This is a genomic window from [Clostridium] ammoniilyticum, from assembly GCF_025566905.1.
Classification (GTDB): Bacteria; Bacillota_I; Bacilli_A; order Erysipelotrichales; family Coprobacillaceae; genus Faecalibacillus; species Faecalibacillus intestinalis.
Map to the genome: position 1 here is coordinate 1 of NZ_JAOQJR010000001.1, position 57,671 is coordinate 57,671.

51 protein-coding genes and 1 riboswitch (1 of these 52 running past the window's edge) are annotated in these 57,671 nt (G+C 29.6%); of the genes, 49 read left to right on the forward strand and 2 right to left on the reverse strand.

From position 1 onward, the window contains the following. From manA to tenA, 4 genes are all read left to right on the forward strand, one after another. The coding region (gene manA / locus OCV55_RS00005) for a mannose-6-phosphate isomerase, class I (protein WP_147579439.1) at positions 1-634 on the forward strand (634 nt) is incomplete at its 5' end. Further along, positions 634-921: a hypothetical protein gene (locus OCV55_RS00010; protein WP_032090643.1), complete on the forward strand. Its 288-nt coding sequence runs from the start codon at positions 634-636 to the stop codon at positions 919-921. The genes manA and OCV55_RS00010, both read left to right, overlap by 1 nt. Before the next feature lie 40 nt (positions 922-961). Then, positions 962-1,068: riboswitch (TPP riboswitch) on the forward strand. Positions 1,069-1,316: 248 nt separating this feature from the next. Next, complete coding sequence (thiM, locus tag OCV55_RS00015; RefSeq protein ID WP_147579440.1) at positions 1,317-2,138, forward strand: hydroxyethylthiazole kinase; 822 nt, start codon at positions 1,317-1,319, stop codon at positions 2,136-2,138. A 42-nt stretch (positions 2,139-2,180) separates the two neighbouring features. Next, positions 2,181-2,840, forward strand: a complete 660-nt coding sequence (gene tenA, locus OCV55_RS00020) for a thiaminase II (RefSeq protein WP_147579441.1) — start codon at positions 2,181-2,183, stop codon at positions 2,838-2,840. Positions 2,841-2,905: 65 nt separating this feature from the next. Here the strand turns inward: tenA and OCV55_RS00025 are convergent, their stop codons facing one another. Then, a complete protein-coding gene (locus OCV55_RS00025) occupies positions 2,906-3,637 on the reverse strand; it encodes a YebC/PmpR family DNA-binding transcriptional regulator (protein WP_032090637.1) in 732 nt (243 codons plus the stop codon). 134 nt (positions 3,638-3,771) lie between these two features. Here OCV55_RS00025 and OCV55_RS00030 point away from each other — a divergent pair, with 134 nt between their 5' ends. The 34 genes from OCV55_RS00030 to OCV55_RS00195 all read left to right on the forward strand — a co-directional run bounded on the left by OCV55_RS00030 (position 3,772) and on the right by OCV55_RS00195 (position 47,722). Next, positions 3,772-4,842, forward strand: coding sequence for an NAD(P)/FAD-dependent oxidoreductase (locus OCV55_RS00030; protein ID WP_147579442.1), 1,071 nt, complete (start codon positions 3,772-3,774; stop codon positions 4,840-4,842). Between the two features lie 87 nt (positions 4,843-4,929). Then, a complete protein-coding gene (locus tag OCV55_RS00035; RefSeq protein ID WP_147579443.1) occupies positions 4,930-6,300 on the forward strand; it encodes an ATP-binding protein in 1,371 nt (456 codons plus the stop codon). 8 nt (positions 6,301-6,308) lie between these two features. Further along, positions 6,309-7,868, forward strand: a complete 1,560-nt coding sequence (locus OCV55_RS00040) for an NAD(P)/FAD-dependent oxidoreductase (RefSeq protein ID WP_147579444.1) — start codon at positions 6,309-6,311, stop codon at positions 7,866-7,868. A 1-nt stretch (position 7,869) separates the two neighbouring features. After that, the gene (locus OCV55_RS00045; RefSeq protein ID WP_032090633.1) at positions 7,870-8,418 is read left to right on the forward strand and encodes a manganese efflux pump MntP; all 549 of its coding nucleotides are present in this window, start codon (positions 7,870-7,872) and stop codon (positions 8,416-8,418) included. A gap of 30 nt (positions 8,419-8,448) precedes the next feature. Beyond that, entirely contained in the window at positions 8,449-9,624 is a 1,176-nt protein-coding gene (locus OCV55_RS00050; protein WP_147579445.1) for an HD domain-containing protein, read from the forward strand. Positions 9,625-9,672: 48 nt separating this feature from the next. Further along, on the forward strand, positions 9,673-9,999 hold the full coding sequence (locus OCV55_RS00055) for a cyclic-di-AMP receptor (RefSeq protein ID WP_022000754.1): 327 nt from the start codon (positions 9,673-9,675) through the stop codon (positions 9,997-9,999). Positions 10,000-10,053: 54 nt separating this feature from the next. After that, on the forward strand, positions 10,054-11,565 hold the full coding sequence (locus tag OCV55_RS00060) for a bifunctional folylpolyglutamate synthase/dihydrofolate synthase (protein WP_052010937.1): 1,512 nt from the start codon (positions 10,054-10,056) through the stop codon (positions 11,563-11,565). Positions 11,566-11,787: 222 nt separating this feature from the next. Then, on the forward strand, positions 11,788-12,618 hold the full coding sequence (locus OCV55_RS00065) for a folate family ECF transporter S component (protein ID WP_267309742.1): 831 nt from the start codon (positions 11,788-11,790) through the stop codon (positions 12,616-12,618). A 97-nt stretch (positions 12,619-12,715) separates the two neighbouring features. After that, positions 12,716-13,141 carry a MarR family winged helix-turn-helix transcriptional regulator gene (locus tag OCV55_RS00070; protein WP_117827013.1) on the forward strand — a complete coding sequence of 142 codons (426 nt, stop codon included), beginning with the start codon at positions 12,716-12,718 and terminating at the stop codon, positions 13,139-13,141. A gap of 13 nt (positions 13,142-13,154) precedes the next feature. Continuing rightward, entirely contained in the window at positions 13,155-14,879 is a 1,725-nt protein-coding gene (locus OCV55_RS00075; RefSeq protein ID WP_147579446.1) for an ABC transporter ATP-binding protein, read from the forward strand. Next, positions 14,879-16,735, forward strand: coding sequence for an ABC transporter ATP-binding protein (locus tag OCV55_RS00080; RefSeq protein WP_147579447.1), 1,857 nt, complete (start codon positions 14,879-14,881; stop codon positions 16,733-16,735). Before OCV55_RS00075 ends, OCV55_RS00080 begins: the two co-directional genes overlap by 1 nt. 130 nt (positions 16,736-16,865) lie before the next feature. Then, positions 16,866-18,800 carry an MATE family efflux transporter gene (locus tag OCV55_RS00085; protein WP_175301630.1) on the forward strand — a complete coding sequence of 645 codons (1,935 nt, stop codon included), beginning with the start codon at positions 16,866-16,868 and terminating at the stop codon, positions 18,798-18,800. Between the two features lie 80 nt (positions 18,801-18,880). Then, complete coding sequence (locus tag OCV55_RS00090; protein WP_032090627.1) at positions 18,881-20,044, forward strand: MFS transporter; 1,164 nt, start codon at positions 18,881-18,883, stop codon at positions 20,042-20,044. Between the two features lies 1 nt (position 20,045). Further along, positions 20,046-20,714, forward strand: coding sequence for an HAD family hydrolase (locus OCV55_RS00095; protein ID WP_032090626.1), 669 nt, complete (start codon positions 20,046-20,048; stop codon positions 20,712-20,714). Then, positions 20,701-21,180, forward strand: coding sequence for a DNA-deoxyinosine glycosylase (locus tag OCV55_RS00100; protein WP_119364354.1), 480 nt, complete (start codon positions 20,701-20,703; stop codon positions 21,178-21,180). Before OCV55_RS00095 ends, OCV55_RS00100 begins: the two co-directional genes overlap by 14 nt. A 210-nt stretch (positions 21,181-21,390) precedes the next feature. Then, positions 21,391-21,597 (forward strand): hypothetical protein, encoded by a 207-nt coding sequence (locus OCV55_RS00105; RefSeq protein WP_199596391.1) that lies wholly within the window; start codon positions 21,391-21,393, stop codon positions 21,595-21,597. 127 nt (positions 21,598-21,724) lie between these two features. After that, positions 21,725-23,158 carry an N-acetylglucosamine-specific PTS transporter subunit IIBC gene (gene nagE / locus OCV55_RS00110; protein WP_032090624.1) on the forward strand — a complete coding sequence of 478 codons (1,434 nt, stop codon included), beginning with the start codon at positions 21,725-21,727 and terminating at the stop codon, positions 23,156-23,158. A gap of 5 nt (positions 23,159-23,163) precedes the next feature. Continuing rightward, complete coding sequence (locus OCV55_RS00115; protein WP_394802841.1) at positions 23,164-24,000, forward strand: PRD domain-containing protein; 837 nt, start codon at positions 23,164-23,166, stop codon at positions 23,998-24,000. Between the two features lie 151 nt (positions 24,001-24,151). Then, a complete protein-coding gene (locus OCV55_RS00120; protein ID WP_147579449.1) occupies positions 24,152-29,020 on the forward strand; it encodes a discoidin domain-containing protein in 4,869 nt (1,622 codons plus the stop codon). A 253-nt stretch (positions 29,021-29,273) separates the two neighbouring features. After that, entirely contained in the window at positions 29,274-34,901 is a 5,628-nt protein-coding gene (locus tag OCV55_RS00125) for a beta-N-acetylglucosaminidase domain-containing protein (RefSeq protein WP_147579450.1), read from the forward strand. Between the two features lie 124 nt (positions 34,902-35,025). After that, positions 35,026-36,492: a 4-alpha-glucanotransferase gene (malQ, locus tag OCV55_RS00130; RefSeq protein WP_147579451.1), complete on the forward strand. Its 1,467-nt coding sequence runs from the start codon at positions 35,026-35,028 to the stop codon at positions 36,490-36,492. A gap of 735 nt (positions 36,493-37,227) precedes the next feature. Next, positions 37,228-37,335, forward strand: a complete 108-nt coding sequence (locus tag OCV55_RS00135; RefSeq protein ID WP_147579452.1) for a glycoside hydrolase family 125 protein — start codon at positions 37,228-37,230, stop codon at positions 37,333-37,335. Between the two features lie 54 nt (positions 37,336-37,389). Then, positions 37,390-37,845 (forward strand): glycoside hydrolase family 125 protein, encoded by a 456-nt coding sequence (locus OCV55_RS00140; protein ID WP_147579453.1) that lies wholly within the window; start codon positions 37,390-37,392, stop codon positions 37,843-37,845. Positions 37,846-38,211: 366 nt separating this feature from the next. Further along, a complete protein-coding gene (locus OCV55_RS00145; protein WP_147579454.1) occupies positions 38,212-39,684 on the forward strand; it encodes an anthranilate synthase component I family protein in 1,473 nt (490 codons plus the stop codon). Next, positions 39,668-40,246 carry an anthranilate synthase component II gene (locus OCV55_RS00150; protein ID WP_032090621.1) on the forward strand — a complete coding sequence of 193 codons (579 nt, stop codon included), beginning with the start codon at positions 39,668-39,670 and terminating at the stop codon, positions 40,244-40,246. The genes OCV55_RS00145 and OCV55_RS00150 overlap by 17 nt, the downstream gene beginning before the upstream one ends. Beyond that, the gene (gene trpD, locus OCV55_RS00155) at positions 40,239-41,246 is read left to right on the forward strand and encodes an anthranilate phosphoribosyltransferase (protein WP_147579455.1); all 1,008 of its coding nucleotides are present in this window, start codon (positions 40,239-40,241) and stop codon (positions 41,244-41,246) included. Before OCV55_RS00150 ends, trpD begins: the two co-directional genes overlap by 8 nt. 11 nt (positions 41,247-41,257) lie before the next feature. After that, entirely contained in the window at positions 41,258-42,049 is a 792-nt protein-coding gene (trpC, locus tag OCV55_RS00160) for an indole-3-glycerol phosphate synthase TrpC (RefSeq protein ID WP_147579456.1), read from the forward strand. Next, positions 42,036-42,629, forward strand: a complete 594-nt coding sequence (locus tag OCV55_RS00165; RefSeq protein ID WP_147579457.1) for a phosphoribosylanthranilate isomerase — start codon at positions 42,036-42,038, stop codon at positions 42,627-42,629. Before trpC ends, OCV55_RS00165 begins: the two co-directional genes overlap by 14 nt. Beyond that, the gene (gene trpB, locus OCV55_RS00170; RefSeq protein WP_032090617.1) at positions 42,619-43,800 is read left to right on the forward strand and encodes a tryptophan synthase subunit beta; all 1,182 of its coding nucleotides are present in this window, start codon (positions 42,619-42,621) and stop codon (positions 43,798-43,800) included. Before OCV55_RS00165 ends, trpB begins: the two co-directional genes overlap by 11 nt. Beyond that, positions 43,793-44,566, forward strand: coding sequence for a tryptophan synthase subunit alpha (trpA, locus tag OCV55_RS00175; protein WP_147579458.1), 774 nt, complete (start codon positions 43,793-43,795; stop codon positions 44,564-44,566). Before trpB ends, trpA begins: the two co-directional genes overlap by 8 nt. Positions 44,567-44,681: 115 nt before the next feature. Continuing rightward, positions 44,682-45,125, forward strand: coding sequence for a stage V sporulation protein AC (spoVAC, locus tag OCV55_RS00180; RefSeq protein ID WP_032090615.1), 444 nt, complete (start codon positions 44,682-44,684; stop codon positions 45,123-45,125). Then, positions 45,103-46,107 carry a beta-ketoacyl-[acyl-carrier-protein] synthase family protein gene (locus OCV55_RS00185; protein WP_147579459.1) on the forward strand — a complete coding sequence of 335 codons (1,005 nt, stop codon included), beginning with the start codon at positions 45,103-45,105 and terminating at the stop codon, positions 46,105-46,107. The genes spoVAC and OCV55_RS00185 overlap by 23 nt, the downstream gene beginning before the upstream one ends. Next, a complete protein-coding gene (gene spoVAE / locus OCV55_RS00190) occupies positions 46,104-46,454 on the forward strand; it encodes a stage V sporulation protein AE (protein ID WP_032090613.1) in 351 nt (116 codons plus the stop codon). Before OCV55_RS00185 ends, spoVAE begins: the two co-directional genes overlap by 4 nt. Next, positions 46,451-47,722 (forward strand): spore germination protein, encoded by a 1,272-nt coding sequence (locus tag OCV55_RS00195; RefSeq protein WP_032090612.1) that lies wholly within the window; start codon positions 46,451-46,453, stop codon positions 47,720-47,722. The genes spoVAE and OCV55_RS00195 overlap by 4 nt, the downstream gene beginning before the upstream one ends. A gap of 68 nt (positions 47,723-47,790) precedes the next feature. Here the strand turns inward: OCV55_RS00195 and OCV55_RS00200 are convergent, their stop codons facing one another. Next, complete coding sequence (locus OCV55_RS00200; RefSeq protein WP_032090611.1) at positions 47,791-48,612, reverse strand: hypothetical protein; 822 nt, start codon at positions 48,610-48,612, stop codon at positions 47,791-47,793. 93 nt (positions 48,613-48,705) lie between these two features. Between OCV55_RS00200 and OCV55_RS00205 the strand changes: the two genes are divergently transcribed. The 11 genes from OCV55_RS00205 to OCV55_RS00255 all read left to right on the forward strand — a co-directional run. After that, entirely contained in the window at positions 48,706-49,434 is a 729-nt protein-coding gene (locus OCV55_RS00205) for a segregation and condensation protein A (RefSeq protein ID WP_032090610.1), read from the forward strand. Continuing rightward, the gene (gene scpB / locus OCV55_RS00210) at positions 49,434-50,000 is read left to right on the forward strand and encodes an SMC-Scp complex subunit ScpB (protein WP_032090609.1); all 567 of its coding nucleotides are present in this window, start codon (positions 49,434-49,436) and stop codon (positions 49,998-50,000) included. The genes OCV55_RS00205 and scpB overlap by 1 nt, the downstream gene beginning before the upstream one ends. Next, positions 50,000-50,515 (forward strand): DUF5662 family protein, encoded by a 516-nt coding sequence (locus OCV55_RS00215; RefSeq protein ID WP_119363765.1) that lies wholly within the window; start codon positions 50,000-50,002, stop codon positions 50,513-50,515. Before scpB ends, OCV55_RS00215 begins: the two co-directional genes overlap by 1 nt. Before the next feature lie 71 nt (positions 50,516-50,586). After that, the gene (locus OCV55_RS00220) at positions 50,587-51,474 is read left to right on the forward strand and encodes a LysR family transcriptional regulator (RefSeq protein WP_119363764.1); all 888 of its coding nucleotides are present in this window, start codon (positions 50,587-50,589) and stop codon (positions 51,472-51,474) included. Between the two features lie 131 nt (positions 51,475-51,605). Then, a complete protein-coding gene (locus OCV55_RS00225) occupies positions 51,606-52,823 on the forward strand; it encodes an iron-containing alcohol dehydrogenase (RefSeq protein WP_022001846.1) in 1,218 nt (405 codons plus the stop codon). A 144-nt stretch (positions 52,824-52,967) separates the two neighbouring features. Then, a complete protein-coding gene (locus OCV55_RS00230; protein ID WP_167693747.1) occupies positions 52,968-53,141 on the forward strand; it encodes a hypothetical protein in 174 nt (57 codons plus the stop codon). A 58-nt stretch (positions 53,142-53,199) separates the two neighbouring features. After that, positions 53,200-54,552, forward strand: a complete 1,353-nt coding sequence (locus OCV55_RS00235) for an MATE family efflux transporter (protein ID WP_147579460.1) — start codon at positions 53,200-53,202, stop codon at positions 54,550-54,552. Positions 54,553-54,563: 11 nt separating this feature from the next. Next, complete coding sequence (locus OCV55_RS00240) at positions 54,564-54,983, forward strand: PPC domain-containing DNA-binding protein (protein WP_117850369.1); 420 nt, start codon at positions 54,564-54,566, stop codon at positions 54,981-54,983. 11 nt (positions 54,984-54,994) lie between these two features. Beyond that, positions 54,995-55,915, forward strand: coding sequence for an aldo/keto reductase (locus OCV55_RS00245; protein ID WP_032090605.1), 921 nt, complete (start codon positions 54,995-54,997; stop codon positions 55,913-55,915). Between the two features lie 95 nt (positions 55,916-56,010). Next, positions 56,011-57,156, forward strand: a complete 1,146-nt coding sequence (locus OCV55_RS00250; protein WP_267309743.1) for a DUF2812 domain-containing protein — start codon at positions 56,011-56,013, stop codon at positions 57,154-57,156. 154 nt (positions 57,157-57,310) lie between these two features. Next, positions 57,311-57,671, forward strand: the 5' portion of a protein-coding gene (locus tag OCV55_RS00255; protein WP_119363760.1) for a hypothetical protein. The gene runs 32 nt beyond the window's last position; 361 of the gene's 393 nt are visible here — the first part of the coding sequence; the start codon lies at positions 57,311-57,313; its stop codon lies off the right edge, out of view.

A 57,671-nucleotide genomic window follows, 5' to 3' on the forward strand; every position in this document is an offset into this window, starting at 1 on the left:
ATATGCTGGTCTTCATGAAAATTCATTAGGAAAGACAGAATGCTGGTATGTCTTAGACTGTAAAGAAGATACAAAGATGGTTATGGGACATCATGCTAAAACAAAAGAAGAACTTGTAAAAGCTATTGAAAATGATGATTATGATCAATTATTAAATAAGTTTGATATCAAAAAAGGAGATTTCTTCTATATTCCAAGTGGAACGATCCATGCCATCTGTAAAGGATCTTTGATCTATGAAGCACAACAATCATCAGATATCACATATCGAGTATATGATTATCATCGAAAAGATAAGGATGGAAATGAAAGACAACTACATGTAAAACAATCCATCGATGTGACAACAGTACCTTATAAACCATATGATCTAGCTAAACAAGTAGAAGAAACAATAGAAAATGGAACAAGAAAAGAGCTTGTATCATCTAACTATTTAACATTAAATAAATATGATATGACAGGCTATAATAAAGTAAAGAATGATAAACCATTCCAACTTGTATCAATCATTGAAGGACAAGGAACAGTAGAAGGAAAAGAAGTGAAAAAAGGAGATCATTTTGTAGTTTGTTCAGATCAAAAAGAAGTTGATTTTGATGGAACAATGACAGTAATGATTTGTACATTATAATGAGATGTTATCATTGTAGTCATGAAATAAAAGATTCTGCTTTTGCTTATAAGGGTAGACAAGAATGTAAAGAATGTCATAGTATTTATCAAATCCATTTTCCTTCAGGAGTAGGATTTATTCCTATTGTGATTGCCTTTATACCGGCTTTATATATGGTAACAATTTTAAGATATGCATTTATTGTTGGACTTGCGGTCTTTGTTATCTTTTATTGGGCCATTGATATTATTATGAATAATATTTTAATTTATTTAGGTAAATATGAAATTGAAGAAATTGAATAAAACTTGTATTTAAAAAAATAAAGAGTATCATTAAATATGTAAATAGAAACAGGGGAGCTTGTATGCAGGCTGAGAGGAAGTCATCAAACTTCGACCCTTTAACCTGATATGGATAATGCCATCGTAGGAAGTCAACATTTCGATTTTTTTACAGGAGCATGTCTCCTGTTTTTTATTTAAAAAGAAGTATCCACATATGTGGCGGATTGAAGGGGAGCGCCTTGAATCTTGTATTAAGCGAAGGGAAGCTGTGTTCCAGCGTGAGAGGATACCACAAAGTATCGACCGAACTACCATAAAGTTATTTCATAAACGAAGTTTATGTTTTTGATGATGGGTAAGTTTGGTCATCTTCATATTTATGAAATAACTTGTAAAAAACAAGGAGAGAAAATATGTTAGAAGAAATGTTAAAAAATGTTAGAGAAAAAAGTCTACTCATTCACAATATTACAAATTATGTTACAGTCAATGATTGTGCTAATGTAGTTCTTGCATGTGGAGCATCACCAATTATGGCAGATGATCAAGAAGAAGTTGCTGAAATTACTTCGATTTGTACAGGACTTAATATTAATATTGGAACACTTAATATGCGAACGATTGAATCAATGGTCATTGCTGGGAAAAAAGCTAATGAACTTCATCATCCAGTTGTATTAGATCCTGTAGGAGTTGGAGCATCTACGTTAAGAACTCAAACAGCTTTAAAGTTATTAAAAGAAATTCAGTTTTCAGTTATTCGTGGAAATATTTCAGAAATCAAAACTTTAGCTTTAGGAAGTGGTACAACGAAGGGTGTTGATGCTAATCTTGCAGATAAAGTGACAGCAGAAAATATCCATGAAGTTGTCAGTTTTGCTCAAGAGTTTTCTAAAAAAACAGGGGCAGTTATCGCTATTACAGGAGCTATTGACTTAGTATGCAATGAAAATATTGCTTATGCTATTTATAATGGACATGAAATGATGTCTTCGATTACAGGAACAGGATGTCAATTATCAGCACTTACGGCTTCGTTTGTTTCCGCAAATCCTGATTATTTACTTGAAGCAACAGTTGCTGCAGTATGTACCATGGGTCTTGCTGGAGAAATCGCACATGAAAGATTAACAGCGTTAGATGGTAATGCAAGTTATCGAAATTATATTATTGATGCTATTTATAATATGACTCCTAAGCAATTACAAGAAGGATCTCAATATAAAAAAATCTAACTAGAGATGTGATTACTCTAAAATAATGAAAAGAGGAAGATTATGAAAACAACAGATAAGATGTTAGAAGCAACAAAAGAACTATGGAAATCTTATAATGAACATCCTTTTGTTAAAGGAATACAAGATGGTTCATTAGATAAAGATAAATTTAAATATTATATTATGCAAGATTATCTTTATTTAAAAGAATACGCTAAAGTTTTTGCGATTGGAGTTGCTAAAGCAAAAACTTTAGAAACAGCAAATCTTTTTGCTAAATATATTGCTGTAATGAATGGTGAATTAGATGTTCATAGTGGTTATATGGGAAAATTTAATGTAAGCCAAGAAGAAATAGATGATATGAAACCATCACTTGATAATTTATCTTATACCTCTTATATGCTACGTGTTGCTTATGAAGAAGGAGAAGCAGAAATCTTGGCAGCTATATTATCTTGTGCTTATAGTTATGAAGTTATTGCGAAAAAGATTGTTGAAAATAATCCAAATTCAATCAATGATGAATTTTATGGGGATTGGATCAAAGGCTATGCTTCTAATGAATATGCTAGTGGTAATATTATTTTAATAGAAACAATGAATCAACTTACTAAAGATTATACAGAAAAACAAATTCAACATCTTATTGATATCTTTGTAGTATGTTCAAGATATGAACTTGCATTTTGGCAAATGTCATGGGATAAAAGTTGTTAGTAAATAAAAAAATGAAAGAGACAAAACATCTTTCATTTTTTCATTATAAAGAAAAAGAAGGAGAATTATTCTCCTTCATAATTTTCAACGTTATGGTAGATTTTATCTACATCATCACAAGCATTTAAAAGATTCATTAATCTTTCAAATAATTCCATATCTTCACCTTCAAGAGATACATATTCTTGAGGTGTTGTAGCGATTTCTTCTACATCAAATTCAGCATTAGGACAAGCTGCTTCAATAGCATCTTTCATTTTATATAAATCAGTTGGTGCACCAGTCAATTCAATTGAACCATCTTCATGAGTTTCAATTTCTTGACAATCGGCTTCACCTTCCATTAAAGCTTCTAAAGTTTGTTCTTCATCTAATCCTTTAAAAGTTAAAATAGAATATGTATCATATAAATAAGATACTGAACCTTCATTTCCTAATTTAGCTTTAGATTTTGTAAATGCAGGACGTACTTGAGAAATAGTACGATTAATATTATCAGTTAAGCATTTAACAATAACAGTTGAACCACTTGGACCATATCCTTCAAATGTTTTTTCTTGATAATCTTCAGTAGCTCCACTTTTTACTTTATCAACTGCACGTTTAATAACGTCAGCAGGAACTTGTTCTTTTTTAGCTTTAGCAATAATTCTTCTTAATGCTAAGTTACCATCTGGATCAGTACCACCAGCTTTAGCAGCTAAATAGATTTCTTTTCCATAACGAGAATATAATTTTGCTTTTGCTGCAGCAGTTTTTGCCATAGCAACTTTACGCACTTCATGTGCTCTACCCATAAAAAAGCCTCCTTAATTGTATGTAATCTCAATACTTGGTTATTATAGCGAATACATCGAGGTTTTTCAAGGTTTAATATAAATGACAAACGAGTTTTGTTCATGTATAATGAAAAAGCAAATGAGGGATAAAGATGGAAACAATTGTTATTATTGGAGCAGGTGCAAGTGGACTTGCATGTATGAATGAATTAGTAAAAACAAATAAATATAATATTATTGTCTTGGAACAATCTAATAAAGCAGCTAGAAAAATACTTGCTAGCGGTAATGGAAGATGTAATGTTTCAAATTTGAATATGGATATTAAGTACTATAATCATCAAGACCCTTTAATAGAAAAATTAATTAAAGAATTTGATGTCGTCAATTTTTTTAAACAACTTTCTTTAAAACTACGTTATGAAAAGAACCTTGTTTATCCATATTCACTTTCAAGTTTATCTGTTAAAAATGCTTTAATGAAAAATATGGATAATGTATCGTATATCGATAATTGTGAGGTTCTAGCAATAAAAAAAGCTAAAACATATGAAATTATTACGACTAATGGTCATTATCAAGCGGATAAAATAGTCATTGCGACAGGATCACCAGCCAGTCATTTATCAGGACAAAATAATTTAAAAATGTTAGAAAAAATGCATATTTCCATGATTCCATTTACACCAAGTCTTGTTCAAGTAAAAACAAAACCCGTTTTTAAAGCTTTAAAAGGACAAAGAGTAAAGGGAATTGCAATGCTTTATGATCAAAATCAATTGATTGAAAAACAAACAGGAGAAATCATGTTTACAGATTATGGTCTATCAGGTATTTGTGTTATGCAATTATCTAGATATTTAGAGCATTTAAAAAATCCAAAACTTGTTTTAAATTTATTGCCTGATATTGAAAAAGAAGAATTTCAACACTATGGTTTGGAAGGATTCTTTCATGAAAAAATAGTTCAGGTTTTTAAAGATAAAAATATTGATCCTCAACATATAGAAATAAAGATTCTTGATACCATGTCAATTGAAAAAGCACAAGTTTGTCATGGAGGCGTTTCTTTAAAAGAAGTAGATGAAAATTTACAACTTAAGAAATATCCAGGCATTTATGTTTGTGGAGAAGCTTTGGATGTTGATGGTGATTGTGGAGGTTACAATTTACATTTTGCTTTTGCAAGTGGTGTACATGTGGCAAAATCGATAAAGAAATAAAAGAGTAGTAAATGTGTTTTAAATAGAAATGTTATAATGAATATATAAGTGGAAAAACTATATTTACCAAATAATAAGGAGCTAACTATGGAAAGTCAAGAAAAGCACAATATAGAATGGAAATCAGTTTGGAAAGATGAATATTTAGTTGGTATATGTGCGTTTGCCAATGCACAAGGTGGTAAATTTTTTATTGGTATAGATGATAATGGTAAAATTATTGGTGTGGAAAATTCAAAAAAATTATTAGAATCCTTACCAAGTAAAATAAGAGATGCTATGGGAATCGTAGTAGATATTAATTTATGTAAAGAAAATAATTTGGAATATATAGAAATAGATGTTCCGTCTTATCCAATAGCTATATCTTGTAAAGGAAACTATTATTTTAGAAGTGGGAGTACATCACAAAAGTTGACAGGTATTGAATTAGAAAGTTTTATTTTACGTAAAAGAGGAGCAACTTGGGATAACGTTCCACACCCATTAGTAAAAATAGAAGATTTAGATCAAAACGCTATTCAAAAGTTTAAAGAACTTGCAATTCGTAAAAAAAGAATAGATGATACGATTTTAGAAGAAGATACGGAAACATTATTAGATAAACTTCATTTGATAAATAATGGTTATCTTACAAATGCTGCCTTACTTTTGTTTTCAAAAGATCCAGAGAGATATTTTACAGGTGCTTTTATAAAAGTAGGATTTTTTGAAACAGATGCTGATTTAATTTATCAAGATGAAGTAAGAGGATCACTTTTTGAACAAATTGACAAAGTTATAGAACTTATTTTTTTTAAATATATGAAAGCTAAGATTTCATATGATGGACTTCAAAGAGTTGAAGAATACTTTGTAAGTGAAGCAAGTATGAGAGAAGCTATATTAAATGCTATTGTTCATAAACAATATGAATCTGGTGTACCAATACAAATAAGTGTTTATAAAGATAAACTCTATATTACAAATGTTGGAAAGCTTCCAGATCATTGGACAGAAGAAACTCTTTATCAAAAACATGGCTCTAAGCCCTATAATCCTAATATTGCACATGTTTTCTATTTAGCAGGACATATTGAGTCATGGGGAAGAGGTATAGAAAAAATATTTGATTCATGTATAGAAAATGATTTACCAATGCCAAAATATTATATTAATCCTACGGATATTATGATTGAATTTGATGCACCTCAAAGATTGGTGATTGATAACTTTTCAAAGGTGACTAATAGGGTGAACGATAGGGTGAACGATAGGGTGAACGATAGGGTGAACGATACAATGAATAAGATACTAGAATCCCTATATGATGATCCTGGATATACAATTACCGAACTTGCAAATATTATGAAAATGAGTAGAAAGAGTATTTCAAATAATATTAAAAAGTTAAAGGATTTAGGAATTATTGAAAGAGTTGGAAATAACAAAAAAGGATATTGGAAAATAAAGAGATAGGAGAATGTATGTTAAAAGTAAGTAATATTGCAGTTTCTTTAGATGAAAAAGATTATGCTAAAGTTATTGCGAATACATTAAATATAAGAAAATCACAAGTAAAGAATGTAAAGATTGCTAAAAAGGCAGTCGATGCAAGAAGAAAGAATAAAGTACATTTTAATATGGGCTTTACTTTTGAATATGTCGATGAAGATCAATTATTAAAAACACATAGTAAACAAGTAAGTAAAGTTAAAGAATATCATTATGACAAGTTAACACCAAATAATCAAACAATTATGGTTGTTGGAAGTGGGCCAGCAGGATTATTCTGTGCCTATAATTTAGCGCGTAGTGGGCAAAAGGTAATCTTGATTGAACAAGGTAAATGTGTTGATGAAAGAAAAAAAGACATTGATACTTATTTAGAAACAGGTAAGTTAAATACTCAAAGTAATGTTCAATTTGGAGAAGGAGGAGCAGGAACGTTCTCTGATGGAAAGTTGACGACAGGTATTAAGGATTATCGTAAACAATTTGTATTGAATACTTTTTATGAACATGGTGCAAGTGAAGATATTCTTTATTTAAATAAACCACATTTAGGAACAGATGTTTTAATTAATGTGGTTAAAAATATTAGAAAAGATATTGAAAAATGTGGAGATGTTCGTTTTGAAACAAAATTAGTAGATATCATTATTGAAGATAATCAATTAAAAGAAGTTGTTTTAGAAAATAATGAAGGAACATATAAAGAAAAAGTAGATCAACTGGTATTGGCTATTGGTCATAGTGCGAGAAAAACATATGAAATGCTTTATCAAAAACAATTAGAAATTTCTCAAAAAGCTTTTGCAGTAGGAATGCGTATTGAACACAGTCAAGAATTTATTAATAAAAGCCAATATGGAAAATTCTATGATCATCCTGCATTAAAAGCGGCTGATTATAAATTGGCGGTGCATACAAGTCAAAAAAGAGGAGTCTATACTTTCTGTATGTGTCCTGGTGGTTATGTCATGAATGCAGCCAGTGAAGAAAAAAGACTGGTTGTTAACGGTATGTCTAATTACAAACGTGATAATAAATACGCTAATAGTGCTATCTTAGTCAATGTGACACCTGATGATTTTGGTAGTTCACATCCTCTTGCTGGGATGTATTTTCAAAGAAAATTGGAAGAAAAAGCTTTTGAACTCGGTGGAAGTGATTATTCAATACCTGTTCAAAAAGTAGAAGATTATTTAGAAAATAAAGAAGGTATTGAAAATATTGAAACAAGTTTAAAAAGAGTTAAAAATGCTAATCTCAATGCATTACTTCCTGAAACCTTGAATATAAATTTAAAAGAAGGACTTCTTTTAATGAATAATAAGATTAATGGATTTACAAGTAATGCCACATTACTTGGTGTTGAATCAAGAAGTTCTGCACCAATCCGTTTTTATCGAGATGAAAATATGGAAAGTAATATTAAAGGGATTTATCCAATTGGCGAAGGTGCTGGATATGCTGGAGGTATTATGTCAAGTGCAATTGATGGTTTGAAATGTAGTGAGGTATTACTCAAAGGAGAGAGATAATGTGTCATTATTTGAACTTGTTGTTATTTCAATTTCATTAGCGATGGATGCTTTTACTGTTTCGATGATGTATGGTATTTCTATGCCAAAAGGAAATATTAAGAAACAAAGCTTCATTGCTTTTTATTTTGGCTTTTTTCAGGCATTGATGCCTTTTTTAGGATATCATTTAGGATGTGTATTTTCAAAAAAGATACAAGCCTATGATCATTATATCGCTTTTATCTTTTTAATGATTGTTGGCATCAATATGTTAAAAGATGCTTTTAGTGAAGAAGAAACAAATTATAATTTTAAATTATTAGATTTAACAATTCTTGCTTTTGCAACAAGTATTGATGCTTTTGCTATTGGTATGACTTTTGCTTTTTTAGAAGTAGCTATTTATCAAGCTTTATTGATTATAGGAATTATTACTTTTCTATTATGTTTGTTTGCTTTACAAATTGGACGTTATTTAAACAATAAGTTTCAAAATAAGGCACTTATTTTTGGGGGCATTGTTTTGATTTTAATTGCTTTTAAAACATTGTTGGAGCATCTCTTTTGAAAAAAGTATATAATGAAATAGGTGACAAGTATGAAAGAAGAAGAAAAAATTATAAAAAATACTATAAAGAGAACAAAAGAATATGATCGAACACTTTCTCCCTATGCTTGTAAAACAAGTGAATGCCAAAAATTAAGAAAAGAAGAAAGTGAACATGAAGAATTTGATATTCGTTGGCCTTTTGAAGAAGATATTGATCGTATTTTATATTGTAAATCTTATCAACGTTACACAGATAAAACACAGGCTCTTTCATTTTTTCAAAGTGCCCATATTTCTAAACGTTCAATCCATGTTCAATGGGTTTCACGTATTGCCAGACAAATAGGAAAAGGTTTGAATTTAAATTTAGATTTAATTGAAGCGGCTGCTTTAGGACATGATTTAGGACATGCTCCTTATGGTCATGTAGGAGAAAGAGCGTTGAATGAAAAACTACAAGAAAAAGGTTTTGGATATTTTTGTCATAATGCTAATAGTGTACGAAATATTCTTTATTTAGAAAGAAATGGGAAAGGCTATAATGTTTCTTTACAAGTCTTAGATGCTATTTTGTGTCATAATGGTGAAATGCTTTCTAAAAAATATGAACCAGATCGTAAAAAAACAAAAAAACAATTCTTACAAGAGTATCATGATTGTTGGCATAAAGAAAATGCCAGTCTTGAGTTAAAACCAATGACTTTAGAAGGATGTGTGGTTCGTATTTCAGATGTGATTTCTTATATTGGAAAAGATATTGAAGATGCTATGAGTGTAGGTATCTTACAAAAGAAAGATCTTCCTGAAAATGTAGTAAAAGTATTAGGAGATAATAATAAATCAATTATGAATAAATTAATTGGTGATTTGATGATTCATAGTTATCAAAAACCATATTTACGTTTTTCTCATGAAGTCTTTGAAGCATTATCATCCCTACTTTCCTTTTTAGGAGAAAAAGTCCATCATCATCCTGTTCTTGAAAAAGAAAATGCTAAACTTTCAAGAATGGTTAAAGAACTCTTTGATGTTTATTTAGAAGAATTGGAAAATAATGATCAAGATTCGAATATTGTTAAGTTTAAAAATAAGATGGTAGAAAATTATCAAAATATGCCCAATCCTTTGATTGTTTCTGATTATTTATCAATGATGACGGATACTTATGTTTTAAATGATTATGAAAGAAAGTTTTTACCAATTCTTCATGGTGAAAAACTTTAATAATTATTTTATTTGGTGTAAAATATAAATATACAGGAGGGATGGCTTATGAAATTAATTATTGCTATCGTAAATTCTGATGATAGTTCATCAGTACAAGCCGCACTTACAGAAGAAGGATACTTCGTTACAAAATTATCAACAACAGGTGGATTCTTAAAGAAAGGAAATACAACATTCTTTATTGGAACAAATGATGATAAAGTTGAACATGCTGTAGGTATTATTAAAGAAAATTCTAAAAAACGTGTAGAAAAAGAACCTACTGTTCCACCTACTGAAATGGGAGAATTCTTTACTCCAATCATGGTAGATGTACTTGTTGGTGGAGCAACAGTTTTTGTATTAGATATTGAACAATTTGAAAAATTTTAGAAAAAGGACATTGTCCTTTTTTTTTAATCCTTTATAATATTTGTGGGTGAAATTATGTCTATCAAATTATTAAATGAAAAAAGAATGGATGAATTAATACAATTTATCCATCAAGAAGAAATAACAAAAGAATATTTAAAACAAAATCAAAAGATTATTTACATCAATGAAAATCAAAATATCAATGGGGTTATTATTTTTGATGTTATCAAAAATGAAATAGAACTTTGTTTAGGAACTGATGAAATTAAACAACAATTAATAGCAGTCATTAAAAAAATAGCTCTAAAAGATATCGTTTATCAAAATAAAATCATACAAATAAAAACAAAAAAACAATTTAAACACTATGAAGAAGTCTATGACTTTATTCATCAACAAAAAGATCGTGTCTATAGTTTAGATAACTTTAAAAAATATATGCAAGAATTTTATAATATCCAACATGCTTTAAAATGTATCCATGTTTGTGGAACAAATGGGAAAGGTTCGACTGTTAATTACATGAAAGAAGTTTTAAAAAAACAGGGGTATATTGTAGGAACTTTTACTTCACCAGCACTTATTTCTAGGTTAGATGTCGTACGTATCAATGATGAATGGATCAAGGAACAATTTATTGTTGATGTTGCTAATAGATATGTGGATAATTGGTTAAAGTATGAGATTTCTTTATTTGAAATAGAAGTTTTTATTTCTATTCTTTATTTTATTTATCAAGGAGTCGACTATGCTATTTATGAAGTTGGTTTAGGTGGAGAATTAGATGCAACGAATATTATTTTACCAATGGTTTGTGTTAATACGAATATTGGTTTAGATCATATGGATTATTTAGGTGATAGCTATGAAAGTATTGCTAGAGCGAAAGCGGGAATTATTAAAGATCATGTTGATTTTATTACCGGAGAACATAAACAAGAATGTGTTGATATTTTTAGAGATACTTGTGAAAAACGTCATAGTCATTTGATTCGTTTAGATCGTATTCATGATTTACAAGATGGTGAAAATGTTAAATATACATATAAGGATTATAATATTGTTTTAAATACACCAGCTCTTTATCAAATTGAAAATAGTGCTTTAGCATTAGAAACCTTATTATATTTAAAGGAACATCATTTTATTGAATTAGATGAATCTTCAATTGTTGAAGGTTTATTTGAAGCTAAGTGGGCAGGACGTTTTGAAATCATAAGTGAAAAACCACTGATTATTTTAGATGGGGCCCATAATCGAGAAGGTGTTGATGAGCTCTATCGTTCTGCACGTAAATTACATAATTTAAAAATCATCTTTTCAGCATTAAGAGATAAAGATACGGACTATATGATTGAAAGATTATTAGATTTGACGTATGATATAACCGTCTGTGAATTTAAACATCCACGTAGTCAAAGTGCAAAATTATTAGCAGGGGACTATCCGGTAAAAATTGAACCGGACTTTAGAAAAGCTTTAGACGATATTTATTTACAAGAAGGAACATTTTTGATTACGGGATCATTGTATTTTATTTCTGAAGTAAGGAAATACTTATTACAAAAGATTCATAGCAAATAATAAAGAAGGAGGAGTCTACTTTTAGTAGCAATTGTGTACGGTTTTATATCGGAATTAACGCCCGTGGACTAGCAAGAGGACGAAGCGGGAAAGCATATGTACGGTTTTATATCGGAATTAACGCCCATGGACTAGAAAGAGGACGAAGTGGGAAAAAACATATGTACGGTTTCTTACCGGAATTAACGCCTGTGGACTTATAAGAGGACGAAGCAGGAACAATTGGTTTTTTTAAGTAGCAATCAAACGATGATTCAAATTATTTTAGGGGTTATTATTGTTTCGATTGGGATATTTGTTTTTTATAAATATCCAATGAAAAGCGATGTGCGACAAATGACATTGGGGGCTTTATTTGTCATTCTAGCTATTATTTTAAAAAGGTTAGCTGTGATGGTACCTTTTCTTGGCTTTCCAAGTTTAAAAATTACATTAGAGGTATTACCTTTAATCGTTGCTGGTTTAACATTACAACCAGGGTATTGTTTTATAGTTTCTATTGCCACAGATTTTCTAGGTCTTGTTCTAGCAAATGCTGGAGGATTTCCTTTCTTAGGATTTACTTTAAATGCGGTTTTACAAACTGAAATACCATGTCTATTAAAGATTTATTTAAATGAAAAAAATGAAAGATTATTAGAAAGAATTGTAAAAATAGTAATGGTCATTATTTCGTTACTAGGATGTCTTTATGTTTTTAAAATCAATGAAGTTAATATTTCAGGATCTTCATATCAAGTAACATTACCAATTAAATTTACAATCTTTGTCATCATTGCAGCAATGCTTACTATTCTCTTTATTTTTATAAGATATTATAAAAATAAACTCAAAGAAAAAGATTTACACTTATTTCATTTAAGTATTCTATCAGTTGTGGCTATTGAACTAACAGTAACGATGTTTTTAACACCATATTGGTTACAAACAATGTATGGAATACCATTCTTTGCATCACAATTTGTAAGAATTTTAAAATCATGTGTGATGATACCTGTAGGTATTATCATTGTATATACAATGAATCGAATGATTCAAAAAGTTATTAGATAAAGTTTTGGATATTGTCCAAAGCTTTTTTCTTGACTTTTTTTCTTTATATGAATATTGTTAGTATGCTAATAGTTAGGATGCTAACATAGGAGGTATTATGAAGACACCATTTTATTTGATGTTGTTTAAAACACAACATGCTCAAAGTAAAAAGAATCGAGAAACGATGGATGAGTATCATCTATCACCAGGACAACCTAAGGTTTTGAGGTATTTAAATGCTCATCAAGACTGTAAATTAAAAGATATTGCGGATGAATGCGATATTGAAAGTGCTACTGTCAGTAAGATGATTGATAACTTAGAGAAAAAGGAAATGTTGACAAGAGAGATCAATCCTAAAAATAAAAGAGCTTATCAATTAAATATTACAGAATATGGAAAAGAGTCTTTAAAAAAATGGAATGCTCACTGTATTGAAATTGAAAATATTTCTTTGAAAGATTTTAGTGAGGAAGAAAAGGAACAATTTGAAGATTTTTTAAATCGTATGTATAAAAATCTGACAAATAAAGAATTATAGGGGGAGTTATTTTATGATTAAACGTTTAATACCATTTGCGAAAAAATATAAAAAAGCGTTTATTCTAGCGTTTTTATGTGTTGTAGGAGAAACGGTCTTTGAATTAGTTATTCCAGTATTGATGGCTAATATTATTGATATTGGAGTAGCTCAAAAAGATCAACATTATATTATTATGCAAGGTGTTTTAATGGCAGTTTGCGCTTTAATTGCTTTAGTATTAGGAATCCTTTATTCACGTTATGCAGCTGTTGCTGGTCAAGGGGTTGGTTTTGAAATAAGAAAAACTGAATTTGAAAAAGTACAAAACTTTTCTTTTTCAAATACAGATCATTTTTCAACCTCTTCTTTAATTACACGACTTACAAGTGATGTGACGATTATTCAAAATGCTATTTGTAATGGTTTTAGACCACTTGTAAGAGCACCATTTATGTTTTCAATGGCTTTATTTTTATCAATTAAGATGAATGCCAAACTTGCTTTGATTTTTATTGTCGTTGCACCTATTTTAGGAATTGGTTTATTTTTTATTGTTAAAACAGTCGGACCATTATTTCGCTTTATGCAAAGTAATGTCGATGAAGTCAATACAGTTGTTCAAGAAAACTTAATTGCGATTCGTACAGTAAAAGCTTATGTTAAAAGTGATTATGAAAACGAAAAGTTTGAAAAAATCAATCAAGAACTTAGAACTCATAGTGAAAAAGCTTTTCGTTATTCAGTACTCAACATGCCTTTATTTCAATATATGATGTATACCACAATCGTTTGTATTCTTTTCTTTGGAAGTCAAATGATCTTTGATGGTGAAATGAAAGTTGGGCAACTTACCGGATTTTTAAGTTATGTCTTACAAATTCTAAATGCATTAATGATGATTTCAAATGTTTTCTTAATGTTGACTCGTTCACTTGCAAGTTGTAAACGTATTGTAGATGTTTTAGATGAAGTGAATAATTTACATGATCCAATTGATCCAATAATTGAAATGAATCAAGGTGAAATTGAATTTAAAAATGTTTCATTTAAATATAAAGAAAGTGCTCAAGAAAATGTTTTAAGTAATATTAATTTACATATTGAACCAGGTTCTACAGTAGGTATCTTAGGAGGAACAGGTTCAGCTAAAACAAGTTTAGTTCAATTGATTGCTCGTCTTTATGATGTAAGTGAAGGAGAAATATTGATTGATGGACATAATGTCAAAGATTATTCCTTAGAATATTTAAGAGATCAAGTAGGAATGGTTTTACAAAAAAATACTTTATTTTCTGGAACAGTGAAAGAAAATCTTTTATGGGGAAATAAAGAAGCCAGTGATGAAGAAATTAAATGGGCTTGTAAACAAGCTTGTGTGGATGAATTTATTGAAAACTTTCCAGAAGGTTATGATACGTATCTAGAACAAGGTGGTGTCAATGTTTCTGGTGGACAAAAACAACGTTTATGTATTGCTAGAGCATTATTGAAACATCCTAAAATTCTTATTTTAGATGATTCAACAAGTGCAGTTGATACAGCGACAGAAGCAAGTATTAAAGAAGCTTTAGCTTCTTTAAAAGGAACAACAAATATTATTATAGCTCAACGTATTTCTTCACTTCAACATGCTAATCAAATCATTATCTTAGATAATGGAAAAATTCATGCAATTGGAAATCATGAAGAGTTATTAAAGAATGATGAAATTTATCAAGAAATCTATGATTCTCAATTGAAAGGAGTTGATTTATAATGGCTAGACAACTTACAAATGCGAAACCAAAAAATATGAAAAAGACGCTTTCATCTTTTAAGAAATATATTGGTAATCATAAATACGCTTTTGTTTTTATTGGATTGCTTGTTATTCTTTCGACTTCGATTAGTTTATGGGGGACTTATCAAATTAAAACAGTCGTTAATCGTTATGTTTTAAAAAATGATTATCATGGACTCGTTTCATTTATTATTTTAATGGCGATTGTTTATTTTATAGGAGCTACTGCTACAGCTATTTATAAACAATTAATGGTACATACTGCTCAAAGTATTGTCCAAGAATTAAGAAATGATTTATTTGCGAAAATGCAAAAATTACCTATTTCTTATTTTGATGGACACCCTCATGGAGAAATCATGAGTCGCTTTACCAACGATTTAGATACGATTCAAGATGCTTTAAATAACTGTTTTGATACATTGATTCAAAGTTTTATTATGATTGTGGGAACACTTATTTTAATCTTTGTATTAAGTTGGAAATTATCCTTGATTGTATTTGCTTGTATGATCTTAATGTATTTTTTAATTCAATATTTAAGTCAAAGAAGTAAAAAATACTTTAAGAAACAACAAAATGCGATGGGTTATTTAAATGGTTTCATTGAAGAAATGGTTGATGGTATCAAAGTTGTTAAAGTCTTTAACCATGAAAAAGAAAACTCAATTGAATTTGATTATCGAAACCAAGAACTTTATGATTCAGCAGTAGAAGCATTAACTTATTCAGGAAGAACAATACCAACTGTTGTTTCTATTTCTTATTTCAACTATGCTCTTGTCGCAAGTATCGGTGGTTTATTTGCTATTAATGGTATTATGGATCTAGGAAGTTTATCATCTTATCTTGTCTTTGTAAGACAAACAGCAATGCCTATTAATCAATTTACACAACAATTAAACTTTATTCTTGCTGCCATGGCAGGTGCCGAAAGAATCTTTGATTTAATGAATGAAAGTGAAGAAGTTGATGAAGGGAAAGTGACATTAACACAAGTAGAAATCTTAGAAGATGGTTCAATGCAAGAAAGTGACCATTATACAGGATATTGGGCTTGGAGACATCCAAGAGACAATGGCATTGAACTTGTTGAATTAAAAGGAGATGTTCGTTTCCATGATGTTGTTTTTGGTTACAATGAAACACATCCAATTTTAAAAGATATTAATCTTTTTGCAAAACCGGGACAAAAAATTGCTTTTGTTGGAAGTACAGGGGCTGGGAAAACAACGATCATTAACTTAATTAATCGTTTCTATGATATTACGAAAGGGTCAATTACTTATGATGGTATTGATGTAAAATTGATTAAAAAAGATGATTTAAGAAAATCGATTTCTATTGTTTTACAGGACACTCATTTATTTACGGGAACTATTGCGGATAATATTCGTTATGGAAAACTTGATGCAAGTGATGAAGAAGTTATTGAAGCCGCTAAACTAGCTAATGCAGATAGCTTTATTAGAAGATTACCAAATGGTTATCAAACAATGCTTTCTAGTGATGGAACAAATCTTTCACAAGGGCAAAGACAACTCTTAGCGATTGCTAGAGCAGCTATTTGTAATCCACCTGTATTGATTTTAGATGAAGCAACAAGTTCGATTGATACCCGTACTGAAAAGTTGATTGAAAAAGGAATGGATCGTTTAATGGAAAATAGAACAGTTTTCGTGATTGCTCATCGTCTATCTACAGTTAGAAATTCTGATGCCATCATGGTCTTAGATCATGGACAAATTATTGAACGTGGTAGTCATGATGAATTGCTTGAAAAGAAAGGACGTTATTATCAACTTTATACAGGACAATTTGAATTAGATTAAAAAATTCTTACATCATTTTTGATTTTTTGTTATAATGCTTTTGTAAAAATGATGTGTAGCTAAATGCGTAAGTCCAATCTATTTGGAGATTGGTACTTGCGCATTTTTTTATACAAAAAAGGAGGAAATGATGGAAAAAAATAAGATGGCCGTAGTGCCTTTAAAAAAATTATTTTTGAAAATGGGATTACCAATGATCATATCAATGGTTTTACAAGCTCTCTATAATGTTATAGATAGTATATTTATAACAAACATGGGAAGTGATGGAGTTATTGCTAATCAAGCCTTAACTTTAGCTTTTCCTATTCAATTATTAATTATCGCTATTGGTGTAGGAACCGGTGTTGGTATTAATGCTTTATTATCTAAAAGTTTAGGTGAACAAAATAAAGATAAAGTTAATAAGATTGCCGGAACAGGAATCTTTTTAAGTATTTGTATTTATGTTGTTTTCTTAGTGTTTGGATTATTTGGGTCAGAAAAATTTATAAGATTGTTTGCTGGAAGTAATCAAAAGGTTATTGAAATGGGAACAACCTATCTTAAAATTTGTTGTTGTTTTTCTTATGGTTCTATTGGTTTTACCGTCTATGAAAGATTTCTACAATCAACAGGTAAAACACACTTTTCAACAATTGCTCAAATATCAGGAGCACTTACAAATATTGTTTTAGATTATATCTTTATTTATCCTATGAAGATGGGCGTTGCGGGAGCCGCTTTAGCAACAATTATTGGACAATTTGTTTCTTTATTTGTAGCAATGTATTTTCATTATTATAAAAATAAAGAAATTAATGGAAATATTTGTTATATCAAAGCGAATGCTTCTCTAATTAAAGGAATCTATATGATTGGTGCTTCAGCTGCTTTAATGCAATGTTTACTTGCAGTGATGATGGCAGGAATGAATGCTATATTAGGATTAGCTCAAGTTGATCCAGCTATTTTAATTGGTTCTTTTGGTATTTACTATAAGATCCAACAAATTGCTTTATTTTCAGCATTTGGATTGTCTAATACAATTATTTCCATTTTATCTTTTAATTATGGAATGAAAGATAGAAAAAGAATAGATGAATGTATTAAGTTTGGTATTGTTGATACAATCATTGTTTCTTTAATGATTACTTTATTATTTGAACTTCTTGCTCATCCATTATCACAATTATTTGGATTATCAGGAAGTACACAAGAAATGATTGATATTTGTAGTACAGCTTTACATATAGCAAGTCTGGGATTTGTTTTTATGGGTATTTCTGTCGCGATTCAAGGTGTTTTACAATCTATTGGTTATGCCATTAGACCTTTAATTATTGCTTTACTTCGCTTGGTTATTTTTGTATTTCCAATAGCCTACTTCTTTACTTTAACAGAAAATGTAACAACGCTTGTTTGGTGGACATTTCCAATTTCTGAATTGTTGACAGTTATTGTTTCACTTATTATCTTGAAAAAATCATATAATGAAAGAATAAGTCCTATTAAAAATGAAAGTATAACAAATAATTTAGTAATTGCTATTTCAAGAGAACATGGCACAAATGGAAAAGAAATTGCGAGACAAGTCGCTAAAGAATTAAACATTGAATTTTATGATAAAGAAAGAATCAAAGAATTTGCTCTTAAACATGGATTTGTAAGTAATAAAGAAAGTGAAGATTATATTTATAGTCAATTCTTATCATTAGACATCAATAAAAATTCAATTATTCTTTTATCAAATGTTATTAAAGAAATTGCTAAGAAAGGAAATTGTGTTATTGTTGGAAGAGCTGCAGATTATATTTTAAAAGAAGATGAAAAATTAGTAAGAATCTTCTTATATGCTCCTTTAGAATATCGTCTAAATAAAGTAATGGAAATTTATCATGATAGTCATGAGGATGCTCTTCGATATATTCATAAATCGGATCATTCTAGAAAAAGTTATTATGAAGTTATTTCTAATAAAATATGGGGTGATAAATCAAACTATGATTTATGTTTAGATTGTAAATTAGGGAATGAAACAATCAAAGATATTATTTGTAACTATGTTAAATCTTTAAATAAATAAAGAAGTCTTTCAAAAAATGAAAAGACTTCTTTTCTTTTAAAGATATTCTATATAATGTCTTTTACATAGGGAGGGCTTATATGAGTAAATTAAGAGATCATTATTTATTTCATGCAGGTATTTCATGTTTTTTTTATTTAGGGTATGGTGCCTTTACAGTTGTTTTATCAATGTATTGTCAAGATATAGGAATGTCAGCCTCACAAATTGCTTACATTGTATCCTTTGCACCACTTTTATCTATTGCAACTCAACCATTTTTTGGATACTTGGCAGATAAGTGGCAATCACCAAGAAAAGTATCTATTTTATTATCATTTGCAAATATTGTTTGCATGTTTATTTTTGCAATTAGTCGTAATTTTTGGATTTTACTTTTATCATCAGGTCTAGCAGTATCTTTTATGAATGCTGTTACTCCTTTAACAGATCGTATTGGTGTTTCTTCACCTTATCAATTTGGTAAGATTCGTTTATGGGGTTCTGTAGGTTATGCCATTATGGCACAAGTCAGTGGACTTTTATATCAATATATTTCACCATTTGCGAACTTCATAGCTGGTATTTTAGGAACATTAATTACCATTATTTGTATTTATATGGTTTCTGATCCAAAGCTTTCAGAAGTTCCTGAAAAAGAAGAAAATAAATTATCGACAGTTGTTGTTATGAAAGAGCTTGTTCATAATATACCATTTATGCTCTTTCTAGTGATTTCCTTTTTCTTTTGGGGAGCATGCTCCACAAACTTTAACTATTTATCATTATTTATTAAATCTCAAGGTGGAACAGCTTCACAAGTAGGAACCTACCAACTTTTTGCGACATTATTTGAAATTCCGATGATTCTAGCAACAGACTATATCATTAAAAAGATACCTTATCGTTATATCATGATGTTTGCGATTATCATGTCAATGATCAATTTTGCATGGTATGCAACTTTACCTTCTGTTAATATGATTATTTATGTTTTTGTATTTAAAGGTTTTTCTACTGTACTCTTTACGATGATTACTGTAAGATTAGTAATGGTTTTAGTAAAAGAAGAATATGTCTCTACAGCCTATGGAATTCAAGCTATGCTTGGTAAAGGCGTAGGTGCAATGCTTTTCCAATTAATTGGAGGTAGAATTATTGATTCCATAGGAATGAATGGTTTCTATTTATTCTTATTTGCAGGAATTACGATTGCTTTTGTAGTGACACTTTTCTTTAGAATGCCTAAGAAAGTGAGAGTGTAGTATGTTAGAATTAAATGCTGTTATTTTTGATATGGATGGTTTGATGATTGATACAGAACCTGTAGGAAAGATGTTAGTGAAAACATCTCATGAAAGGTTTGGTTATGAAATTACTGAAGATATGTTTTATCATTTGATTGGTACAAATGAAAAGACATCAAAAGCTTATTATCATAGTGTTTTTGGTGAAGATTATCCTTATCAAAAGATTAAAGATTATCGAGATCAATTAAGAAAAGAATATTTTAATAGTCATCCTTTAGAAGTAAAAAAAGGTTTATATGATTTATTAGAAGATTTAAAAAAGAAAAATATTAAAATGGCAGTGGCTTCTTCAACACGTTATGAACGTGTTTTATCTAATTTAAAGAGTATTAAAGTTGATCATTATTTTGATGCCATTATTGGTGGTGACCAAATCCAACATGGGAAGCCAGCCCCAGATATTTTTTTAAAAGCAGTTGAGTTACTAGGGGTAAGTAAAGAAGATGCCCTTGTTTTAGAAGATAGTAAAAATGGAATTTTAGCAGCACATGCAGGAAATATTCCTGTTATTTGTATTCCTGATTTGATTCATCATTCTAAAGATATTCTTGATTTAACTGTAGGATGTTATGATTCTCTTGATCAATTAATAGATGTTATTGTTAAAAAAGATGACAAAGCATAATATAGAACCCGTTTATAATCAAGATTCTAGGATTCTTATTCTAGGATCTTTTCCATCTGTTAAATCAAGAGAAGCTAAGTTTTTTTATCATCATCCTCAAAATCGTTTTTGGAAAGTTTTAGCTGCTTTATTTCAAGAAGAAGTTCCACAAACAATTGAAGAGAAGAAAACTTTTTTACTTAGAAATCATCTTGCTTTATGGGATGTTATTGAAAGTTGTGAAATTAAAGGATCAAGTGATGCGAGTATTACGAATGTTAAAGTCAATGATTTAGATTTAATTGTTAAAAATTGTCCTGTTGAAAAAATCATTACTAATGGCAAAGCTGCCAATCGTTATTATCATCAATATTTTGATTATAATTTACCCGTTATTCAATTACCTTCTACTTCACCAGCGAATGCCATGTATTCACTTGAAAAATTAATTGAGAAATGGAAGGTGATTTTATGGAAAGAGATTTAACTCAAGGAAAGATAGGAAAATCTATTTTATTATTTTCTATTTCGATGATTTTAGGAAATTTATTACAATAATTTTATAATATAGTTGATACTTATATTGTAGGAAAATATATTGGTAGTAATGCATAAGCTGCTGTTGGATCAAGTTATACATTAATGACATTTCTAACTTCTATTATTATTGGTTTATGTATGGGAAGTGGTATTTTCAATGTATTTTGGAGCTAAAAAATATGAAAAGATGAAAATGTCATTGATTCTAACAATTGTTTCACTTGGAACAAGAGTTCTTCTAGCCTACTTATTAGCGCCTTCATTTGGTGTAGAAATGATTTGGTGGGCAATTGTTATTGGATGGATTTTAGCGGATACAATTGGTATTGTATATGGTATAAAAATAGAAAAATGGTTCAAGTAAAAAATACTGCTTTTGCAGTATTTTTTATTAGCTATTTTGACTAGACAAGTGTATAATAATCTTTACCGTATGTGTCTGCTTAGCATTATTTGGTATGATACGTAAGCGTTTACTAAAGGAGCTCACTATGAAATATTTACAAAGATTAGGTAAATCACTCATGTTACCTGTTTCAATCATGCCTATAGCAGCACTACTTAAAGGAATTGGGTATTGGATTGATCCTACTGGATGGGGTATACATAACCCAATTGCTGCTTTACTCATTGCTGCTGGTGGAGCAATTATAGATAACCTTCCCATTTTATTTGCGATAGCTGTTGCCATGGAAATGTCTAAAAAAAGAGATACAGCAATAGTGTTAAGTGCTCTTGCTTGTTATATGATGATGACAACAATTCTATCATCTAAATGTATCGCATTAATGTTACAAATTCCAGAATATGCTGTGGATTTAGCTTTTCATAATACGCAAAGTGCTTTTATTGGTATTTTGGTAGGTTTGATTGTGGCTATTTCTTTTCAAAAGTTTGATCAAAAAAGATTACCTCAGTTTTTAGCTTTTTTTGATGGAAAGAGATTTGCTTCCATTATTTCTATAGGAATTACACTTTTGATATCTTTAATATTTATTGATATTTGGCCAATGTGTTATCACTTTTTTATTTGGTTTGGAAAAGAAATCGCTAATTTTGGACCTATAAGTGCAGGAATCTATGGTGTTTTAAATCGTTTATTGATTCCAACAGGCTTACATCATGCCCTCAATTCTGTATTTTGGTTTGATGTTACTGGTATTAATGATATTGGAAAATTCTGGGGAACAATTTCCGGTGGTGTTAAAGGTGTAACAGGAATGTATCAAGCGGGATTTTTCCCAGTAATGATGTTTGGTCTTCCTGGAGCTGCTCTAGCTATGTATCGTTGTGCTAGAAAAGAGAATAAGAAAAAAGTAGGTGCTATCTTATTTTCAGCTGCTTTGGCTTCATTTTTTACAGGTGTGACTGAACCTCTTGAGTTTGCTTTTATGTTTGTAGCACCAACACTTTATTTTATCCATGCTTTACTTACAGGATTGATGCTTTTTATTGCAGCAACTTTTAAATGGATGGCAGGGTTTGGTTTTTCTGCAGGACTTATAGATTATGTTTTAAGTTTTAAATCACCATTTGCTAATAATATTTTATTTTTAATTCCTTTAGGAATTCTATGCGGATTGATTTATTACATTGTTTTTAGAGTATTGATTACACGTTATAATATTATGACACCTGGAAGAGAAGAGAATGAGGTAAAGAAAGTAGAGAAAGTCGAAAATAATTTTGATGAAATTGCTATTCAATTATTTGAAGCATTAGGTGGTAAAAAGAATATTATAAGTGTTGATCATTGTATTACGCGTTTACGTGTAGAAGTTAAAGATATCTCACTAATAGATAAACAGACTCTATCAAAGATGAATTTTTCTCATATTGTTGAATCAAGTGAGCATGAAATACAAATCATTATAGGAACTGAAGTTCAATTTATTGCTGAAATATTAAATGAAATACTAATGTAGGAGAAATGAAATTGAAGATTATAAAAATATTTAATAATAATAGTATTGCTGCTTTATCTGATGAATTAGGGGATATTATTTTAACAGGATCAGGAATCGGCTTTCAAAAAAAGATAGGTGATTTAGTTGATGAATCACGGATTGAAAAAACGTATATCTTTAAAGAAAAAGTTGAAAAGCGTATACGTAGAGGAATCAATGATATTGAACCTATTTATTATGAGATTACTAGTTTATTAGTAAGCAAAGCAACAGAACAATTGAATACCCAATTTTATGGGGAAATCTTTCTAGCAATTAGTGATCATATTGCTTTTGCTATTAAACGAAAAAAAGAAAAAATTGATTTACCTAATGTTGTTTTATCGGAAACGAAAGCAATTTATAAAAATGAATATCAATTAGGTTTATGGACAATAAAACTTATTAAAGAAAAAATAGGTATACAGTTAGAAGAAGCTGAAGCGAGATATATAGCTTTACATTTAGTGAATTTTTCTACTAAGAATAGTTCACAAAATACTTCTAAAATTGTTAACTTTGTAAGAGATGTCATTGAAGTGATTGAACAGACAATGAATGTTCAATTAGAATTAGATTCAATTAATTATGCAAGATTATCAACACATCTTAAATTTTTAGCTGAAAGAGTTTTTCGTAATGATGTTGAAAATAATATTGATACGACAGAAAATATTAGAGATATGCTAAAAGAAAATATACGCTTATCCTTATGCATTAATCGAATAAAAAAACGAATAGAAAATAAATATCATTATCTATTAACTCCAGATGAACAGACATATCTATGTATACATATTAAAAAGAATTGTCATATTTAAAATGTAAGCGTTTGACAATAGAGGTATTTTTTTGTTATTGTATAGACAAGGGTTGTTACTTTAAGTAGGCAAGACCAGATATATTAACGGCATTTTTGAATGTTGTTTTTATGTTTGGTCTTTTCTTTTTAAAGAGAAAGGGAAGAAAAATATGAAATTGAAAAAGAAAAGTGTTGCAGCTGTATTAACATTATCGATGTCGATGGGTTCAGTATTATCGATGGTTCCTGTTTTTGCAGAGTCAGCGCAACAAAACTTAGCGTTAAACAAAACGTCTTATGTTTCAGCTGAATATGGAACATTGCCGAGAAAAAACCTAACAGATGGTGATGATGATACACGCTGGTCAACTGAAAGTGCACCAACTCAATGGGCCTATGTAGACTTAGGTCAAGAATTTGAAATGAATAAATTCCAAATGATTTGGGAAAATGAAGGTAATTATGCTTCAAATTATAATATTTATGTTTCAAATGACCCTAATAATTGGGGAGAACCAGTACTTTCAAGAACAGATAATAAAAATGTTATCAGTGAAGAATTATTAGGAAGTAAAGTCAGTGGAAGATATGTTAAATTAGAAGTAACAGCAGTTAAAGGTTATCCAAATGTATCTTGTCGAGAATTTAAAATCTTTAATACGGATGAAAAAGTACAAGATCCAAGTGAAAATATCGCTTTAAAGAAAACTGCAGTTGCAAGTTCTGAAGAAGCAGCGAGTGTTAAAGCAGCAAATGCAGTAGATGGTAATACATCATCACGTAGTTCTCGTTGGGGAAGTGATGTTGGAAATGGACCAGATTGGATCTATGTTGATTTAGGTGAAAGAATGAATGTCAATACGGTTAAGGTATTCTGGGAAACACGTAAAGCAACAGCTTATAAGATTCAAATTGCTGATACTGAATCTACGCCTCAAGAAAGTGATTGGCAAACAGTTAAAGAATTTAAAGATCGTCCAAAATCTTTAACAGAAAAAATTGTTTTAGATCAAATCTATAAAGCAAGATATGTGCGTTTATATGTTGATTCACATACTTCAGAAGATCCAGATGGTGGTATTGCTTGGAATACGATTTCTATTTATGAATTAGAAGTTTATGGTGGAAATCCTGATGAAAAAATGTCAATGAGTGATGTTTTAAATGAAATTCAAGTAGAAACACCAAAAACTGGAGATAAAAAGTTAAAAGTCACTTTACCAGAAGTTGAAGGTTATACTGTTGAATATAATGGTACTGATTTTGAACAAATCATTGATGAAGATTTAACAATTTATCAACCTATTAGTGATAAAGATGTTAAAGTATCATTCAAGATTACAGATAATGATACAAATGATTATAAATTCAAAGAAATTGCTGTTACAGTTCCAGGTAGTCAAAAAAATGATGAAACAGCGAATAAAGCACCAAATGTTTTACCAGAATTAGCTGAATGGAATGGTGGACATGGAAACTATACAGTTTCTAAAGGAGCAAGAATTGTTTATAAAGATAGCTCACTTCAAAAAACTGCAGAAGCACTTGCTAATGATTATGAAGATATTACTGGAAAAAGTATTGCTGTTGTAAAAGGCGAAAGCAAAACAGGAGATATTACTTTAGCTCTTACAAAAGATAAATCGTTAGGGTTACAAGATGAAGGATATTTAATGGATATTGATGATTCAATCAATATTAAAGCTGAAACAACAACAGGGGCTTATTGGGCAACCAGAACGATTTTACAAAGTATTAAACAATCAGGAAATGTTCCTTGTGGGACAACAAGAGATTATCCACTTTATAAAGTAAGAAGTTTTATTTTAGATGTTGGACGTAAAACATTTACAATGGATTATTTAAAACAAATTGTTAAACAAATGTCATGGTATAAAATGAACGATTTCCAAGTTCACTTAAATGATAACTTAATTCCAATTGAAAGTTTAGCTGATCCAATGACAGGTTATTCAGCATTTAGATTAGAATCAGATGTTAAAAAAGGTGGAAACAATGGTTTAAATCAACAAGATTTAACAAGTACAGATTTATTCTATACAAAAAAAGAATTTAAAGATTTTATTAAGGATTCAAGAGATTATGGGGTAGATATTGTACCAGAAATCGATACACCAGCCCATTCATTAGCACTTACAAAAGTAAGACCTGATTTAAGACATGGGACAAACGGACGTGAAAACGATCATTTGGCTTTAAGAGATAAATATGATGAATCATTAGAATTTGTACAAAGTATTTTTGATGAATATATGACAACAAGTGATCCTGTTTTCGATGAACAAACAACAGTTCATGTGGGTGCAGATGAATATAATGCAGACAAAGAAGCTTATCGTCGATTCTCAGATGATATGTTAAAATATGTACAAAATTCAGGAAGAACAGTACGTATTTGGGGAAGTTTAACTCAATGTTCAGGAAAAACTCCGGTTAGAAGTAAAGATGTTCAAATGAATTTATGGAACTTTGGTTATGCGAATATGGGTCAAATGTATGAACAAGGTTATGATTTAATTAACTGTAATGATGCACAATATTATATTGTTCCTAATGCTGGATATTACTATGATTATTTAAATAGCAACATTTTATATAATCAAGCAATCAACTCGATTAGTGGTGTCACAATTCCTGCTGGTGATGAACAAATGTTAGGGGGCGCTATTGCTGTATGGAACGATATGACAGACTATTTAGAAAATGGTATTAGTGAATATGATGTTTATGATCGTTTACAAAATGCAATTCCATTATTTGGTGCTAAATTATGGGGTAAAGGAGATAAAACATTAGATCAAGCTAATAGTTTAAGAACAACATTGGGGGATGCTCCAGGTACAAATTTTGGTTATGAAGCAGCTAAAGATGAAAATGGTATGATTGCTCATTATGATTTAGATAATCTTAATCAATTAAAAGGCCATGAAAATATCGAACTTGCATCATTAGATAGTCATGATGCATTGCGCTTATTAGGAGATACAAGTTATGCAACAACTTCATTAGATACAGTTGGTTTAAATAATGATTTACGTGTAAAAGTAAAACGTGAATCATCAAGTGAAGAAGAACAAATTTTATTTGAAAGTAGCTATGGTTCAATTAAAGCTGTTCAAAAAGGAACAGGTAAAGTTGGATTAAGTAGAGAAAATCATGACTATTCATTTAATTATGAATTACCTGTTAATCAATGGGTTGAATTAGAATTTAAAAATAGAAAAGAAGTTATTGATCTTTATGTAAATGGTCAACTTGTAGATACACTTGGAGATGATGAACAAGTAAATGGTAGACCATTAAAAGCAACAATGATGATTCCAATGGAAAGAATTGGAAGTAAAGAACATGCCTTTAAAGGATATGTAGATGATATTCGTTTAGGTTCAGAAAAATCATTTGCTTCAACAATGGAATTAGATTATTTAGTGACAAGTGCAAGTCATATTGCAGAAGAATCACAAAATAAACAATTACAAGAAAAACTAAAAGAAGCAAAAGTTGCTTTAAAAGAATATGATCCAAATGAACAAACAATTTCAACTCTTACAGATGAAATTAAAGAATTAGTAAATGGAATTGATTACAAAAAAGCAAATTATACAAGAGTAGATCACTATTTAAATTCAATTCCAAAAGATTTATCTATTTATACAGAAGATTCTGTTAAAAACTTGCAATTTGTTATTGATATGATTCAAAGAGAATTACCTAAATCAATGCAAGATACAGTCGATCAATATGAAGTAGAACTTACAAAAGCACTTACTAAACTACAATTAAAATCACAAGTTAATGTCAATTACATTGATAAAAGCAAACTTACAGCAACTGCTTCATCTTATCAACATGATGGATCAGATCCTAAAAATGTATTAGATGATAATCCATCAACAATGTGGCATACAGATTGGAATTTATCAACACCTCATTGGATTGCTTTTGAAAATAAAGAAGAAATGAGTGTCAATGGTTTAACATATGTTCCTCGTCAAACTGGTAAAAATGGAAATGTTACAAAATATCGTATTGAAATAAGTGATGATGGTGTTAATTGGAAAACAGTTAAAGAAGGTAATTTATCAAGTGATTCATCTACAAAAGTCATTGAATTTGATACAGTAAAAACAAAACATCTTCGTTTATACTACGTAGAAGCTGTTAATAATAACGGAAGTGCTGCAGAAATTAAATTACATCGTGCAGATGTACCAGCAGATGTTGATGGTTTAAAAGATGTTATCAATAAAGCTAAAGCTATGGAAGATATTGGATATTTATCTACTTCATGGAATCATTTACAGGATACAATTAAAGCTGCTGAAGGTTTAGTCAATGCAGAAAATCCTAACGCTAATGAAATTGAAATTATGAAACGTCAATTAACAGATGCAATGGTAAAACTTGTATTATCTGTTGATAATGAAAAATTAAAATCATTCGTTGATGATTTATCAAATCTTGAACAAAAAGATTATACAAAGGATTCATGGAAACAATTCCAAACTGTTCTTAAAGAAGCACAGGATGTTTTAAGTAATCTTGATGCTACAAAAGATGAAATCAATGATATGTATCAAAAATTATTAGATGCTTATAATGGACTTGTTATACTTAATGATAAATCTGGATTAACTGATTTGATTAGTAAAGCTGATCAACTTCAAGAAAAAGATTATACAAAAGATTCATGGAAACAACTGGTAGAAGCATTAACTCAAGCAAAAGAAGTATCTGCTAAAGAAGATGCTACAAAAGAAGAAATAAACGAAGCTATTTCTAATCTAGAAAAAACTATGAATGCTCTTAAAAAAGTAGATTCATCTACTAAAGATGATAATACTTCAAAAGGAAATACTTCATCTAAAGATAATCAAGTAATTACTTCTACTACTAAAAATGATAAAAAACGATCTTCAACTGCTAAAACAGGTGATGAAACAAATATTATTTTATTTGTATTAATGGCTTTCATGTCATGGTTAGGTATTAAAAAAGTAAAAAAAGAAGAATTATAAAAATAGATGCCACTATTAAGTAGTGGTATTTATTTTGTCTAGACAAATTTATTGTAAGCCCTTGCATAGACAAAGAGTGTATGTTAAAATACAGGATGTAAATACGGATTGTTACTTTAAGTAGGCAAGACCAAATAACTTACACTTTTTTAGTGTATCTTATTTGGTCTTTATTTTTTGATTTGTATTTGCAAATTAAGATTACATTATTCATTTAAGGGAGCAGTAATGTAAATAAGAAAGGAAGAAGAATATGAAAGAAAAGGTAAAGAGAATTGTTTCTCTAGCACTTGCATTTTTAATGTCAATTGGATGTATTCACTCTTATCCAATCGTCAGTGCTTTGGAAAATGATTATGAAGTCTATCCAAATCCTCATATGATGGATTATCAAGATGGTTCATTTGATATGACATCTACTGTCAATGTTGTTTATGAAGATGGTATTGATGAATATACAAAGGATAGAATGAATGAAGTATTAGCTATTAAAAATATAAAAGCAAGTACTTCTGAAGAAGTAAAAGAAGACCAAACAAACATTTTAGTAGGTATTAAAGATTCAAATCAATATGTTGATCAATATGTTGGTGAACATTATTCAGTAAAAACAACCCAATTATTTGATCAATTAGATTCATACTTATTAAAAGTTGATAATGGGACAATTACAGTATTAGGTAAAGATACAGATGCGGCTTTTTATGGTCTTACAAGTTTGTATCATATCTTTAAACAATTAGACGGAACAAATATCCGTAATTTTACAATGGAAGATTATGCTAATGTTGCTAGTCGTGGATTTATTGAAGGTTATTATGGAAATCCATGGTCTACAACGGATCGTATGAAATTAATGGAATGGGGAGGATACTACAAGTTGAATTCTTATTTCTATGCTCCTAAAGATGATCCTAAACATAACTCCAAATGGCGTGAACTTTATACAGATGAAGAAATTGAAACAAAAATCAAACCTCTTGCTGAAGCAGGAAATAAATCAAAATGTCGTTTTGTATTTGCATTACATCCATATATGTATAATGCCATCAGGTATAATAGTGAAGAAAACTATCAAGCAGACTTAAAAGTATTACAAGCTAAATTTGAACAAGTTATTAAAGCAGGTGTTCGTCAAATTGCTATTTTAGCAGATGATGCTGGAAATGTTGGTGGTGCTAACTATACAAAAACATTAACTGATATGACAGCATGGTTAAAAGAAATGCAAAAAACATATCCAGATTTAAAATTAACATTACCATTCTGTACACAAGAATATATGTATAATGGTGAAAGTTATTATCAAAATTTCCCAGCAAATATTCAAATCGTTATGACTGGTGGTAGAGTATGGGGAGAAGTTACAAATAACTTCACAACAACTTTTACAAATAATGCAGGGCGTGGCCCTTATATGTGGATCAACTGGCCATGTACAGATAACTCTAAAAAACACTTAATTATGGGTGGATATACAACATTTTTACACCCTGGTGTAGATCCAAATAAGATTCAAGGAATCGTTTTAAATCCAATGCAACAATCTGAGCCAAGTAAAGTTGCAATTTTTGGGAATGCATGTTACTCATGGAATATTTGGCAAAGTGAAGAAGAAGCTCAAAAATGCTGGAATGCTTCCTTTAAATATGTCGATCATAATAGCGCTATTGAAACTCAAGCATCAGCTGCTTTAAGAGAACTTTCAAAACATATGATCAATCAAAATATGGATGGTCGTGTAACAGCATTACAAGAATCAGTAGATTTAAAAGATCGTTTAACAAGCTTCAAAGAAGCTCTTACAAATGGAACAACAATCAGTGATGAGCAATTTGAAGATTTGATCAATGAATTTACAATCTTAAAAAATGCTAGTGCTACATATAGAGCACAAGCAGGTGATATAAGAATAAAAGATCAAATTGTATATTGGTTAAACTGTTGGGATGATACAGCAGATGCAGCAATAAATTATCTTAAAGCTGTTAAAGCTGTACAAGATGAAGAAGCTAATGATAAGATTTGGGATCTATATTCTACTGGACAAGCTGCTTTCGAAAAATCAAAAACATATGGATTCAATTATGTTGATCATTTAGAATATGCAGAAGTAGGAGTACAACATATCGTACCATTTATTAAAGCAATGGATTCTTATTTAGGAGATATTGCTTCAACTATTGTTGATCCAAATAAACAAGTCACTAAATTTATTACAAATCGTAATGATAGTCCAACAGGTAATATTGATAATGTATTCGATAATAAAGCCAATACTGAAATTGTTTATAAAACACCAAATACAATTAGTAAAGGAACTTATGTAGGCGTTAGTTATTCAAAAGCAATTGATATTGATAGAGTGACTTTTAGATTAGGAACAAATTCAAATTCAAAAGATACTTTTTCTAAAGCTAAAGTGCAATATACAACAGATGGTAAAAAATGGGTTGATTTAGATAATCAAGAATATACTTTACCAAATGATGTAGCTTTAACTGACTTAAATTTAAAAGGGGTTAAAGGTATTCGCATGATTGCTACTGAAGATAAAGCGAATACTTGGTTAGGTATTAGAGATATTGCTGTTAATGCAGATGAAGTAGTAACTGAAGAAGATCCAGGTACATTATCTGTCGATAAATTGACACTTAAAGGTGGTTCTTTAAATAATTTATTAGATGACAGTAATGCTACTTATGCTCATTTTGCTGAAAGTCCTTATAAAGGTGGAGAAATTAAAGATTATTTACCAGTTGATGCAAGTATTACATTAACTTTCAAAAAAGCAAAAACATTAGGTACAATTTATTTTGGACAAGATGCAGGAACAGATAAATCAACAAAATATGTCATTGAATATACAACGGATGGTCAAACATGGAAAGTATTAAAAGAATATAATGGTGATGCTTCTGTTGAATTAGATGTATCAAGTCAAAATATTAAAGCAAAAGCAGTTCGTATTAGAAACTTAGAATTAAATTTAAAAAGTAATACAGCAGGATATTGGTGGAAAGTCAATACATTTAAAATGGCTGATCCAGGACAAATCAATGCAACATTTATGTATACAGATACATGGGGAATTTATCAAGGAACAGTAGCTAATTTAACAGATGGTGATAGTTCAACAGCATTAGATTTTAGAACCTCAGGTGATAGAACAAGAAAAGGTGATTATATTGGTTGGGATTTAGGTAAAGAAACAGCTATTGGTAAAATTCATGCAGTTATCGGTGGAGACCGCAGTGCAGGAGATAAATGGGAAAAATATAGTTTACAATACTCTAATGACAACCAAAACTGGACTACTTATAAAACATATCAAGGTATAGCTAATGGAAAAGATACAATTGATGAAAATTTCTATGGTTTAAAAGCACGTTATGTTCGTTTAGTGAATGAAGAAGAGAGAGCTGTATGGGTTATTTTCTCTGAATTTACAGTAAATGCATATAATCCAGATGAGGATTTCAATAATGCTAATGTTTATACAAATACAGATTATAGATTAGCTTCACAAAGTGAAGAAGCACTTACAGAATTGATCTATAATCAAGAAATTACTTTAGAAAAAGGTCAATACGTTGGTGTTGATTTATCAAGAATCAAAGATTTAAGTACATTCAATATTGATTATGAAAATGGTCAAGGAGCAACTTTACAAGTTTCAAAAAATGGTGTTGAATGGACAACTGTAACAGGTCAAGAAAAAGAACTTCCAGATGGAAGATATGTAAGATTGATTAATAAAACAGACAAAGCTATTAAATTAACAATTAATCATTTTGAAGTACATTCAAATGAAATTACAGCACCATATTTATATAAAGCAACTATGAATATTAATCCTTCATGGGGTGTTGGTGAAGATACTAGAAATAATGGTGCTGCTTTTGATGGTAATATCGATTCAACAACAGAATTTGGTGATTTTCCACAAAGAGGACAATATATTATTTATGATTTAGGACAAGAAAGAACAATTTCTAAAATTCAAATGTATTGCCAAGATAGTGCAGTTAACTATATTAGAGATGCTGATATTTTAGTATCAGATGATTTAGAAAACTGGACAAAAGTTATTACTATTGGAGATGGTGTTGAAAATACAAATGATGCTGGGGTTAAATGTATTGATTCAGATGCAGGTTATAAAGCATCAAGCACATATCCAAATAAAGTCTATGTAGAAGGAACTGCTAATAATGTTAAAGCACGTTACTTAAAGATCTTAATGACAGCAACAAATAATAATAGAGCTGTTGTTTTCAATGAAATTGTTATCAATGATGGAGAATATGTACCAGTTTCAAATGATCCAACATATACTTCTTCAACTGTAGAAGCAAATGGATTTATTCCTCAATATATGTTTGATGGAGATTTATCTACAGCTTATAGACCAGGTTCTAAAGAAGCTGGAAGCATTACTTATACATTATCAAGTGATTTAGATGTTAAGAAAATGCATATTATTCAAAAAGGTGAAATTTCAAATGCAAGAGTATCTGTTCTTGTAGATGGTGAAAATGGAAAGAAATGGGTTCAAGTTGGAACTCTTAAAAAATCATTAAATGAATTCTATATGCCTGAAGGAAACGTTTATGAATTAAAGATTGAATGGGATGAAAATCAAATTCCAACAATTTCAGAAGTTATTATGTTAAATGATGATGAATATGCTTCAACAGCAGCTAATGATTTACAAAGTTATATTGATTTTTTAGATGTTAAACAAAATAAATATACAGCAGATTCTTATAAAAAATTTGAAAAGGCATTAAAACAAGCTCAAAAAGTTTTAGATAAACAAGCTGGTGAATTAGATGCTATTACAAATGCAAAAGCTGAATTAGAAGTTGCTTATGCAAATCTTGTTAAACGTGGAGATATTCAAAGTGTTAAAGATGAACTTAATACAATTAACAAGTTAAAAGAAAAAGATTATACAAGTGAAACATGGGCTATTTTACAAGATCAAGTGAAACTTGCTCAAGAATTCATTAAAAAGGATGAAGCAACAATTACTGAAAAAGAAGTTATTGATATGGTAGATGCTTTACAAAAAGCAAAAGCTCAATTAGTAACAAAAGTATCAGTAAGTAAAAAAGAGTTAAAAGATTATATTGCATCAAATGAATTAGATAAGTTAGATACAAATAAATATTTAACATTTACTGCTGATTCATTTAAAAAAGCATTAAAGAATGCACAAACATTAATCGAACAAGAAGATGCAACAAAAGAACAATTAGATGAAGCTTTAAAACAATTAAAAGATGCAAGAACACAATTAGTTTTAAAAGCAACAGATGATGAAGTAAATGCATTAAAAGCATTAATGGATCAATATCAAGAAAAAGATTATACAGCATCATCATGGAAAGAATTTGAAAAAGTTTACAATGATGTAAAAGCTGCTTTAGAAAATGAAAACACAAGTGATGGCGTTCAAGCATTAACTAATACTTTAAAAGAAGCTGCTCAAAAACTTGTTAAACGTGGTAATTTAGATGGTATCCATGGTTTATTAGATCAAATTAAACAATTAGATAGTAAAAAATATACAGAAGCATCTTATTCTAAATTAATAGATGTTGTTACTGAAATTTCTAAGAAATTAGAAAATTCATCAGAAATGACACAAGAAGAAGTCGATGCCCTTGTAGGTGAATTACAAAACGCTATTAATGCATTAGAAAAAGCACCAACAATCACTACAGATACAAATGAACCTGCTCATAAACCTCAAGTTGTAACAAATAACAAAGTGAAAACAGGTGATTCAACATCTGCATGGACATTTGCAACATTTGCATTAATGGCAGCAATCGTTTATGTATCTTTAAGAAAAAGAACAAAAGAAGACTAAAATAAAAGGTTTCTATTTTCAAGATTAAGAAAATAGAACCTTTTCATTTTAAAACTAAAAAAGATAGCGTTTTCATAAGCGAAAACGCTTTTTTTATGGTATATTTAAAGAAGAGGTGAAAATCATGAAATTAAAAGCACTTGATCAAAGACAAGCTGGTATTTTGTTACCATTATTTAGTTTACCAGGAAAACATGGAATAGGGGATTTAGGAAAAGAAGCTTATGAATTTGTTGACTTATCTGCTCAAGCAGGTTTTTCTATTTGGCAAATTTTACCATTAAATCCATCAAGCTCCGGGAATTCACCCTATACTCCTTATTCATCTTTTGCTGGTGATGAAATATATATTTCTTTAGAACTTTTAAAAGATTGGCATTTGTTAGATGAAGTTCCTAACTATTTACAAGATTTAAAAAGAGTTGATTATAAACGCGTACGTTTATTTAAAAATCGTTATTTAAGAAAAGCTTATCAAGTTTTTTTAAAAGATAAAGAATTAAAGAAAGAATATCGTACTTTTGTTAAAGGAACATTTTGGTTAAAAAAATATGCGCGTTTTATGGCTTTAAATAAAGCAAACGAAGGTTTACCTTGGGTAGATTGGAATGATGAAGATCAAAATATTAAAGGAAGTAATGAAGGATTAGAAGCAGAAATTGATTATATTCAATTTCTTCAATATATTTTTGTAAAACAATTTAATTTATTAAAAATACATGCACATCAAAAAGGAATATCTATCATGGGAGATTTACCTTTATATGTAGGTGATGATTCTGCGGATGTTTATGAGTATCGTAAATGTTTTCAATTAGATGATAAATTTTATCCTAAATTCGTATCTGGAGCATCACCTGATTATTTTTCAAAAGATGGCCAACTCTGGGGACATCCTTTATATGATTGGGATTATTTAAAGAAAACAAGATATAATTTTTGGATCAAAAGATTAAAATGGAATAATGAAATTTTTGATATTTTAAGAGTTGATCATTTTAGGGCTTTTGATACATATTGGTCAGTTCCTTATGGAAGTGCTACAGCAAGAGAAGGAAAATGGATAGAAGGACCAAGTTATCATTTTTTAGATTCAGTTTATAAACAATTGCCTAAACTTAATATGATTGTTGAAGACTTAGGAGAATTACGTCCACAAGTACATGAACTGAGAGATCATTATGATTTATTAGGAATGAAAGTTATGCAATTCTCTTTTGGAGAAGATGAAAGAAAAGTTAAATATAAAATTCCTCAACATTGTGTTGTTTATACAGGAACACATGATAATGCTACTCTTAAACAATGGTATGAAGAATTAGATGATAAAGAAAGAATGAAAGAAATTATGAAGGGGCTAGGATATATAGGAGAAAATCTTGTGGAAGATATGCTTGCATATACACTTGAATGTGATGCAGTGGTTTCTATTGTTCCTTTACAAGATCTACTTGGCTATGGCAAAGAAGCTCGTATTAATTTACCAGGGACAGTAGGTCCACATAACTGGTCTTATAAACTTACTTCATTTGATGATTATCAAAATCAAATACAAATAATTCAAAAAATGTTAAAGAAAGCTAAAAGATAAATACCATACTTATTATTTATATATCCTAAAAAACCGTGATAAAAGCGGTTTTTTTTTAATTTTAGGAGATGTAATCGCTTTTATTTATTAAATTATGACAATAAAATTGATTTTTAAAAAGAAAAAAATATAATAAGTTTCGTAGACAAGTCATGAACAGGTTTTTCTTCCTTAAATATTTTTTTGACAACAACATTCTAAATTTGTACATAGACTTGAAGTTAAGACCGAATGGTCTTTTTTTATTTCTATATGAAATAATTGTAGAAATAAATACCATACTTATTATTTATATATCCTAAAAAATAGCGATAAAAACTACTTTTTTTAAATTTTAGGAGATGTAATCGCTTTTATTTTTTAAATTATGATAATAAAATTGATTTTTAAAAAGAAAAAAATATAATAAGTTTCGTAGACAAGTCATGAACAGGTTTTTCTTCCTTAAATATTTTTTTGACAACAACATTCTAAATTTGTACATGGACTTGAGGTAAAGACCAAAAGGTCTTTTTTTATTTTATAAAATAAAATTTGATTGAATAAAGAAAAGGATGATGTTTTACCAATAATTTAAAATATATATTTTTCTTATTTCATTATATAATAAGAAAAAGAGGAGAAAATTATGAGGACAATACAAATAGAAAAAGTATTAAAAGAGGCAGATTATGTTTTAAAAGACAATCTCCAATTATTAAAAATGTTTAAACAATTGAAACAACTTTAAAAAAGATGAATGATGATGAAACTTTTATCATTACAGGAGACATTCCCGCCATGTGGTTAAGAGATTCTTCAGCTCAAGTGAATCACTATTTACCTTTTGTAGCTCAAGATTAAGAATTATCAGATCTAATTGCTGGACTTATTAATAAATAAGTTCAATGTTATGGAATTTATTTACATCCTCAGTTTGGAAAAATATACGCTCATGAAACGGATGGCTTTGGTAATTATTGTTTGATGGATGATGCTAACGTACCATCTTTACTTTCTATGCCTTATTTAGGCTATTGTAAAAAGGAGGATACACTTTATCAACATACACGATCATTTATTTTAAGTCATCATAATCCTTATTATTATCAAGGAACCTGTGCAAGTGGTATCGGTAGTCCACATACTCCTAAAAATTATATTTGGCATATTGCTTTATCAATACAAGGATTAACAGGGACTAAAGAAGAAGCTAAAAAAATGATTAATTTGATTTTAGAAACAAGTAATAATGAAGGATTATGTCAAGAGGGATTTAATAAGGATGAACCAAGTGAATATACAAGATCTTGGTTTGCATGGGCTAATTCATTGTTTGTAGAATTGGTATATCAAACATATTTTGTAAAATAAAAGGATATGCCTAAGTGTACAAAAAATAAAACATTATTTAATAATGTTGACTTTATTTTTAAAACCGATTTATAATACATACAATAAGTGAAACCGATGAAGTGGAGATAAAAATAGAACGTGCACTTATAGAGAGTTTGGATGGTGGAAGCAAACAGAACGCAGTCTATTAAATGGACCACTGAGGGCAAAAGGAAAGGCATTAGCTGAGTATTTTTTGACGTAAGGCTTACGTAAGTAGTCATAGATGTGATAGCATCTAGTAAAGTGCATGAGTGTATCATGAATCAAGGTGGCACCGCGGACATAACCGTCCTTGAAAGTTTAACTTTCAAGACGGTTTTTTTAATTATTAGGGGGAATTATATGTATTATCCAAGTTTAGAAATGTTAGAAGAAATGGATCTTAGTCAGTATGATTTAGTTCCAATAAAAAAAGAAATCTATAGTGACATGATTACACCTATAGAATTAATGAGAAAATTAAAACAATATTCTAAACATGTTTATATGTTAGAAAGTCATGAAGATAAAAATAAATGGGGAAGATATACTTTTATAGGATTTGATCCTAAAAGCGAAATTACTTGTTATAACAAGATGATGAAAGTGGATGATAAGATTTTTAAAGTGACACATCCCAAAGAATATATTAGAAAAGTTTTAAATGAACATCGTAGTTTAAAATTAGAGGGTTTTCCTACTTTTACAGGAGGCTTAGTTGGTTATTTTAGTTTTGATTATTTCAAATATAGCGAACCTTCAATTATTAAAAATCAAAAAGATAATGGTTTTAATGATGTTGATTTAATGTTATTTGATAAAGTTATTTGTTTTGATCATTTTAAGCAAAAGTTGATTTTAATTGTTAATATTGGAACAAATGATTTACAAAAGAATTATAAAAAAGGAATCAAAGAATTAGATGAATTAGATTATATTATTAGAAAACATGTTAAAACACTTGTTCAACCATTAAAATTATTAGAAGATTTTAAACCAGTTCTCTCTAAAGAAGAATATTGTCAAATGGTTGAAAAAGGTATTGATTATATTAAAGAAGGTGATATCTTCCAAGTTGTTTTATCAAATAGACTTTATGCAAAAGCAACAGGTTCATTATTTGATAGCTATCGTGTTTTAAGAACAACGAATCCATCACCTTATATGTTCTATTTTGCAAGTGATAATATTGAAGTAGCTGGAGCTTCTCCAGAAACTTTAATTAAATTGGAGGAAACAAAGTTAACAACTTTTCCAATTGCTGGAACGAGAAAAAGAGGAAAAGATGATCAAGAAGATCAACAATTAATAGATGATTTATTAAAAGATGAAAAAGAAGTAGCTGAACATAATATGCTCGTTGATTTAGGAAGAAATGATTTAGGAAGAATTTCTAAATTCAATAGTGTACATGTGGTATCTTATATGGATATCTTAAAGTTTTCAAAAGTTATCCATATAGCAAGTGTTGTTAGCAGTGAAATTAAAGAAGAATATGATGCTTTAGATGCAGTTGATACTTTACTTCCTGCAGGTACTTTATCAGGAGCACCAAAGATCAGGGCATGTCAAATCATTAATCAATTAGAACAAAATAAAAGAGGTATTTATGGAGGAGCGATTGGTTATTTAGATTTTACAGGAAATATGGATTTATGTATTGGTATTCGTTTAGCTTATAAAAGAAATAATGAAATTTCTATTTGTAGTGGTGCAGGAATTGTTTATGACAGTGTTCCTGAAAATGAATATCAAGAATGTTTAAATAAAGCAGGTGCGGTTGTTGAAGCAATCAAGATGGCAGATGGAGGTATTGATTATGATTCTACTCATTGATAATTATGATAGTTTTGCTTATAACCTTTATCAATTGATAGGTTCAATCGATGAAGATATCAAGGTTATAAGAAATGATGAAATGACAGTTGAAGAAATAGAAGAACTTCAGCCATCATGTATTATTATTTCACCAGGTCCAGGGAAACCGAGTGAAGCGGGTATTATTGAAGAAGTTGTTCAAAAATGTTATACGAAATATCCTATTTTGGGAGTTTGTTTAGGGCATCAAGCAATTGTTGAAGCTTTTGGAGGAACAGTAAGTTATGCTCAAAGCGTCATGCATGGAAAGTCTTCAATAATTAAAGTAGATACTACAAATCCAATTTTTAAGGGAATCGGGGAAAAGACAGCAGTGGCTAGATATCATAGCTTAGCTGCTAAAAAAGAAAATTTACCAGAATGTTTGAAGATTATAGGGGAAAGCGATGATGGTGAAATCATGGCAATCAGTCATAAAAACTATCCTGTTTATGGGTTACAGTTTCATCCGGAGTCGATTTTAACAAAAGAAGGTAAAAAAATAGTTGAAAATTTTTTAAAGGAGATACAAAATGATTAGGGAAGCAATTATTAAATTATCAAAAAAAGAAGATTTAACATATCAAGAAGCTTATGAATGTATGAATGAGATCATGGATGATCAAGCTTCTGATATTCAAAAGGCTGCTTATTTAACAGCACTTTCATTAAAAGGTGAAACAATTGATGAAATAACTGCAAGTGCTAAAGGCATGAGAGAACATTGTGTGAAGTTATTGAATGATCAAGATGTTCTTGAAATTGTAGGAACTGGAGGAGATGGATCAAATTCTTTCAATATTTCTACAACTTCATCTATTGTGATTGCTAGTGGTGGTGTTAAAGTTGCTAAGCATGGAAATCGTGCGGCAAGTTCAAAAAGTGGCGCAGCAGATTGTTTAGAAGCTCTTGGAGTGGATATTACAATCAATGAAAAAAGAAGTAAGGAATTATTAAACGATATTAATATTTGTTTCTTATTTGCTCAAAACTATCATTTAGCGATGAAATATGTTGCACCAGTAAGAAAAGAACTAGGTATTCGTACAGTCTTTAATATTTTAGGACCACTTACGAATCCAGCAGGAGCGACTTATCAAGTAATGGGAGTTTATGATGGATCATTAGTTGAACCACTTGCTCAAGTTTTAAGTAATTTAGGGGTTAAAAGAGCTATGGTGGTTTATGGAAGAGATGGTTTAGATGAAATCTCAGCATCTAATGAAACTTTTGTTTGTGAAATTAATGAGAATCAATTTAAAACATATACAATTTCACCTGAACAATTTGGTTTACAAAGATGTTTAAAAGATGAACTTGTTGGAGGAACTCCAAAAGAAAACGCTCAAATTACACGAGATGTTTTAAATGGTAAACAAGGTGGACCTAGAACAGCTGTCTTAATGAATGCGGGGGCAGGTTTATATATTGGTGGTAAAGTTGATTCTTTACAAGCAGGAATTGATTTAGCAGCAAAGTTGATTGATAGTGGAAAGGCAAATGAAAAACTAGAAGAGTTTATAAAAGAATCAAACAAATAGGAGCGTATATTATGATTTTAGAAGATATTGTTGAAAGTACAAAAGAACGTGTTGAAACAAATAAAAAACGTCATTCAATTTATGAATTAAAAGAAAAAGCCTTTGCAATGCCTATTGACCAAAGTTTTCCTTTTAAAAAAGCTTTAGAAAAAGATGGAATGTCTTATATTTTAGAAGTTAAAAGACATTCACCATCAAAAGGACAAATTGTTTCCACTTTTGATTTTAAAGCAATTGCGAAAGAATATGAAATGATTGGAGCAAATGCTATTTCAGTAGTAACTGAACCTGATTATTTTAAAGGGGATGATGATTTTTTAAGAGAAATCAAACGTATTGTGAAAATTCCTGTTTTAAGAAAAGATTTTGTTGTAGATGAATATATGGTTTATGAAGCTAAAATCTTAGGAGCAGATGCGATTTTATTAATTGCAGGTGTTTTAGATGAAATTACATTAATGCGTTGTGTTAATTTAGCGCATAATTTAGGTATGTCAGCAATTGTTGAAACACACAGTTCAATGCAAGTAAAAAAAGCGTTGCGTGTAGGCGCTAAAATTATTGGTGTAAATAACAGAGATTTAAGAGATTTCAGTGTTGATTTAAATACAACATTAAAATTAAGAGATATGGTCGATGATGATGTTATCTTTGTCTCTGAAAGTGGTATTAAAACAAGAAAAGATATTGAATTATTAGAAAAACATCATGTAAATGCTGTCTTAATTGGTGAAGCTATGATGAAAAGCCATGATAAAAGACATACATTAGAAGTTTTAAAAGGTATTGATGAAGAAGATTAAAATTTGTGGTTTAAAAAGAAGCGAAGATGTTGATTATGTAAATACATATCAACCTGATTATGTTGGCTTTGTTTTTGCGGGAAAAAAAAGAAAGATTACTTATGATCAGGCAAAAGAATTAAAAAAAGGTCTTTTATCTTCGATTCAAGTTGTAGGTGTTTTTGTAAATGAGGATATTTCTTTTGTTGAAAAATTAGTTAAAAATGATGTTATTGATCTTGTACAATTGCATGGTCAAGAAACAAATGAATATATAAAGATTTTAAAACAAAAAATAGATGTTCCAATTATTAAAGCAATTCAAATTAAAAATGATGATTCTTTCAATGTAGACTATGACGTTGATTATTATCTTTTCGATTATGGTTCTGGAGGAACTGGGGAAAGTTTTGATTGGTCTATGTTGAAAGAAGTCAATAAGTCTGTATTTTTGGCAGGGGGAATCAATCTTTCTAATATTGATGAAGCTTTAAAACTGAATGTTTATGGATTAGATGTTTCAAGTGGTGTTGAAACAGATGGTTTTAAAGATAGGGAAAAAATTAAGGAAATCGTAAGGAGAGTTAGAAATGAAAGGTAGATATGGAATACATGGGGGACAGTACATACCTGAAACTTTAATGAGTGAAATTCATAAAATTGAAGAGGCTTATGAATTTTATAAAAATGATCAAGCATTTAATGATGAACTTAATACATTATTAAAAGAATATGCTGGTAGACCATCTTTATTATATTATGCGAAAAAGATGACAGAAGATTTAGGTGGCGCTAAAATCTATTTAAAAAGAGAAGATTTAAACCATACAGGTTCTCATAAAATCAACAATGTATTAGGACAAGCTTTAATGGCTAAAAAAATGGGAAAAACAAGAATTATTGCTGAAACTGGTGCTGGACAACATGGTGTAGCTACAGCCACAGCAGCAGCCTTGCTTGGACTTGAATGTGAAATTTTTATGGGAAAAGAAGATACAGATCGTCAAGCTTTAAATGTTTATCGTATGGAACTTTTAGGAGCTAAAGTACATCCTGTAACTACAGGGACAATGACTTTAAAAGATGCGGTCAATGAAGCAATGAGAGAATGGACAAAACGTGTGGATGATACGATGTATGTTTTAGGTTCTGTGATGGGACCTCATCCATTTCCAATGATGGTGAGAGATTTCCAAAGTGTGATTTCTAAAGAAGCAAGAGAACAAATTCTTGAATATGAAGGTAAACTTCCTACAGCTGTGATGGCTTGTGTTGGTGGTGGAAGTAATGCGATGGGAATGTTCTATAATTTTATCAATGATAAAGATGTAAAACTTATTGGTTGCGAAGCCGCTGGTAAAGGTGTCGATACAGCTTTAACAGCAGCAACAATTGCGACAGGATCATTAGGTGTCTTCCATGGAATGAAATCTTACTTCTGTCAAGATAAATACGGTCAAATTGCACCTGTTTATTCTATTTCAGCCGGTTTAGATTACCCAGGTATTGGACCTGAACATGCTTATTTACATGATACAAAACGTGCGCAATATGTACCAGTTACAGATGATGAAGCAGTGGATGCTTTTGAATACATTGCAAAAACTGAAGGAATTATTTGTGCCATTGAAAGTGCACATGCGATTGCACATGCAATCAAAATAGCACCAACTATGAAAAAAGATGATATTTTAATTGTCTGTCTTTCAGGTAGAGGAGATAAGGATGTTGCAGCGATTGCAAGATATAGGGGGAAAGAAATCTATGAATAGAATATATAAAGCTTTTGAAAATAAAAAAGCCTTCATTGGGTTTTTAACAGCAGGAGATCCTGTAATAGATAAAACAGTAGACTATATTTTAGATATGGAACAAGCAGGGGCTAGTTTGATTGAAATTGGTATTCCCTTTTCTGATCCAATTGCTGAAGGACCAACCATTCAAGAAGCAAATGTACGTGCTTTAAAAAACAAAGTTACAACAGATGATGTTTTTGAAATGGTTAAAAAAGTAAGAGAAAAAAGTGATATTCCTTTATGTTTTATGACTTATTTAAATGTTGTTTTCCATTACGGTTATGATGAATTCTTTAAAAAATGTCAAGAAGTTGGCATTGATGGTATTATTCTTCCAGATTTACCTTATGAAGAAAGCCAAGAAGTCAAAGATGTTTGTTATAATTATGATATTACTTTAATTTCAATGATTGCCCCAACAAGTAAAGATCGTGTTGAAATGATTGCAAAAGAAGCAAAAGGATTTATCTATCTTGTATCGTCAATGGGTGTTACAGGGACAAGAGATAATACTTCATTTTCTAATAATCTTGAAGAAATTATTGAACATATTCGTCAAGTAACAAATACACCAGTAGCTATTGGTTTTGGTATTAATAAACCAGAACAAGTAAAAGAGTTTAAACAATATGCTGATGGTGTCATTGTTGGTAGTGCAATTGTTAATATTATTAAAGAACATGGAAGTCAAGCAGATGAACCTTTAAAAGAATATATTCAATCACTTACAAATGAATTATAAAAGTGCAAGCTAAGTCTTGCCTTTTTATTTTGTTAGTTATATCGAATATCGATAATTTAATTAAAATGTTTATATTCATTATTTTTGTCTATCCTAAAAATGTGGAGGTAAATCTATGAATATAAAAAAATATAATGAAATTGCAGATAAAAATAAACCACAAAAGCAAGTATTAAAACATACAGCAAGTGCTTTTTTAGTGGGTGGAGTGATTGGTATGATAGGAGAATTTTTTTTAAATCTTTACAAAGAATTATTTTCTTTTAGTGAAAAGGAAGCCACCCCTATTATGTTGATTACTCTTATTTTAATTGCAGCAATACTAACGGGTTTAGGAATCTATGACCGTTTAGGTGATTTTGCAGGGGCAGGTTCTTTTATTCCTATTACAGGTTTTTCAAATGCGATGACTTCAAGTGCAATGGAGGCAAGAAGTGAAGGTTTCGTGACGGGAATAGGGGCTAATATTTTTAAACTTGGTGGAGCGGTGATTACTTTTGGAATTGTTGCTTCATTTGTATTAGGAGGAATTCGTTATGTCATCACCTATTTCTGGTAGTAGTTTTGTTTTTCAAGATGTTTATATTCAAAGTGTTGGGACAACAGCAGGAATTGTTGAACATCAAGGGCCTTTAGGACATTATTTTGATAAACATTATCCTAATCATTATCATCATCATGCAAGTTATGAACAGGCAGAAATTGAAATGCTGAAAGATGCTATCCTTATTTGTTTAAAAAAAGGAAAAGTAAAAAAAGAAGAAATTGATTTATATTTTGGAGGAGACTTAAATAATCAAATTACAGCGTGTTATTATTACGCTAATCATTTACATCGACCTTTTATTGGCTTATATAGTGCATGTAGTACGATTGGACTTGCTCTAGCAAATGCTTCAATTATGATTGAAAATCATAATATTCATAGTGCTATGGCTTGTACAGTTTCTCATAATGCCACAGCAGAAAGACAATTTAGATATCCTTTAGAATATGGTATACAAAGAAAAGAAACGATGACTTTTACGGCTACAGGAAGTGTCGCTGTCTTTTTATCAAATAAACCAAGTCAAATAAGAATTGAATCTATTACTTTAGGAAAAGTCATCGACTTCGATCAATATGACGCTAATGATATGGGGCGTGCCATGGCACCAGCAGCTTTAGATACCTATTTACAACATATGAAAGATCTAAAGAGAGATGGTACTTATTATGATTTAATTTTAACCGGAGATCTTTCTCGTTATGGAAAAACAATTATGAAAGATCTTTTAAAAGAAGAAAATCAAAAGTATAACGAGTATGATGATTGTGGTTGTTTGCTTTATGATGTTACTCAAAATGTCTATCAAGGAGGAAGTGGTCCTGTTTGTAATGGACTTGTTAGTTTTGGCTATATTTATCAGATGATGTTAAAAGGAAAGTATCAACGTGTGCTTGTTCTAGCAACAGGGGCTTTGTTAAATCCGGTGATGACAAATCAAAAATTATCGATTCCTTGTGTTTGTCATGGCTATGTATTGGAGGTTGTCAAATGAATTACGTCTTATCCTTTTTGTTTTGTGGGTTTGTCTGTGCTGTTGCTCAACTAATTTATGAATATACTAAATTAACGCCAGGACATATTACATGTAGTTTTGTTGTACTAGGAGCACTGTTAGATTTATTTCATATTTATGATCGCTTGATTAAAATTTTTCATGCAGGGGCAATGCTTCCTATTACGAGTTTTGGCCATTCTTTAATGCATGGGGCCATGGCAATGACAAAAGAATACGGGGTCTTTGGTCTAGCAATGGGAATGTTTGATTTAACAGCAGCAGGAATTTCTTCGGCCATTTTATTTGCGTTTATTATTGCTCTTTTCTTTAAACCAAAATCATGAAAAACCCTTCGTTTGATTTAAATGTTAGATATTTAGATTTTGATGGTCGAAAAATTGAAATTGATTATATTTCTAGTTTATGTTCTGATGAATTGATTGCTTATTTGGTTGAAGGAATTACAAATGCAAAAGGAAAAACTTTAAAAGATTGTTTAAATAATGGAGATGTCAAAGAAGAATTAAATAAAGAAAATTACGAATATGCGATGCTTACAGGTTGTGCAATCGTTAAAGATATAGATAAAAGTAAAGTCTATGTTTTAGATACAAGACATTTTCCTACACGTTCAATCGAAGAACCAGATACAGAAAAATCGGTTAGAGGAAGTAAAGATGGATTTAATGAAAATCTATTAAATTGTGCAGGTTTGATTAGAAGACGAATTCGTACATTAGATTTAGTAATGGAAAAAGTTGTTGTAGGTAAAAAAAATAAATTAGATATTTGTTTATGTTATTTAAAAAGCGAAATAGATCAAACCATGTTAAAAAGTATTAAAGAAAGACTTAATGAAATAAAAAATGAAGATTTAATTATGACAGATCGTGCTTTGGAAGAATTGATTTTTGACCAAAGTTATAATCCTTTTCCCCTTGTAAGATACAGTGAAAGACCAGATGTGGTTTCTACACACATTCATCATGGTTATCTTGCCATTATATGCGATACTTCAAGTTCTGTTATGATGTTACCTACAACTTTGTTTGAAATTCTAGAACATGTTGAAGAACATCGACAAACACCTATTATTGGTACTTTTATTCGTTTAATTCGTTTTAGTGCTGTATTTCTTTCGATTTATTTGGTTCCTTTATGGATGTTGATTGTAAATCAAGGAAGTGTCAGTCTAAAAAAATTATTTTCAATTATTTTAGTTGAACTGGCAGTAGAGCTTTTAAGAATTGCAACCATTCATACGCCCAATTCTATTTCAAATACGATGGGGATGATTGCTGCTATTTTACTAGGAGAATTTGCGATTGAACTCGGTTTTTTTTCAGGAGAGATTCTTTTATTTGTATCTATTGGAGATGTTTGTGGTTTTGCCACACCTAATTATGAATTATCTTTAACCAATAAATATGTAAAAATATTTATGATTCTATTTTCAGGATTATTTGGTTGGCTAGGCTTTATTGCTTATCAAGTTATTTTATATATGTATTTAATATCATTAAAACCTTTTGGCTTTTCCTATCTTTATCCATTAATTCCTTTTAATGGAAAAGATTTACTCCAATTCATTATTAGAGAACCTAAGAAATAAAAATTTTATTAAATTAATCAAATGATTATAGTTTATCAAAAAACAGAGGTTAAATATGAACCTCTGTTTTAAAATAAAGTAAAAATAATTAAACTACATGTAGCAATAGCAACAGCTGGTGGATCGATATGTGTACCACAATCTGTATTGAGCACCATCCCAAAAATTAATCCAATAAAATGAGCAATGATACCAAAAATAACAGCAATCAAAATATTACCTGTTTGTGCCATTGCATAACCTACAACAAGAGTTGTATGGTGTGTAGCAGGGAAAGCAGGATCACTTAAAGCAAAGATAAGTGTTAAAGCACTAATTGAAAAACCAATTGTATAAAGACCTGTTTCTTTTGCAAAATAAGCCATAACTGTTGATACAGCTAAACCAATTAAAAATTGAAATCCCCAAAATGAAGGAGATGCTTTTTCTAAGAAATCTAAATTCTTTTCATTATATGTATCTTCTTGATTGAATAAGATTCTTCCTAAAACTCCTACAAGAATAACCGAAACTGCTCCGGTATCTACTGGAAATGAAAAATAATTTTCAAAAGCAAAAATCAAATAACCTAAAACCCCACCGATAGCACCTACGAGTAAAACCTTTGGATCATTGGTAAAAGCAAGTGACCTAGAAGTTTCAACGCCTCTTATTTCATGTTTTGTTCCTGCATAGGCAGTTGCAAGTCCTGCAGCGTTAAAGATAATACATGGTAAAAATAAATTATTTGATAAAGCTTCATTTAAAAATGTGGTATTAACACCAACATGTTCTAATAAAAATATAAGGAGACCGACAAAACCTGTACAAATAAAGGTTTGTGTTCCACCAATTAGTGTTCCTAAAATTCCTGCAAAAAAAGCTAATATAATTGATGATAATGAAAACATTTTATAACCCCTTTCAGGCGTATTATATAGGAAATAATCAACATAATAAATACAAAATATAAATTTATGTTATAATACCTAAGAGGTGAAATAATGGAATATCAAGTTATATTGGATGATTTTCAAGGCCCTTTAGATTTATTGTTACATTTAATTAAAGAAAAAGAGATGGATCTACAAACACTTGAATTATCAGTTATTACAGATCAATATTTACAATATATACATATGATGGAATCATCACAACTTGAAGTGATGTCTGAATATTTAGTCATGGCTGCACAGCTTATTGAAATGAAAAGTAAAATGCTTTTACCTAAAGAAAAAGTACAAATTGAAGATGAGTATCAAGAAGATCCAAGAGAAGCACTCATTAGAAGACTTATTGAATATAAAAGATATAAAGATGTTTTAGACGAGATTCAAGAAAAATATGAAAAAAGACAATCTATGTTGATTAAACCCTCTAATAATATGGAAGAATATGTCATTGATACTTCAACAATGATTCCAAAGGGGTTAGAAGTATATGATTTAATGAAGGCTATGCAAAAAATGTATCAAAGAAAAATGTTATCACGACCATTAGATACACATATTTCTAAAAAAGATATTTCCATTGAACAAAGAAGTGATCAAATTAGAAATTATTTTAAAGTAAGAGTTAATAAAAGGGTAAAATTAGATGAATTATTTGATAGAGGAGATCGCTATTATTTTATCGTGACATTTTTATCGATTTTAGTTTTAGCTAATGATAAAGAAGTTGAAATTATCCAAGAAGGATTGTTTGATGATATTTATGTAGAGGGGAAAGAGTAATGGAAGATTATAATAATATTATAGAAGGTATCCTTTATCTAAAAGGTGATGAAGGTATTGATATAAAAGAATTATCACTGATTTTAGAAATTTCTAAAAAAGAAGCTGTGGAAGCTATGGATCATTTTATAGAAGCTTATTCAAAAAGAGGCTTTGATGGCCTACAAGTTGTTGATTTTGGTGGTAAATATAAACTTGCAACGAATCCTCAATATTTTCCTTATTATCAAAAAATGGTAGAACAATCAAAAGCAACACTTTCTCAAGCAGCTTTAGAAACACTCGCTATTATTGCCTATAATCAACCAATTACTCGTGCTAAAGTTGAAGATATTAGAGGAGTTGGTTGTGATGGCATGATTAGAAAACTCATTGCTAAAGCACTTATTAAAGAAGTAGGCAGAGAAGAAAGTCCAGGACTTCCTATTTTATATGGGGTGACAGATGAATTTATGGATGCTTTTTCTTTAGCGTCTTTAGATGAACTTCCAGAACTTGGTGATGTTGTAGAGACAGAAAGTGATGAAGATATATTTAAAACGAAATATCAAGAGAGGGATTTATAGTGAAACTCATCAATCATTTAAAAACAATTAATAAACATAAATACTATGTAACAATGCTTTGTTTTAAATGTGGTTTATATAAACAAGGATTACTACATGATTTATCAAAATATTCGCCAACTGAACTAAAAACAGGTGCTAAATATTGGGTAGGGACGCGTTCACCTAATTCAATTGAAAGAGAAACGATTGGTTATTCTTCCGCTTGGCTTCATCATAAAGGAAGAAATAAACATCATTGGGAATATTGGGTTGATTTTTCAAGAGAAGGGGTTGTTCCTGCCAAAATGCCTACAAAGTATGTTGTGGAAATGTTTTGTGATCGAGTAGCAGCAACAATGGTTTACCGTGGAGAAAATTTTGATGTATCGGCTCCTTTAGATTATTATAATAAGACACATGGTTATTATGTCATTCATCAAGAAACAGATGCAATGATTAAAGATATGTTAGTTCATTTATCTAAAAGTAATTTAGAAGAAACAATTGATTATATTAAAGAAACTTATTTATAAATTCTATGTTTTGCATAGAATTTTTTTATAGAAATGATATAATAGTTACATTATATTTAAGGAGCTTGAAGATGAATTTTTTACATTTAAAATATTTAATAGAAGTTGAAAAATATGAATCTATTTCTAAAGCAGCACAGCATCTCTATATTAATCAACCACGTTTATCTAAAATTATTAAAGAAATAGAAGAAGAAGCTAATATAAAGATATTTGAAAGGCATAATAAAGGGGTTGTTCCAACAACTAAAGGAAGAGAATTTTTATCACAGGCTAAAAAAATTGTTCAAGAAGTAGATTATTTAAAAAATATGTATCAGGATGATCCTCATAAATTGAATTTAGATATTTGTGTCCCTCGTTCAAGTTACATCTCAGAAGCTTTTATTGAATATTTAAAAATGGATAATAATATGAAAAAGGAATTGAATCTAAATTATCGAGAAACGAATTCAATTGATACGATTCAAAATGTTTATGATGGAGAAAATAATTTAGGAATTGTACGTTTTCCTTTAAGAGATCAAGATTATTATTTCAATATTTTAAATTTAAAAGAATTGACTTATGAAAAACTATTTACTTTTGATTATCAAATTCTTATTTCAAAAGGTAATCCTCTTAAAGATAAAGATATCTATATGAAAGATTTAAAGAAACAAATTGAATTAAAACATGGAGATATTCATATTCAAGAAGATCATCATAATCATAAGCATATGAACATTTATGAAAGAGGAATACAATTTGAACTTTTAAGTGAGATTCCAGAAACTTATATGTGGGTTGCCCCAATGCCTAAAAAGCTTTTAAAACAAAATGATTTTGTTTTAAAAGCATGTAAAGATAAGAAAATACCCTATGTTGATTACTTAATTTATCGAAAAGGATATGTTTTATCAAAAGAAGATCAAAATTTTATAGAATGTTTGAAAAATGGAATCGAACAAGTGAAGTGAAAAAATGCACATGTAATGTGAAAAAAATAACTTGATATATAAAAAAAGGCATATCACTATGCCTTTTTAGTATCTAACCAAAAATAAATGTAAGTGCTATCATTAGAGATAGGAAAAGAGGAGAATAAGTTATGCAAAGATTTACATTACCTAGAGATTTATATCATGGAAAAGGTGCTTTAGAAGCCCTTAAAACATTAGAAGGAAAAAAAGCTATTGTATGTGTTGGTGGAGGATCAATGAAACGTAATGGTTTCTTAGATCGTGCTGTTAACTATTTACAAGAAGCTGGAATGGAAGTTAAATTATTTGAAGGTATTGAACCAGATCCATCAGTTGAAACTGTTATGAAAGGTGCAGCTGTTATGGAAGAATTTAATCCAGATTGGATTGTTGCCATGGGTGGAGGTTCACCAATTGATGCAGCAAAAGCTATGTGGATTAAATATGAATATCCAGATATCACATTTGAAGATATGTGCAAAGTATTTGGTATTCCAAAATTACGTAAAAAAGCTCATTTCTGTGCTATCCCATCTACTAGTGGTACAGCAACAGAAGTTACTGCTTTCTCAATTATTACAGACTATAATAAAGGAATTAAATATCCTATCGCTGACTTTGAAATTACACCAGATGTTGCTATTGTTGATCCTGATTTAGCTGAAACAATGCCAGTTAAATTAGTTGCTCATACTGGTATGGATGCAATGACTCATGCTATTGAAGCATATGTTTCTACAGCAAACTGTAATTATACAGATCCACTTGCTATTCATGCAATTGAATTAATTCAAGCTAACTTAGTAAAATCATATAATGGAGATATGGCAGCAAGAGATACAATGCATGATGCTCAATGTTTAGCTGGTCAATCATTCTCTAACGCTTTATTAGGTATCGTTCACTCAATGGCACATAAAACAGGTGCTGCTTTCGTTGATCAAGGTGGACATATTATTCATGGTGCAGCTAATGCAATGTATTTACCAAAAGTTATTGCTTTCAATGCAAAAGATCCAACAGCTAAAAAACGTTATGGTGTCATCGCTGATTACATGCATTTAGGTGGAGCAGATGATGATGAAAAAGTTGCTTTATTAATTAAATATTTAAGAGGTATGAATGATGAATTAAATATTCCTCATGGAATCAATAAATATGGCGCAGATGGTATGCCAGCTGAAACTGGATTTGTTCCAGAAGATATCTTCTTAGCACGTGTTGATGAAATTGCTGATAATGCAATTGCTGATGCATGTACAGGATCAAACCCACGTATTCCAAACCATGATGAAATGGTTGCTTTATTAAAAGCTTGCTACTATGATACAGAAGTAGATTTCTAATAGTATAAATGAGGTCCTAAATAGAGGACCTCTTTTTTATGTATATATACTATAAATACGTTTTTTAGGTGTTTAATACATACTTATGAAAACAATATTTCTTTTATTTATCTATAATAAAGATAGATAAAGGGGGTAGCTATTATGAAGTATGCAATATTAGATGGAAAATTAACTCATATTTCTAAAGTGAAAAAAGGAACAATTGCCAGAGTTTTTGGATACAGTGATGATTTAGTAATAGCTGTAGGTGGTAGGGAAAGAAAATATTGGAAATATTTAGATGTGAAACGTACAAGAATGTATCAAGAATTATAGGAATAACATTGTTTATTCCTTTTTTTGTTTGTATAATAGAATTATTGGAGGTTATAGGATGAAATATGGAAATGAGATAAAAAATATATGTCATCTTGCATGGCCTGCTATTATTCAAGAAGCAATGAATACGGTAGTGACTTATGTAGATACAGCGATGGTTGGTTCTATGGGAGCAACAGCTTCTGCAGCAGTTGGTTTAACATCTACTGTTACTTGGTTGTTAGGAAGTATTTCGGTTGCCTTTGGAGTGGGTGTCTTAGCCGTATGTGCTCAATCAGATGGCGCTAAAGATTATAAAAAAGTACAGATTGCGGGTCAACAAGCCTTATTTATTTCTTTTATTATAGGATTGATAACAACTATTATTAGTATCATAATTGCTCCATTTTTACCTGGTTGGCTCAATGGTGCCAAAGAAATAAGGCATGATGCTTTTTTATATTTTTTAATTGTATCAGCACCATTTATATTTAGAACATTTATTATTATTCTCTCTTCAACTTTAAGAGCTGTTAAAGATATGAAAACACCAATGATGATCAATGTTTATATGAATATAATCAATATCATTTTAAATTTCTTTTTAATTTATCCGACAAGAAAGATATTTGGTATAACTGTTTATGGAGCTGGTTTATCTGTAGCCGGAGCAGCGATAGCTTCAGCTATTTCTTATATTGTTGGAGGAATTTTGATGTTTAGACATTATTATCAAAATAAAATCTTTGATTTTAAACATACAGGATTTCATTTTCATAAACCAGTATGTTTAGAATGTTTAAAAATTTCTATTCCTGTTGTTATGGAAAGAAGTGTTATTTGTTTAGGACATGTTACTTTTGCTTCGTTGATTGCTAAATTAGGAGTTGTTTCTTTGGCAACACATTCGATAGCAATTCAAGCAGAACAAGCGTTTTATGCACCGGGGTATGGTTTCCAATCAGCAGCAAGTACACTTGTAGGAAATGCTGTTGGTGAAAAAGATGAATCTAAAGTTAAAAGAATGACGTATCTTACATGTGCAATTACTTTAAGTATCATGGCTATTGCTGGTGTTTTATTATTCATAAATGCTCAAAATATTATGTCGATTTTTACTCCTGATCAAAAAGTTATCGCTTTAGGAACTAGGGTATTAAGGATTGTTTCTATTAGTGAACCAATCTATGGTATCTTGATTATTTTAGAAGGAACTTTTAATGGAATGGGGGATACCAAAGCACCATTTGTATTTTCTTTGATTACGATGTGGGGAATAAGGATTTTTGGTTCAATGCTCATGATCAATGTCTTTTCATTTGGACTTGAAAGTGTTTGGATCATGATGGTTTTAGATAATATTTCTAGATGTTTATTATTATCAACACGTTTTTTGAAAGGAAAATGGAAATATCGGGTTTATCAATAGGAGGAAAGAAAATGAAATATAAAAAATTTGAAAATACAATTATCGCAAGAATTGATAAGGGTGAAGATATTGTTGAACAAGTTAAAAATATTGCTTTAAAAGAAAATATCAAACTTGCAAGTATTCAAGCTTTAGGTGCAATTAATGATTTTACAGTCGGTGTTTTTAAAACAAAGGAAAAGAAATATTTTGCTAATGAATTTAAAGGTGATTATGAAATTGTATCTCTTACGGGAACTATTAATACAATGAATGGTGAATATTATAGTCATATGCATCTATCTGCTGGAAATGATCAAGGAGAAGTTTTTGGTGGTCATTTAAATAAAGCAATTGTTTCAGCAACATGTGAAATGGTTATTCAAGTCATCAATGGACAAGTAGATCGTTACTTTGATGAAGAAATTGGTTTAAATTTATTAAAATTATAAAGGAGCTAACTATGGAATATTTAACATTACCACAAACGGATTTAAAGGTATCAAAGATTGCTTTAGGATGTATGAGAATTGCTGATAAAAGCATTGAAGAAGTGGAAGAACTTGTCAAAACTGCTCTAGAATCAGGAATTAATTTTTTTGATCATGCAGATATTTATGGTGGAGGAAAATCAGAAGAATTATTTGGTGAAGTATTAAAAAGACATCCTGAATATAGAAAACAGATGATTATTCAAACAAAGTGTGGTATTGTTCCTGGAAAAAGATATGATTTTTCTAAGGAACATATCTTAAAATGTGTCAATGAATCATTAGAAAGATTACATACAGATTATGTAGATATTCTTTTGCTTCATAGACCAGATGCTTTATGTGATCCTCAAGAAGTTGCTGAAACTTTTAATGAATTATATGAAGCTGGAAAAGTTCATTATTTTGGTGTTTCTAATCACACACCTTTACAAATAGAATTATTAAAGAAATATTTAAAATATCCAATTATTATTAATCAATTACAATTATCAATCGTTCATTCAGTAATGATTGATTCAGGATTAAATATGAATATGAAAGAAGCATTTGCGCAAGATAAAGATGGTGGTGTTTTAGATTATTGTCGTTTAAATGATATTACGATCCAACCATGGAGTTCAATCCAAGCTTCTTGGGCGGAAGGAACTTTTATTGATCATCCAAATTATCAAAAATTAAATGATGTTATGCAACAATTAGCTCATAAATATCAAGTAACTAAACCAGCAATAGCGATTGCTTGGTTACTTCGTCATCCTGCACATATGCAACCAATCGTAGGGACAACATCCTCTCAACATTTAAAAGAAACAATTAAAGCATGTGATTTTACGCTTACAAGACAAGAATGGTATGATCTCTATCTTGCAAGTGAAAAACCACTACCATAGAAAGTTGCTTAGGCAACTTTTTATATACTTTATAATAAAAATAATATTTGTTGAACGAATATAATATATTGATATAATAAAGATGGGTGATGTTTATGAAATATAAAAGAATATCTACAAAAGATTATTTAGTAAATGAAGATCAATTTATTGATTTATTAGAAAATAAAGCTTTAGAAGGATGGTATTTAAAAAATATAAGTCTAAATTTTTTAACATTTGAAAAAAGAACACCACAAAGGAAGCATTATAAAATATATTATAAACAAATAAATAAAGATATAAAAGAAGCAGGATGCCGTATTATTGTTAATTATTTCGGGTTACAAGTAGTAGAAGTTGAAGATCTTTTTGCTCAACCTTTAAAACAAGATGTAGGTGATAAAAAAGAAATCTTATCAACGATCTATAATTTTACAACTCATTATTTTTTAATGATCATGGCCATTGTTTTATTAATTGCTTATCAACCTTTTAAAATACATGGGTTGCCAAGTTTACCTTATTTGACTTTTTATTTTGGTACTTATTTATTTTATACTGCTGTAAGTCTTATAAGCTTCTCTTTCTTCTTTTTTGGCTTATGTAATCTATCACATTTAAAAAAAGTAATGAAAAATAAGCCCTTTTATTTAGAAAATATTTTTAATACTTTATCTAAAATAAATCTTTATGTTGGGATTATTTTGATTTTATTAGATTTATTAAAACAAAATGGTTTCAAATCATTTCTGATTTTACTCATTTCTTGGTTAATTGGTTATCTTGGACATCTTTATAAAGAAAAACGTCAAAAATCTAATGCGATTGTTTATCTTTGTGTTATTGCTACAATTGCTTTAAGTTTGTATGACCATCCAGCAGATGGCGATCCTTATAGCGCTATTGAACCTGTCCAAAGCTTGCAACAACCTTATAGCTATGAAGATGGTGGAATGTTATATCAAGGATATTCTATTGAAGGGGATCATGGAATGATGGAAGGCTATTATAAAGGATATACGTCAGCTATTTCAAAAGGTATTTTTGAATATCAAGTAGAAAATATTTTTAAAAATAAAATAGCTTATAAAAAAATTATTCAGCAATATCCTCTGATAACTCAAAAAGATAGTGATTTATGTTTTAAATATAAACAAAAATATGTTGTATTAAAGGGTCAAGAAGTTTTTTATATCAATAACAAAGAAGGATTACCACTTTCTAAATATATTAAATATTATCAACGATTAAAGATCTAAGAATTTCTTAGATCTTTTTTGTATTAAAATAATAAAAATAATATTGATATATAAATAATATAATAATATAATAAAAGTAAGTAAAAGATAAGTTACATCTCTAGGCAAATAAAGTATTTATTAGAATATATGTAGAAAGGAATGTGAGATTTATATGAAGATAATAGATAAAGTATGGGTCTTTGATTATTTAATGGAAATTTTTATGATCATGACCATGGTTTGTGGTCAAAGCTTACTTACAAATTCTTTAAATTCTTTAGGATATATTAGTATTCATATTAGTTTTATTATTTATTGTTTATTTTATTTTTTACCTATTTTATATTTTATTGCCTTATGGAATAGTGATGTCATAGATTATCGAAAAAATATAATTCTACTTATTATCTTATTTATCTTTAATAAATTATTTCATGGAAATCAAGTTCAACTTTCTTTTCCATTACCTGCTATAGATTTTTATGTAGTTATTTGTTTAATTATAACGATAGTATTTTATATAAGGAGAAAAA

Coding starts and splice junctions, on each gene's coding strand:
- OCV55_RS00010 (WP_032090643.1), top strand. CDS start 634: ATGAGATGTTATCATTGTAGTCATGAAATAAAAGATTCTGCTTTTGCT.
- thiM (WP_147579440.1), top strand. CDS start 1,317: ATGTTAGAAGAAATGTTAAAAAATGTTAGAGAAAAAAGTCTACTCATT.
- tenA (WP_147579441.1), top strand. CDS start 2,181: ATGAAAACAACAGATAAGATGTTAGAAGCAACAAAAGAACTATGGAAA.
- OCV55_RS00025 (WP_032090637.1), bottom strand. CDS start 3,637: ATGGGTAGAGCACATGAAGTGCGTAAAGTTGCTATGGCAAAAACTGCT.
- OCV55_RS00030 (WP_147579442.1), top strand. CDS start 3,772: ATGGAAACAATTGTTATTATTGGAGCAGGTGCAAGTGGACTTGCATGT.
- OCV55_RS00035 (WP_147579443.1), top strand. CDS start 4,930: ATGGAAAGTCAAGAAAAGCACAATATAGAATGGAAATCAGTTTGGAAA.
- OCV55_RS00040 (WP_147579444.1), top strand. CDS start 6,309: ATGTTAAAAGTAAGTAATATTGCAGTTTCTTTAGATGAAAAAGATTAT.
- OCV55_RS00050 (WP_147579445.1), top strand. CDS start 8,449: ATGAAAGAAGAAGAAAAAATTATAAAAAATACTATAAAGAGAACAAAA.
- OCV55_RS00055 (WP_022000754.1), top strand. CDS start 9,673: ATGAAATTAATTATTGCTATCGTAAATTCTGATGATAGTTCATCAGTA.
- OCV55_RS00060 (WP_052010937.1), top strand. CDS start 10,054: ATGTCTATCAAATTATTAAATGAAAAAAGAATGGATGAATTAATACAA.
- OCV55_RS00070 (WP_117827013.1), top strand. CDS start 12,716: ATGAAGACACCATTTTATTTGATGTTGTTTAAAACACAACATGCTCAA.
- OCV55_RS00075 (WP_147579446.1), top strand. CDS start 13,155: ATGATTAAACGTTTAATACCATTTGCGAAAAAATATAAAAAAGCGTTT.
- OCV55_RS00080 (WP_147579447.1), top strand. CDS start 14,879: ATGGCTAGACAACTTACAAATGCGAAACCAAAAAATATGAAAAAGACG.
- OCV55_RS00085 (WP_175301630.1), top strand. CDS start 16,866: ATGGAAAAAAATAAGATGGCCGTAGTGCCTTTAAAAAAATTATTTTTG.
- OCV55_RS00090 (WP_032090627.1), top strand. CDS start 18,881: ATGAGTAAATTAAGAGATCATTATTTATTTCATGCAGGTATTTCATGT.
- OCV55_RS00095 (WP_032090626.1), top strand. CDS start 20,046: ATGTTAGAATTAAATGCTGTTATTTTTGATATGGATGGTTTGATGATT.
- OCV55_RS00100 (WP_119364354.1), top strand. CDS start 20,701: ATGACAAAGCATAATATAGAACCCGTTTATAATCAAGATTCTAGGATT.
- OCV55_RS00105 (WP_199596391.1), top strand. CDS start 21,391: ATGTATTTTGGAGCTAAAAAATATGAAAAGATGAAAATGTCATTGATT.
- nagE (WP_032090624.1), top strand. CDS start 21,725: ATGAAATATTTACAAAGATTAGGTAAATCACTCATGTTACCTGTTTCA.
- OCV55_RS00115 (WP_394802841.1), top strand. CDS start 23,164: ATGAAATTGAAGATTATAAAAATATTTAATAATAATAGTATTGCTGCT.
- OCV55_RS00120 (WP_147579449.1), top strand. CDS start 24,152: ATGAAATTGAAAAAGAAAAGTGTTGCAGCTGTATTAACATTATCGATG.
- OCV55_RS00125 (WP_147579450.1), top strand. CDS start 29,274: ATGAAAGAAAAGGTAAAGAGAATTGTTTCTCTAGCACTTGCATTTTTA.
- malQ (WP_147579451.1), top strand. CDS start 35,026: ATGAAATTAAAAGCACTTGATCAAAGACAAGCTGGTATTTTGTTACCA.
- OCV55_RS00135 (WP_147579452.1), top strand. CDS start 37,228: ATGAATGATGATGAAACTTTTATCATTACAGGAGACATTCCCGCCATG.
- OCV55_RS00145 (WP_147579454.1), top strand. CDS start 38,212: ATGTATTATCCAAGTTTAGAAATGTTAGAAGAAATGGATCTTAGTCAG.
- OCV55_RS00150 (WP_032090621.1), top strand. CDS start 39,668: ATGATTCTACTCATTGATAATTATGATAGTTTTGCTTATAACCTTTAT.
- trpD (WP_147579455.1), top strand. CDS start 40,239: ATGATTAGGGAAGCAATTATTAAATTATCAAAAAAAGAAGATTTAACA.
- trpC (WP_147579456.1), top strand. CDS start 41,258: ATGATTTTAGAAGATATTGTTGAAAGTACAAAAGAACGTGTTGAAACA.
- OCV55_RS00165 (WP_147579457.1), top strand. CDS start 42,036: ATGAAGAAGATTAAAATTTGTGGTTTAAAAAGAAGCGAAGATGTTGAT.
- trpB (WP_032090617.1), top strand. CDS start 42,619: ATGAAAGGTAGATATGGAATACATGGGGGACAGTACATACCTGAAACT.
- trpA (WP_147579458.1), top strand. CDS start 43,793: ATGAATAGAATATATAAAGCTTTTGAAAATAAAAAAGCCTTCATTGGG.
- spoVAC (WP_032090615.1), top strand. CDS start 44,682: ATGAATATAAAAAAATATAATGAAATTGCAGATAAAAATAAACCACAA.
- OCV55_RS00185 (WP_147579459.1), top strand. CDS start 45,103: ATGTCATCACCTATTTCTGGTAGTAGTTTTGTTTTTCAAGATGTTTAT.
- spoVAE (WP_032090613.1), top strand. CDS start 46,104: ATGAATTACGTCTTATCCTTTTTGTTTTGTGGGTTTGTCTGTGCTGTT.
- OCV55_RS00195 (WP_032090612.1), top strand. CDS start 46,451: ATGAAAAACCCTTCGTTTGATTTAAATGTTAGATATTTAGATTTTGAT.
- OCV55_RS00200 (WP_032090611.1), bottom strand. CDS start 48,612: ATGTTTTCATTATCATCAATTATATTAGCTTTTTTTGCAGGAATTTTA.
- OCV55_RS00205 (WP_032090610.1), top strand. CDS start 48,706: ATGGAATATCAAGTTATATTGGATGATTTTCAAGGCCCTTTAGATTTA.
- scpB (WP_032090609.1), top strand. CDS start 49,434: ATGGAAGATTATAATAATATTATAGAAGGTATCCTTTATCTAAAAGGT.
- OCV55_RS00220 (WP_119363764.1), top strand. CDS start 50,587: ATGAATTTTTTACATTTAAAATATTTAATAGAAGTTGAAAAATATGAA.
- OCV55_RS00225 (WP_022001846.1), top strand. CDS start 51,606: ATGCAAAGATTTACATTACCTAGAGATTTATATCATGGAAAAGGTGCT.
- OCV55_RS00230 (WP_167693747.1), top strand. CDS start 52,968: ATGAAGTATGCAATATTAGATGGAAAATTAACTCATATTTCTAAAGTG.
- OCV55_RS00235 (WP_147579460.1), top strand. CDS start 53,200: ATGAAATATGGAAATGAGATAAAAAATATATGTCATCTTGCATGGCCT.
- OCV55_RS00240 (WP_117850369.1), top strand. CDS start 54,564: ATGAAATATAAAAAATTTGAAAATACAATTATCGCAAGAATTGATAAG.
- OCV55_RS00245 (WP_032090605.1), top strand. CDS start 54,995: ATGGAATATTTAACATTACCACAAACGGATTTAAAGGTATCAAAGATT.
- OCV55_RS00250 (WP_267309743.1), top strand. CDS start 56,011: ATGAAATATAAAAGAATATCTACAAAAGATTATTTAGTAAATGAAGAT.